This is a genomic window from Streptomyces sp. NPDC020489 (assembly GCF_044386545.1).
Taxonomy (GTDB): domain Bacteria; phylum Actinomycetota; class Actinomycetes; order Streptomycetales; family Streptomycetaceae; genus Streptomyces.
Window position 1 is genome coordinate 56036 of record NZ_JBIRUZ010000018.1, and the last position, 56373, is coordinate 112408.

51 protein-coding genes (2 of these 51 only partly in view) are annotated in these 56373 nt (G+C 71.2%); 27 read left to right on the forward strand and 24 right to left on the reverse strand.

All coding sequences use genetic code 11. From position 1 onward, the window contains the following. Positions 1–1263, forward strand: partial view of an NAD(P)H-quinone dehydrogenase gene (locus tag ACH41F_RS36105; RefSeq protein WP_391234799.1) — the 3' portion only. The gene continues 186 nt to the left of window position 1, outside the view; only the last 1263 of its 1449 coding nucleotides appear in the window; its start codon lies off the left edge, out of view; the stop codon is at positions 1261–1263. Positions 1264–1453: 190 nt separating this feature from the next. After that, positions 1454–2380, forward strand: a complete 927-nt coding sequence (locus tag ACH41F_RS36110; RefSeq protein ID WP_391234983.1) for a DeoR family transcriptional regulator — start codon at positions 1454–1456, stop codon at positions 2378–2380. Positions 2381–2500: 120 nt separating this feature from the next. On the opposite strand, the gene ACH41F_RS36115 is transcribed toward ACH41F_RS36110, so the two are convergent. Further along, entirely contained in the window at positions 2501–3082 is a 582-nt protein-coding gene (locus ACH41F_RS36115; RefSeq protein ID WP_391234985.1) for a TetR family transcriptional regulator, read from the reverse strand. Between the two features lie 242 nt (positions 3083–3324). Then, positions 3325–5097: a biotin carboxylase N-terminal domain-containing protein gene (locus ACH41F_RS36120; RefSeq protein WP_391234801.1), complete on the reverse strand. Its 1773-nt coding sequence runs from the start codon at positions 5095–5097 to the stop codon at positions 3325–3327. A 378-nt stretch (positions 5098–5475) separates the two neighbouring features. Between ACH41F_RS36120 and ACH41F_RS36125 the strand changes: the two genes are divergently transcribed. Further along, the gene (locus ACH41F_RS36125; RefSeq protein ID WP_391234803.1) at positions 5476–5952 is read left to right on the forward strand and encodes a hypothetical protein; all 477 of its coding nucleotides are present in this window, start codon (positions 5476–5478) and stop codon (positions 5950–5952) included. On the opposite strand, the gene ACH41F_RS36130 is transcribed toward ACH41F_RS36125, so the two are convergent. Together ACH41F_RS36130 and mmpB are read right to left on the reverse strand one after the other, a co-directional pair. Further along, on the reverse strand, positions 5921–6541 hold the full coding sequence (locus tag ACH41F_RS36130; protein WP_391234805.1) for a Maf family nucleotide pyrophosphatase: 621 nt from the start codon (positions 6539–6541) through the stop codon (positions 5921–5923). The genes ACH41F_RS36125 and ACH41F_RS36130 overlap by 32 nt on opposite strands. A 22-nt stretch (positions 6542–6563) precedes the next feature. Beyond that, a complete protein-coding gene (mmpB, locus tag ACH41F_RS36135) occupies positions 6564–6692 on the reverse strand; it encodes a morphogenic membrane protein MmpB (RefSeq protein ID WP_391234807.1) in 129 nt (42 codons plus the stop codon). 132 nt (positions 6693–6824) lie between these two features. On the opposite strand from mmpB, the gene ACH41F_RS36140 reads away from it, so the two are divergent. Then, positions 6825–7913: an SGNH/GDSL hydrolase family protein gene (locus ACH41F_RS36140; RefSeq protein ID WP_398839324.1), complete on the forward strand. Its 1089-nt coding sequence runs from the start codon at positions 6825–6827 to the stop codon at positions 7911–7913. Between the two features lie 119 nt (positions 7914–8032). On the opposite strand, the gene ACH41F_RS36145 is transcribed toward ACH41F_RS36140, so the two are convergent. Both ACH41F_RS36145 and ACH41F_RS36150 read right to left on the reverse strand, forming a co-directional pair. Further along, positions 8033–8242, reverse strand: coding sequence for an acyl-CoA carboxylase epsilon subunit (locus tag ACH41F_RS36145; protein ID WP_391234811.1), 210 nt, complete (start codon positions 8240–8242; stop codon positions 8033–8035). Positions 8243–8250: 8 nt separating this feature from the next. Further along, positions 8251–9846, reverse strand: a complete 1596-nt coding sequence (locus ACH41F_RS36150; protein ID WP_391234813.1) for a carboxyl transferase domain-containing protein — start codon at positions 9844–9846, stop codon at positions 8251–8253. 112 nt (positions 9847–9958) lie between these two features. Here ACH41F_RS36150 and ACH41F_RS36155 point away from each other — a divergent pair, with 112 nt between their 5' ends. Continuing rightward, positions 9959–10828 (forward strand): biotin--[acetyl-CoA-carboxylase] ligase, encoded by an 870-nt coding sequence (locus ACH41F_RS36155; protein WP_391234815.1) that lies wholly within the window; start codon positions 9959–9961, stop codon positions 10826–10828. Positions 10829–10947: 119 nt separating this feature from the next. Beyond that, positions 10948–12063, forward strand: a complete 1116-nt coding sequence (locus ACH41F_RS36160; protein ID WP_391234817.1) for an adenylate/guanylate cyclase domain-containing protein — start codon at positions 10948–10950, stop codon at positions 12061–12063. Between the two features lie 38 nt (positions 12064–12101). Here ACH41F_RS36160 and ACH41F_RS36165 read toward each other — a convergent pair whose 3' ends face one another. Next, entirely contained in the window at positions 12102–12752 is a 651-nt protein-coding gene (locus ACH41F_RS36165) for a hypothetical protein (protein ID WP_398839327.1), read from the reverse strand. Positions 12753–12966: 214 nt separating this feature from the next. Here ACH41F_RS36165 and ACH41F_RS36170 point away from each other — a divergent pair, with 214 nt between their 5' ends. From ACH41F_RS36170 to hutH, 3 genes are all read left to right on the forward strand, one after another. Then, positions 12967–13761, forward strand: a complete 795-nt coding sequence (locus ACH41F_RS36170) for an enoyl-CoA hydratase/isomerase family protein (protein ID WP_398839329.1) — start codon at positions 12967–12969, stop codon at positions 13759–13761. 275 nt (positions 13762–14036) lie between these two features. Continuing rightward, positions 14037–15185 (forward strand): diguanylate cyclase domain-containing protein, encoded by a 1149-nt coding sequence (locus tag ACH41F_RS36175; RefSeq protein ID WP_391234823.1) that lies wholly within the window; start codon positions 14037–14039, stop codon positions 15183–15185. A gap of 99 nt (positions 15186–15284) precedes the next feature. Beyond that, entirely contained in the window at positions 15285–16823 is a 1539-nt protein-coding gene (gene hutH, locus ACH41F_RS36180; protein WP_398839429.1) for a histidine ammonia-lyase, read from the forward strand. Between the two features lie 151 nt (positions 16824–16974). Here the strand turns inward: hutH and ACH41F_RS36185 are convergent, their stop codons facing one another. After that, positions 16975–17736, reverse strand: coding sequence for a hypothetical protein (locus ACH41F_RS36185; RefSeq protein ID WP_391234825.1), 762 nt, complete (start codon positions 17734–17736; stop codon positions 16975–16977). Between the two features lie 84 nt (positions 17737–17820). Then, the gene (locus ACH41F_RS36190; RefSeq protein ID WP_391234827.1) at positions 17821–18111 is read right to left on the reverse strand and encodes an LAETG motif-containing sortase-dependent surface protein; all 291 of its coding nucleotides are present in this window, start codon (positions 18109–18111) and stop codon (positions 17821–17823) included. 109 nt (positions 18112–18220) lie between these two features. Between ACH41F_RS36190 and ACH41F_RS36195 the strand changes: the two genes are divergently transcribed. The 6 genes from ACH41F_RS36195 (at position 18221) to ACH41F_RS36220 (ending at position 26813) form a co-directional block, all read left to right on the forward strand. Then, positions 18221–18571 carry a hypothetical protein gene (locus ACH41F_RS36195; protein ID WP_391234829.1) on the forward strand — a complete coding sequence of 117 codons (351 nt, stop codon included), beginning with the start codon at positions 18221–18223 and terminating at the stop codon, positions 18569–18571. A gap of 205 nt (positions 18572–18776) precedes the next feature. Next, positions 18777–20042, forward strand: coding sequence for an Ig-like domain-containing protein (locus ACH41F_RS36200; protein WP_391234831.1), 1266 nt, complete (start codon positions 18777–18779; stop codon positions 20040–20042). 144 nt (positions 20043–20186) lie between these two features. After that, positions 20187–21662 (forward strand): ABC transporter permease, encoded by a 1476-nt coding sequence (locus tag ACH41F_RS36205; RefSeq protein ID WP_398839332.1) that lies wholly within the window; start codon positions 20187–20189, stop codon positions 21660–21662. A 146-nt stretch (positions 21663–21808) separates the two neighbouring features. Continuing rightward, the gene (locus ACH41F_RS36210; protein ID WP_391234834.1) at positions 21809–22492 is read left to right on the forward strand and encodes an ATP-binding cassette domain-containing protein; all 684 of its coding nucleotides are present in this window, start codon (positions 21809–21811) and stop codon (positions 22490–22492) included. 172 nt (positions 22493–22664) lie between these two features. Then, positions 22665–25964: a S8 family serine peptidase gene (locus tag ACH41F_RS36215; protein WP_398839334.1), complete on the forward strand. Its 3300-nt coding sequence runs from the start codon at positions 22665–22667 to the stop codon at positions 25962–25964. Between the two features lie 78 nt (positions 25965–26042). Continuing rightward, positions 26043–26813: a group II truncated hemoglobin gene (locus ACH41F_RS36220; protein WP_398839337.1), complete on the forward strand. Its 771-nt coding sequence runs from the start codon at positions 26043–26045 to the stop codon at positions 26811–26813. 3 nt (positions 26814–26816) lie between these two features. Here ACH41F_RS36220 and ACH41F_RS36225 read toward each other — a convergent pair whose 3' ends face one another. Continuing rightward, entirely contained in the window at positions 26817–27737 is a 921-nt protein-coding gene (locus ACH41F_RS36225; RefSeq protein ID WP_398839339.1) for a helix-turn-helix transcriptional regulator, read from the reverse strand. A gap of 169 nt (positions 27738–27906) precedes the next feature. Between ACH41F_RS36225 and ACH41F_RS36230 the strand changes: the two genes are divergently transcribed. Next, positions 27907–28947, forward strand: coding sequence for an alcohol dehydrogenase catalytic domain-containing protein (locus ACH41F_RS36230; RefSeq protein WP_391234838.1), 1041 nt, complete (start codon positions 27907–27909; stop codon positions 28945–28947). Between the two features lie 104 nt (positions 28948–29051). Here the strand turns inward: ACH41F_RS36230 and ACH41F_RS36235 are convergent, their stop codons facing one another. Next, on the reverse strand, positions 29052–29228 hold the full coding sequence (locus tag ACH41F_RS36235) for a hypothetical protein (RefSeq protein WP_398839342.1): 177 nt from the start codon (positions 29226–29228) through the stop codon (positions 29052–29054). Positions 29229–29340: 112 nt separating this feature from the next. Here ACH41F_RS36235 and ACH41F_RS36240 point away from each other — a divergent pair, with 112 nt between their 5' ends. Then, positions 29341–30021: a hypothetical protein gene (locus tag ACH41F_RS36240; protein ID WP_398839344.1), complete on the forward strand. Its 681-nt coding sequence runs from the start codon at positions 29341–29343 to the stop codon at positions 30019–30021. Positions 30022–30505: 484 nt separating this feature from the next. Here the strand turns inward: ACH41F_RS36240 and ACH41F_RS36245 are convergent, their stop codons facing one another. The 3 genes from ACH41F_RS36245 to ACH41F_RS36255 form a co-directional block, all read right to left on the reverse strand. Further along, on the reverse strand, positions 30506–31099 hold the full coding sequence (locus ACH41F_RS36245) for a DUF4291 family protein (protein ID WP_391234840.1): 594 nt from the start codon (positions 31097–31099) through the stop codon (positions 30506–30508). A gap of 91 nt (positions 31100–31190) precedes the next feature. Then, entirely contained in the window at positions 31191–32309 is a 1119-nt protein-coding gene (locus tag ACH41F_RS36250; RefSeq protein WP_391234842.1) for an AI-2E family transporter, read from the reverse strand. Positions 32310–32485: 176 nt separating this feature from the next. Then, complete coding sequence (locus ACH41F_RS36255) at positions 32486–33604, reverse strand: hypothetical protein (protein ID WP_391234844.1); 1119 nt, start codon at positions 33602–33604, stop codon at positions 32486–32488. 286 nt (positions 33605–33890) lie between these two features. On the opposite strand from ACH41F_RS36255, the gene ACH41F_RS36260 reads away from it, so the two are divergent. Beyond that, positions 33891–35045 carry a cystathionine gamma-synthase gene (locus ACH41F_RS36260; RefSeq protein ID WP_398839347.1) on the forward strand — a complete coding sequence of 385 codons (1155 nt, stop codon included), beginning with the start codon at positions 33891–33893 and terminating at the stop codon, positions 35043–35045. Between the two features lie 13 nt (positions 35046–35058). Here the strand turns inward: ACH41F_RS36260 and ACH41F_RS36265 are convergent, their stop codons facing one another. The 3 genes from ACH41F_RS36265 to ACH41F_RS36275 form a co-directional block, all read right to left on the reverse strand. After that, positions 35059–35307: a hypothetical protein gene (locus tag ACH41F_RS36265; RefSeq protein WP_391234848.1), complete on the reverse strand. Its 249-nt coding sequence runs from the start codon at positions 35305–35307 to the stop codon at positions 35059–35061. A 31-nt stretch (positions 35308–35338) separates the two neighbouring features. Further along, entirely contained in the window at positions 35339–35842 is a 504-nt protein-coding gene (locus tag ACH41F_RS36270) for a sigma factor-like helix-turn-helix DNA-binding protein (protein ID WP_391234850.1), read from the reverse strand. Positions 35843–36186: 344 nt separating this feature from the next. Beyond that, positions 36187–36693 carry a MarR family transcriptional regulator gene (locus tag ACH41F_RS36275; RefSeq protein ID WP_391234852.1) on the reverse strand — a complete coding sequence of 169 codons (507 nt, stop codon included), beginning with the start codon at positions 36691–36693 and terminating at the stop codon, positions 36187–36189. Between the two features lie 163 nt (positions 36694–36856). Here ACH41F_RS36275 and ilvA point away from each other — a divergent pair, with 163 nt between their 5' ends. The 3 genes from ilvA (at position 36857) to ACH41F_RS36290 (ending at position 40165) form a co-directional block, all read left to right on the forward strand. Next, positions 36857–38095 (forward strand): threonine ammonia-lyase, encoded by a 1239-nt coding sequence (gene ilvA / locus ACH41F_RS36280; protein WP_391234854.1) that lies wholly within the window; start codon positions 36857–36859, stop codon positions 38093–38095. Positions 38096–38303: 208 nt separating this feature from the next. Beyond that, the gene (locus tag ACH41F_RS36285) at positions 38304–39323 is read left to right on the forward strand and encodes an ATP-binding cassette domain-containing protein (RefSeq protein ID WP_391234857.1); all 1020 of its coding nucleotides are present in this window, start codon (positions 38304–38306) and stop codon (positions 39321–39323) included. Next, entirely contained in the window at positions 39320–40165 is an 846-nt protein-coding gene (locus ACH41F_RS36290; RefSeq protein WP_391234859.1) for an ABC transporter permease, read from the forward strand. Before ACH41F_RS36285 ends, ACH41F_RS36290 begins: the two co-directional genes overlap by 4 nt. 162 nt (positions 40166–40327) lie before the next feature. On the opposite strand, the gene greA is transcribed toward ACH41F_RS36290, so the two are convergent. Then, positions 40328–40828, reverse strand: coding sequence for a transcription elongation factor GreA (gene greA / locus ACH41F_RS36295; RefSeq protein ID WP_391234861.1), 501 nt, complete (start codon positions 40826–40828; stop codon positions 40328–40330). Between the two features lie 189 nt (positions 40829–41017). Beyond that, positions 41018–41416, reverse strand: coding sequence for a DUF4307 domain-containing protein (locus ACH41F_RS36300; protein WP_391234863.1), 399 nt, complete (start codon positions 41414–41416; stop codon positions 41018–41020). Positions 41417–41554: 138 nt separating this feature from the next. On the opposite strand from ACH41F_RS36300, the gene mca reads away from it, so the two are divergent. Both mca and ACH41F_RS36310 read left to right on the forward strand, forming a co-directional pair. Next, entirely contained in the window at positions 41555–42415 is an 861-nt protein-coding gene (gene mca / locus ACH41F_RS36305; RefSeq protein WP_391234989.1) for a mycothiol conjugate amidase Mca, read from the forward strand. After that, positions 42408–42659 (forward strand): hypothetical protein, encoded by a 252-nt coding sequence (locus ACH41F_RS36310; protein WP_391234865.1) that lies wholly within the window; start codon positions 42408–42410, stop codon positions 42657–42659. The genes mca and ACH41F_RS36310 overlap by 8 nt, the downstream gene beginning before the upstream one ends. Positions 42660–42785: 126 nt before the next feature. Here the strand turns inward: ACH41F_RS36310 and ACH41F_RS36315 are convergent, their stop codons facing one another. Beyond that, positions 42786–45986 (reverse strand): AAA family ATPase, encoded by a 3201-nt coding sequence (locus ACH41F_RS36315; protein WP_398839351.1) that lies wholly within the window; start codon positions 45984–45986, stop codon positions 42786–42788. 156 nt (positions 45987–46142) lie between these two features. Here ACH41F_RS36315 and ACH41F_RS36320 point away from each other — a divergent pair, with 156 nt between their 5' ends. Both ACH41F_RS36320 and ACH41F_RS36325 read left to right on the forward strand, forming a co-directional pair. Further along, positions 46143–47429 (forward strand): recombinase family protein, encoded by a 1287-nt coding sequence (locus ACH41F_RS36320; RefSeq protein WP_398839353.1) that lies wholly within the window; start codon positions 46143–46145, stop codon positions 47427–47429. 46 nt (positions 47430–47475) lie between these two features. Continuing rightward, on the forward strand, positions 47476–49506 hold the full coding sequence (locus ACH41F_RS36325; protein ID WP_391234869.1) for a DUF255 domain-containing protein: 2031 nt from the start codon (positions 47476–47478) through the stop codon (positions 49504–49506). Between the two features lie 50 nt (positions 49507–49556). Here the strand turns inward: ACH41F_RS36325 and ACH41F_RS36330 are convergent, their stop codons facing one another. The 4 genes from ACH41F_RS36330 to ACH41F_RS36345 form a co-directional block, all read right to left on the reverse strand. Further along, complete coding sequence (locus tag ACH41F_RS36330) at positions 49557–50285, reverse strand: Mut7-C RNAse domain-containing protein (RefSeq protein ID WP_398839357.1); 729 nt, start codon at positions 50283–50285, stop codon at positions 49557–49559. Between the two features lie 12 nt (positions 50286–50297). Continuing rightward, a complete protein-coding gene (locus tag ACH41F_RS36335; protein ID WP_391234873.1) occupies positions 50298–50954 on the reverse strand; it encodes a TetR family transcriptional regulator in 657 nt (218 codons plus the stop codon). After that, entirely contained in the window at positions 50951–52495 is a 1545-nt protein-coding gene (locus ACH41F_RS36340) for a DHA2 family efflux MFS transporter permease subunit (protein WP_398839359.1), read from the reverse strand. The genes ACH41F_RS36335 and ACH41F_RS36340 overlap by 4 nt, the downstream gene beginning before the upstream one ends. 155 nt (positions 52496–52650) lie before the next feature. Further along, positions 52651–53352 carry a hemolysin III family protein gene (locus tag ACH41F_RS36345; protein WP_391234877.1) on the reverse strand — a complete coding sequence of 234 codons (702 nt, stop codon included), beginning with the start codon at positions 53350–53352 and terminating at the stop codon, positions 52651–52653. A 337-nt stretch (positions 53353–53689) separates the two neighbouring features. Between ACH41F_RS36345 and ACH41F_RS36350 the strand changes: the two genes are divergently transcribed. Further along, complete coding sequence (locus tag ACH41F_RS36350) at positions 53690–55513, forward strand: phosphoenolpyruvate carboxykinase (GTP) (RefSeq protein WP_391234879.1); 1824 nt, start codon at positions 53690–53692, stop codon at positions 55511–55513. A 317-nt stretch (positions 55514–55830) separates the two neighbouring features. Next, positions 55831–56373: the 5' portion of a protein kinase gene (locus tag ACH41F_RS36355; RefSeq protein ID WP_391234881.1), read on the forward strand. It continues 444 nt past the right edge of the window; only the first 543 of its 987 coding nucleotides appear in the window; it begins with the start codon at positions 55831–55833; the stop codon falls past the right edge of the window.

Consider the following 56373-nt stretch of genomic DNA (forward strand, 5'->3'; position numbering starts at 1 on the left):
TTCGATTCGTCGTACGAAGAGCTCGGCATCATCGTCGCCGACGACACCCCTCCCCTGGAGCAGGCCGCCCGGGTGGTCGGCGTGGACCTCGGGAAGGTCAACCGGCGGGTGAAGCGGCTCGCGCTCGCGCAGTCCCACGACATCACCGCCTCGGTCACCCGCGCCGGCGCCCGCGTGCTGCGCGGCCGCGGCCGTCTCGACGGCATGCAGTCCCTCGACGGCTCCCGCAAGGTCGTCGTCACCGCCGCGGACGGCACCGAGGAGACCCTCACCGCCGACGCCGTCCTCATCGCGACCGGCGGCCACCCCCGTGAGCTGCCCGACGCCCAGCCCGACGGCGAGCGCATCCTCAACTGGACCCAGGTCTACGACCTGACCGAGCTGCCCGAAGAGCTCATCGTGGTCGGTTCCGGTGTCACCGGTGCCGAGTTCGCCGGTGCCTACCAGGCGCTCGGCTCCAAGGTGACGCTGGTCTCGTCGCGGGACCGGGTGCTGCCCGGGGAGGACCCGGACGCCGCCGCCGTCCTGGAGGACGTCTTCCGCCGCCGCGGCATGAACGTCATGGCCCGCTCCCGCGCCGCCGCCGCCAAACGGGTGGGCGACCGCGTCGAGGTCACCCTCTCCGACGGCCGCGTCATCACCGGCTCCCACTGCCTCATGGCCGTCGGCGCCATCCCCAACAGCGCGGGCCTGGGTCTGGAGGAGGCCGGTGTCCGGCTGCGCGACTCCGGGCACATCTGGACCGACAAGGTGTCCAGGACGACGGCTCCCGGTGTCTACGCCGCCGGTGACGTGACCGGGGTCTTCGCCCTCGCGTCCGTGGCCGCCATGCAGGGCCGCATCGCCATGTACCACTTCCTCGGCGACGCGGTGGCCCCGCTCAACCTCAAGACGGTCTCCTCCAACGTCTTCACCGACCCCGAGATCGCCACCGTCGGCTACACGCAGGCGGACGTGGACGGGGGCAAGATCGACGCCCGGTCCGTCAAGCTCCCGCTGCTGCGCAACCCGCGCGCCAAGATGCAGGGCATCCGCGACGGCTTCGTCAAGATCTTCTGCCGCCCGGGCACCGGGATCGTGGTCGGCGGTGTGGTCGTCGCGCCGCGCGCCTCGGAACTGATCCACCCGATCTCGATCGCGGTCGACAACAACCTGACCGTCGAACAGATCGCGAACGCCTTCACCGTGTATCCCTCCCTTTCGGGGTCGATCGCCGAGGTGGCCCGACAGCTCCACACCCGTAAGGAGATGGGCGCGAGCTGACGGCCTGAACCGACTCCCCCCTGGTCACAGGGAGTTGTCGACCATTCGTGCGGCATAGTCGGGCGGCGTAAGCCCTATACCACTTGCGACCCTTCTGTGCGAACAACTTCTGTTATTCGGCGCATACTGCTGAAAGCAGACGGTCGTTGGGGTTACTGTCAGTTTCGTGTTCGCTGCAGAACGTCGCCAATTGATCCTCGAAATGGTGCGAGCGAACGGGGCCGTGTCGCTCCGTGAACTCGCCCGCGTCGTCCAGACCTCCGAAGTGACCGTACGGCGGGACGTGCGCGCACTGGAGGCAGAAGGACTCCTCGACCGCCGACATGGCGGTGCGGTATTGCCGGGCGGCCTCACGCGGGAGTCCGGCTTTCCGCAGAAATCCCATCTCGCGACCGCCGAGAAGACGGCCATCGCCGACCTCGCCGCGAACTTCGTCGAAGAAGGCGAAGCCATCGTGGTCGGGGCGGGTACGACGACACAGGAGCTGGCCCGCCGGCTCGCTCGCGTACCCGGGCTGACCGTCGTCACCAACTCCCTTTTGGTGGCTCAGGCGTTGGCCCATGCCAACCGGGTGGAAGTCGTGATGACCGGCGGCACGCTGCGCGGTTCCAACTACGCCCTGGTGGGTTCCGGCGCCGAGCAGTCCCTCCAGGGGCTGCGGGTCTCGCGGGCCTTCCTGTCCGGCAGCGGTCTCACCGCCGAGCGCGGGCTGTCCACGTCCAACATGCTGTCGGCCTCCGTCGACCGGGCGCTGGTGCAGGCCGCCGCGGAGGTCGTCGTCCTCGCCGATCACACCAAGCTCGGTACGGACACGATGTTCCAGACCGTGCCGACCGATGTGATCACCCGGCTGGTGACCGACGAGCCGCCGGCCCACGACGACCGCGCGGGCACGGAGTTGCAGGCGCTCGCCGACCAGGGTGTGCAGATCGCCGTCGCCGGGGGCTCGGGAAACGCGGGGGGTGATTCCGTCCCCCCGCGCCAGCCCCGGCGGGACGTCGGCCTCCCGGGGCCGCGTCGAGGGGCCCCGTCCGGCCTGAGGGCCGCCACGGTGCTCGGGGAGACGCCGCCGGGTCCTGAGCGGGCTGCGCGGGTCGCCGACATGCGGCGACGGTAGGACGGGTTCGGCTGCTCGCCGGGGCGGCGTGGGGGTGGGTGGCGCTGCGCGTGCCGACGGCTAGGGCGTGTGGTGAAAGTGGTCTCGTCGCCCGGAGGGCGGCCGCTTGGCAGAGGCTGCTTACAGGGCCTTGGGCTGGTCGCGTGGGTCCCCGTGTCCCGGGGTGAGTCCGCGCAGGGTCAGCAGCAGCAGTCTGTCCGCCAGGTCCGGGTCCTTCGGCGTCTCCTCCGCCGCCAGCGCGATGGCATGCGTCAGCTGGAGAAGGTCGCCGATCGCCACGTCCTCGCGCACCGCGCCCGCCCGCTGCGCCCGGGCCAGCAGGGCGCCGCCCGCCTGCCGGATCGGGTCGCTGCACCGGGCGAGAGCCGAGGTGCCGTCGGACGACACGGACATCAGCGCGCGGGCCAGGCCCCGGTACTCGCCTGCCTGGGCGACCATCTCGCGCAGCCAGGTCACCAGTGCCGTGCACGGGTTCGGGTCGGTCAGGAGGTCCCGGGAGCGGGCCAGCAGGTCGTTCACCGCGTCCTCGAAGACCGCGCTCAACAGGGCGTCACGGTTGGGGAAGTGGCGGTAGAGGGTGCCGATGCCCACGCCCGCGCGGCGCGCCACGTCCTCCAGGGACGCCTCGGCGCCATGGGCGGCGAAGGCCGTGCGGGCCTCGGCGAGAAGGCGCTCGTGGTTGCGGCGGGCGTCCGCGCGCATCGCACGCGCCGGTACGGCCGTCGCCGTGGCCTCCTGGTTCCCCATGGCTCCCACCTGTTCTCTCGCACCGCCCGGGCGCCTCCAGGATGCCATCGCACCCCGCGTGAGCGGGCTGTCCGGGCCGTCTCGGGGAGCGGGGGAGCGGGGACCGGGAAGGCCGGAGCGCCCGGCGGCTGGTGGTCCAGTCCGCCGGGCGCTCCGGGATGTCGTACCGCTGTACTGCTGTCGGGAGGGGCGGTCCCTCAGTCCTTGATCTCGCAGATCGCCGCGCCCGAGGTGATCGAGGAGCCGATCTCCGCGGACAGGCCCTTGATGGTGCCGGACTTGTGGGCGTTGAGCGGCTGCTCCATCTTCATGGCCTCCAGGACGACGACCAGGTCGCCCTCCTTGACCTCCTGGCCCTCCTCGACGGCGATCTTGACGATCGTGCCCTGCATCGGGGAGGCGAGGGTGTCGCCGGAGGCGGCGGGGCCGGACTTCTTGGCGGCGCGCCGCTTGGGCTTGGCGCCCGCCGCGAGCCCGGTGCGGGCCAGCGACATGCCGAGGGAGGACGGCAGGGAGACCTCGAGGCGCTTGCCGCCGACCTCGACGACGACCGTCTCGCGGCCCGTCTCGTCCTCGGCGTCGGTGTCCGCCGGGGCCGCGAAGGGCTTGATCTCGTTGACGAACTCGGTCTCGATCCAGCGCGTGTGGACCGTGAACGGGTCCTGGCTGCCGGTCAGCTCCGGCGCGAACGCCGGGTCCTTGACGACCGCGCGGTGGAACGGGATGGCCGTCGCCATGCCCTCGACCTGGAACTCCTCCAGGGCGCGCGCAGCCCGCTGGAGGGCCTGCTCACGGGTGGCGCCGGTGACGATCAGCTTGGCGAGGAGCGAGTCCCACGCCGGGCCGATCACGCTGCCGGACTCGACGCCCGCGTCCAGGCGGACACCCGGGCCGGACGGCGGGGCGAAGCTGGTGACGGTGCCGGGGGCGGGCAGGAAGTTGCGGCCCGGGTCCTCGCCGTTGATGCGGAACTCGAAGGAGTGGCCGCGCAGCTCCGGGTCGCCGTAGCCGAGCTCCTCGCCGTCGGCGATGCGGAACATCTCGCGCACCAGGTCGATGCCCGCGACCTCCTCGGTCACCGGGTGCTCCACCTGGAGCCGGGTGTTGACCTCCAGGAAGGAGATCGTCCCGTCGACGCCGACGAGGAACTCCACGGTGCCGGCGCCGACATAGCCGGCCTCCTTGAGGATGGCCTTCGAGGAGGCGTACAGCTCCGCGACCTGCGCCTCGGACAGGAACGGCGCCGGGGCCTCCTCGACCAGCTTCTGGTGGCGGCGCTGGAGGGAGCAGTCACGGGTGGAGACGACCACGACGTTGCCGTGCTGGTCGGCCAGGCACTGGGTCTCCACGTGCCGCGGCTTGTCCAGGTAGCGCTCGACGAAGCACTCGCCCCGACCGAACGCGGCGACGGCCTCACGGACCGCCGAGTCGTACAGCTCCGGCACCTCTTCGAGGGTGCGGGCGACCTTCAGACCGCGGCCGCCGCCACCGAAGGCGGCCTTGATGGCGATGGGCAGCCCGTGCTCCTCGGCGAAGGCGACGACCTCCTCCGCGCCGGAGACCGGGTCCGGCGTGCCGGCGACCAGCGGGGCACCCGCGCGCTGCGCGATGTGCCGGGCGGCCACCTTGTCACCCAGGTCGCGGATGGCCTGCGGGGGCGGCCCGATCCAGATCAGGTCCGCGTCCAGGACGGCCTGGGCGAAGTCGGCGTTCTCCGACAGGAAGCCGTACCCCGGGTGGATGGCGTCAGCGCCCGACTCACGCGCCGCGTTCAGGACCTTCTCGATGTCCAGATAGCTGGTGGCCGGGGTGTCACCGCCCAGGGCGAACGCCTCATCCGCGGCGCGGACATGCAGAGCGTCCCGGTCCGGTTCCGCGTAGACGGCCACGCTGGCGATACCGGCATCCCGGCAGGCCCGGGCCACGCGGACAGCGATTTCGCCACGGTTGGCGATGAGCACCTTGCGCACGATTGAGGCTCCCTCCTTGAAACAAGCCGAGTTTAGGGACTGCCGACACGGCACTTCGACCCGTCCCCAATGGTGAGCTTGCCCACACGGAGCGTGATTCGAGGCTCGCTCGACCCGCGAAATCCCTTGTCGCACCTCGGTACGCAGGACTCCTCCCGGAAACCCTAGCCCTCCTCTGTGGTCAAGGTCTCTGTGAGTGCGTGCTGCGGACCACTCTCTTTCTTTGTGGAGTCCCTACGAATGGCCCAATGATTCTTTGCCCTCCGTCGAACCCTTGTCCCGCGGTTTACCCGTTAGTAGCGTTCGCGTGTATCCAACGTACTTGGGGTAACGAGAGCTCGGCTTGAGAGTGGGTGGGGGCCGGTGGTGCGCAGACCGGTGGCGTGGGTCGTTGCGGTCGTGCTCTTCGTCGAGGGCCTGGGCATCGCGGCGGTGCAGTGGTTCATGGGCGTCGTCATGGACCGGCAGGACATGTCCCTGGCGGGGATGGACCCGGACGTGATGTCGCTGTCGTCGAAGATCGGCGGCATCGTCTTCGGCCTGTACTTCGCGCTGTGCGGCCTGGTCGCGCTGCTGGTGGCGCTGCGCGACCGTCCGCCGGCCGGGCTCGGCAGGGTCCTGCTGATCAGCGCGGCCGTGGTGCACGCCCTGCTGGGCGCGTTCGCGTGGGGACTGCTGGGCCGGCCCGAGTTCGTGTTCATGGTGGTCGTGCTCGGCCTGATCGTGCTGCTGCTGATGACCTACGACCGTCCCCAGGAGCCCGCCCTCACGGCGCCCCGGGACGCCGGGCCGAAGGACCCCGAGGGGGACGGCGCGAGCCCCGTCACGCCTGCGCCGGCGCCCACAACTCCGTGATCCCGACGCCCAGTTCGGCCAGCAGCTTCCGTACCAGGGGCAGGCTGATGCCGATCACGTTGCCGTGGTCGCCGTCGATGCCCTCGATGAACGGCGCCGAGCGGCCGTCCAGGGTGAACGCCCCGGCGACGTAAAGAGGTTCGCCGGAGGCGACGTACGCGGCGATCTCGCCGTCGGTCGGCTCGCCGAAGCGGACGACGGTGGAGGCGACGGCGGAGACGTACCGTCCGCTGACGGTGTCGTGGACGCAGTGCCCGGTCTGGAGGGTGCCGGCGCGACCGCGCATGGCCTTCCAGCGGGCGGTGGCCTCCTCGCGGTCGGCGGGCTTGCCGAGGGCCTCGCCGTCCAGGTCGAGGACCGAGTCGCAGCCGATCACCAGCGCGCCCTTGACCTCGGGCCGCGCGGAGACCACGGAGGCCTTCGCCTCGGCCAGGGCGAGCGCCAGCTCGGCGGGGGTCGGGGCATGGACGGCGTCCTCGTCGACCCCGCTCACGATCACCTCGGGGGCCAGTCCGGCCTGCCGCAGCAGGTTGAGCCGGGCGGGGGACTGCGAGGCGAGGACGAGTCGGCGGCGCGGCTGATCAGTCATGGGCTCAGGGTATCGGCGTCCGTCAGCCGAGGCCGAGCACGATCATCGCGAGCACCATGGCCAACGCCAGGAAGAACCCCAGTCTGCGCAACATCTCCTGCATCTCGCGCAGTTCCTCGGGCGGTTCGTTCTCGGGGTCGGACCACAGCATTCCTCCAGCGTGCGTCGAGGGCTCGGGGGGGCGCCTGAGTACGCGTACTCAACTTCGCCAAAAGGGTCTGGAGTTCCGTTAGTCTGTCTGCTGTTAAAGGAACCCTGGTCCCATTTGGAAGGGCGTGCTGCCATGTTCACCACCGTCTGGACCGCGTCACCGCAGGCACCGAGCGAGGGATTCACGCCCAACTGGTCGCGGGAGGGCTTCTGGCGGCAGTCGGTGCGGCAGGTCGTGCGGCTGAGCGGGGCCGGGGAGCGGGTGCGGATCCGGCTGTCCAACGCGTACGGCACGTCGCCGGTGCGGGTCGCGGGGGCCGGCGTCGAGGGCCGGCGGGTGACCTTCGCGGGCCGCCCCGCGGTCGAGATGCCCGCGCGGGGCGAGGTCGTCAGCGACGCCGTCCCGCTCACCGTCGCGGCCGGGCAGTCGCTGACCGTCACCCTGTACTTCGACGCGGCGACCGGGCCCGCCACCTTCCACGCGCAGGCCTTCACCACCAGCCACCGCGGCCAGGGCGACCTGCTGGCGGACGGGAGCGGGGAGGGCTTCGACGCGGTCAGCGAGTCCTGGTACTTCCTGAGCGCGGTCGAGACCGACGGCGGCCGCCGCGACGGGATCGCGCTCTTCGGGGACTCCCTCACCGACGGGTTCGGCTCCACGCCGGGCGCGGACCGCCGGTGGTCCGACGCGCTGGCCCGGCTCACCGGACGGCCCGTGCTGAACGCCGGGATCGGCGGGAACCTGCTGCTCAACGACTCCGCGTGGTACGGGGAGAGAGGCGTCGGACGCTTCGGGCGGGACGTGCTCGGCCAGGCCGGGGTGGACACGGTCGTCGTGCTGCTCGGGCTCAACGACATCGGGTTCAGCGAGACGGACGAGCAGCCGACGTACAAGCCCGCGCCGGTGGTGGAGGCCGGGGAACTGATTGCCGGGTACCGGGAGTTGATACGGCAGGCGGGCGACCTGAGGACCGTCGGCGCCACCTTGCTGCCGTTCGGCGGCTCGGACCACTGGGGCGAGCACGCGGCCGTGGTGAGCCGTGAGGTGAACGAGTGGATCAGGGGCGCGGGGGAGTTCGACGCGGTGGTGGACCTGCACCGGGTGATGGCCGATCCGGCGGACCCGGACCGGCTGCACCCGGCGTACGACTCCGGTGATCACCTGCACCCCGACGACAAGGGGTACGCGGTGATGGCGGAGGCCGTGACACGCGTTCTCTGACCGCGGGGGCGCGGGGCCGGTCGCGTCGCGCGGACTGCGGGGCGCGGGGCCGGTCGCGCCGGGCTGCGGGGCGCGGGGGCCGGTCGCGTGGCTCCCCGCGCCCCCGTGAGGCGCTCCGGCTAGCTCGGCCAGTAGCTGCGAGCCCAGGTGCCCGGCCCCGGCTGGGGCAGCCTGCGGGTCGCGATGCGGGACGGGTCCGACCACCCGTCCCGCTGTTCGGGGGCGCCGGACGGCAGGTCCGCTGCCGCCGCGGCGCGGGCCCTGACCACCGCCAGGGCGGCGGCCAGCTCCTCCGGGGTCGGGTTGCCACGGACCACCTTGATGTTCATGACGGCTCCTAGAGGGGGATGTTGCCGTGCTTCTTCGGGGGCAGGGACTCCCGCTTGGTCCGCAGCTGGCGCAGACCGCGGACGACCTGGCGGCGCGTGTCGGACGGCATGATCACCGCGTCCACGTAACCGCGCTCGGCCGCGACGTAGGGGTTGAGGAGGGCGTCCTCGTACTCCTGGATCAGCCGGGCGCGCACCGCCTCCAGATCCTCCCCGTTCGCCTCCGCCTCGGCGATGGTGCGCCGGTGCAGGATGTTGACCGCGCCCTGGGCGCCCATGACGGCGATCTGGGCGGTCGGCCAGGCCAGGTTGAGGTCGGCGCCCAGGTGCTTGGAGCCCATGACGTCGTAGGCCCCGCCGAAGGCCTTGCGGGTGATGACGGTGATCAGCGGGACCGTCGCCTCCGCGTAGGCGTAGATCAGCTTGGCGCCGCGGCGGATGATGCCGTCGTGCTCCTGGTCCACGCCCGGGAGGAACCCGGGCACGTCCACGAAGGTGATGACCGGGATGTTGAAGGCGTCGCAGGTGCGCACGAAGCGCGCCGCCTTCTCGGACGCGGTGATGTCGAGGCAACCGGCGAACTGCATCGGCTGGTTGGCGACGATGCCGACCGGGGCGCCCTCCACGCGGCCGAAGCCGGTGAGGATGTTCGGCGCGAACAGCGGCTGCGTCTCGAAGAACTCGGCGTCGTCCAGGACGTGCTCGATCACCGTGTGCATGTCGTACGGCTGGTTCGCGCTGTCCGGGACGAGCGTGTCCAGCTCGCGGTCCTCGTCGGTGAGGTCGAGGTCCGCCTCCTCCGGGAACACCGGCGCCTCGGAGAGGTTGTTGGACGGCAGGTACGACAGCAGCTGCTTGACGTACTCGATGGCGTCCTTCTCGTCCCCGGCCATGTGGTGCGCCACGCCGGACACCGAGTTGTGGGTGCGGGCGCCGCCCAGTTCCTCGAAGCCGACGTCCTCACCGGTGACCGTCTTGATGACGTCCGGGCCGGTGATGAACATGTGCGAGGTCTGGTCGACCATCACCGTGAAGTCGGTGATGGCGGGGGAGTACACGGCGCCGCCCGCGCACGGCCCGACGACCAGGCTGATCTGCGGGATGACCCCGGACGCATGGGTGTTGCGGCGGAAGATCTCGCCGTACGCGCCGAGGGAGGCGACCCCCTCCTGGATGCGGGCGCCGCCGGAGTCGTTGATGCCGATGACCGGGCAGCCGGTCTTCAGCGCGAAGTCCATGACCTTGACGATCTTCTGGCCGTAGACCTCGCCCAGCGCCCCGCCGAAGACGGTGAAGTCCTGCGAGAACACGGCGACGGGGCGGCCGTCCACCGTGCCGTACCCGGTGACGACCCCGTCGCCGTACGGGCGGTTGCTCTCCAGGCCGAAGTTGGTGGAGCGGTGCCGGGCGAACTCGTCCAACTCCACGAAGGAACCCTCGTCGAGGAGCAGCTCGATCCGCTCACGGGCCGTCAACTTGCCCTTGGCGTGCTGCTTCTCCACAGCACGTTCGGAGCCGGCGTGCGTCGCCTCCTGGACGCGGCGCTGGAGATCCGCGAGCTTGCCCGCGGTGGTGTGGATGTCGATCTCTTCCGGCTCGGACATCGTCGCTCTCGGCTCCCTGCCTGCTCAAAAGGGGGGACGGTTACTCATCCGTAGAGTAGTGCTGGCGCTACCGATCAGCAGTGCGGCGTTTCACACACCTAGGGTGGCTTGCATGACGCCGCGAGATGCCTCAGACGACAGCCGCTGGTCCGACCTCGACCGTCCGCCCCTCAACGGCACCGCGCTGCGCCGCGGACTCGTGCGGGACGGCGGGCACGCCGGCCTGTACTGCGACGTGGAGGTCGTGCCGCGCACCGGCTCCACCAACAACGACCTGGTCGCGCTCGCCGCCAAGGGCGAGGCCGACGAGGGCGCGGTCCTCGTCGCCGAGGAGCAGACCGCCGGGCGGGGCCGTCTGGACCGGCAGTGGACGGCACCGGCCCGCTCGGGCCTGTTCTTCTCCGTCCTGCTCAAGCCCGCCGAGGTGCCGGTCGCCCGCTGGGGCTGGCTGCCGCTGCTGACCGGCGTGGCCGTCGCGACCGGCCTGTCCCGCGCCGCGGGCATCGACACGGCACTCAAGTGGCCCAACGACCTGCTGATCACCGTCGACGGCGAGGAACGCAAGGCCGGCGGCATCCTCGCCGAGCGCGCGGGCCGGGACGGGGTCGTGGTCGGCGTCGGCATCAACGTCAGCCTCCGCGCGGACGAACTGCCCGTCCCGCAGGCGGGCTCGCTGCTGCTGGCCGGCGCGATCACCACGGACCGGGACCCGCTGCTGCGGGCGGTCCTGCGGTCCCTGGAGGAGTGGTACGGCCGCTGGCGCGCGGCGGGCGGCGACCCGGCGGCGAGCGGCCTCCAGGAGACGTACGCGGCGGGCTGCGCGACGCTGGGACGAACGGTACGGGCCGAGCTTCCGGGTGATCGGTCGATCACCGGGGAGGCGGTCGCGGTGGACGGCGACGGCCGCCTGGTGATCGCCACCGAGGAGGGCGTGCAGGAACCGGTGGGGGCGGGGGACATCGTCCATCTGCGCCCGGCGTGATCCGCGCCCGCCCGGGGGTACCCCCACTCTCCGCCCCGAGCGGAGTGAGCTACGGCACACCTGCCGTAAAGTGAAGGCCGGTCGATACCTGACCGTGACAGATCGGAAGGGCAGCAGGCGTGACCGTCGACGACACGGGTTCCGGCGCGGACTCGAACGCCGCCGCCAGCGGAGACGATCCGCACCCGCTGGCCGTGCGTCTGGAGGCGCTGATCCTCGGCGCCGAGCGGCGCTACACGCCCTTCCAGGCGGCCCGTACCGCCGGTGTCTCGATGGAGCTGGCCACCCGTTTCTGGCGGGCCATGGGCTTCGCGGACGTCGGACAGGCCAGGGCCTTCACCGAGGCGGACGTACTCGCGCTGCGGCGCCTGGCCGGTCTGGTCGAGGCGGGGCTGTTGAGCGAGGCGATGGCCGTGCAGGTGGCCAGGTCGACCGGGCAGACGACCGCCCGGCTCGCCGAGTGGCAGATCGACTCCTTCCTGGAAGGGCTGACCGAGCCGCCCGAGCCCGGCATGACCCGTACCGAGGTGACGTACCCGATCATCGAGCTGCTCCTGCCCGAGCTGGAGGAGTTCCTCGTCTACGTCTGGCGCCGGCAGCTCGCCGCCTCCGCGGGGCGGGTCGTGCAGGCCGCCGACGACGACGAGATGGTGGACCGGCGGCTCGCCGTCGGCTTCGCCGACCTCGTCGGGTTCACCCGGCTCACCCGGCGGATGGAGGAGGAGGAACTCGGCGAACTCGTCGAGGCCTTCGAGACCACCGCCGCCGACCTGGTCGCCGCGAACGGCGGCCGGCTCATCAAGACCCTCGGCGACGAGGTGCTCTACGCCGCCGACGACGCGGGCGTCGCCGCGGAGATCGCGCTGCGGCTCATCGAGACCATGGCGAACGACGAGACCATGCCGGAGCTGCGCGTCGGCATCGCCTTCGGCACGGTGACCACCCGTATGGGCGATGTCTTCGGTACGACGGTGAACCTCGCCTCCCGGCTGACCTCGATAGCTCCCCGCGACGCCGTCCTCGTCGACGCCGCCTTCGCCGAGGAGCTGATCCGCACCACCGAGGCCCCCGCCTCCGAGGCGGCCGCCGCCGAGGCCGCGGCCACCGCCGAGAAGGAGGGCGAGGAGCCGCCGGTGTACCGCTTCGCGCTCCAGCCGATGTGGCAGCGCCCGGTGCGCGGCCTCGGCGTGGTCGAGCCGTGGCTGCTGACCCGGCGGGGTGGCGGTCCGGCGTAGCGGCAGGGCGGGCGGGCCCGAGGGGGCTGGGGCGGTGTTCAGCGGCCCAGCGGGCCCACGCACAGGCCGATGACGGGGACGCATACGCCGGCGGGCTGCTGTGGCGCGGGGGGCGGGGTGTTCTGCGGTGGGGTCGGCGCGGGGGTCGGCTGAGGGGCCGGAGGGCTCGGGGCCGGGGCGGGGGGTGTGGTCGTGGGTGCCGGGGTGTTCGGGGCGTCGGGGAGGGTCGTGGCCAGGGCCGGCGGGGCGTCCGCCGGCGCCGGGGTCCAGGTCGTCGCGGACGGCAGCGGTACGACGATGCCGGCCGCTGTCGGGGCCGCGCTCACCCCGCCCAGCGCGGCCGTCTCCGACGGGCCCGGCGTCGGGGCCGAGCCGACGGTCGCGGCGGCGTTGGTCGCCCGCTCCGGCCCGGTGTCCGGGTCGTCGAGGCGGGGCTCGGCCTCCGTGCCGCCGATGCCGAGACCACCGCCGAGTCCGGGCTCGGACGCCAGCCGTACGAGGCTCAGGGCTCCGGCGGCCAGCGCGAGTCCGCCGGCGGCCAGCAGGACTTTGCGCGGGCGGGGGCGACGGTGCCGGCCACGCGGGAGGCGAGGACCGAAGAGGCGGATCGGCACGGCCTCGGGACCTTCCGCCGGGTCGACTGTCTCCGGTCTCGCCTGTCTCGTCGGTGTGTCCGTCGTCATCGTCATCGCGATCCTCCCCGTGCGCTCGCGCCCCCGCGCGCTGCGGCGAGCGCACGCTATGCGCTCCCTTGAGGGAGGGGGCCCGGATCAGGCGGGATGTCACTCGAACGGGGTGCCGGGCGGGGCGCGGGAAGCGTGCGGCGGTCCGCTCTTTCGCCGCGCGGTCCCGGCTGCGATGATCGGGGCGGACGTTGTTAACCCGCGTTAACCGGAGGGTGTCATGAGCGAGGAACGGTTCGGGGAGTTCGTGCTGGTGCGGCGGCACGGACACGTCGCGGAACTCGCCCTCGACCGGCCGAAGGCCATGAACGCCGTGTCCACGGAGATGGCCCGCTCGCTGGGCGCCGCGTGCACGGCGCTGGGGGGCGACAAGGACGCACGGGTCGTGGTGCTGACGTCGACGCACGAGCGGGCGTTCTGCGTCGGGGCGGACCTGAAGGAGCGGAACTCCTTCACCGACGCGGACCTGGTGCGGCAGCGACCGGTGGCGCGGGGGGCGTACACCGGCGTGCTGGAGCTGCCGGTCCCGACGATCGCCGCGGTGCACGGCTTCGCGCTGGGCGGTGGCTTCGAGCTGGCCCTGTCCTGCGATGTGATCGTGGCCGACGCCACGGCCGTGGTGGGGCTGCCCGAGGTGTCGGTCGGGGTGATCCCGGGCGGCGGCGGCACGCAGCTGCTGCCGCGCCGGGTGGGGGCCGCCCGCGCGGCGGAGCTCGTCTTCACGGCTCGGCGGGTGGAGGCGGGCGAGGCCCGGGAGCTGGGGCTCGTGGACGTGCTCGTCGAGGAGGGGCGGGACCGGGAGGAGGCGCTGGCGCTGGGAGCGCGGATGGCCGCGAACTCGCCGGTCGGCCTGCGGGCAGCGAAGAAGGCGCTGCGGCTGGGACACGGGCTGGACCTGAGGGCGGGACTCGAGGTCGAGGACGCGGCGTGGAGGTCGGTGGCGTTCTCGGGCGACCGCGCGGAGGGGGTGCGGGCGTTCAACGAGAAGAGGGCGCCTGAGTGGCCGGGGGAGTAGCGAGGGGCTTGGGGCGGTGCGGTGCGGTGCGCCCGCGGGGCGCACCGGTCTGTGGCTGCGGGGTGCCGTCCCGGCAGGGGCTGAGGGGTTCGGGGGCTGACCCCGCCTGGGCCTGAGGGGTGTGGGAAGCCGACCCGGCGGGGCCTGAGCGCGTCAGGAATGGCCCCCACCGCCCTCAGTCCCCCGGCGCCCCGCGCTATCCCGTCGCCCCCCGCCCCACACCTGTTCGGCGCATCAATGTCCCTGTTCGTCCCAAACCTCCCTAGCCTGGGGTGATGGGTGAGGACAAGCGGCTCGCGGCCGTCGTCGCGTTGGCGCAGGGGATGGCGGCGGCCCACGGGTCGCGTGAGGCGTGGCGGGCCGCTGCGACCGGTGCGTGCCGGGCCCTGGGCGGGAGCTTCGCCGCGCTGTCCGTGTGGGAGCGCGAGCTGGGGCGGCTGCGGGTCCTCGTCAACGTGGGGGAGCGGGCGCCCGACGAGGAGGAGTACCCCGATGCGGAGGCCTACCCCGTCCATCAGTTCCCGGAGATCACCGAGTTCCTGCACGAGCGGTGGGCCGGGGGCGGCGAGCCCAACGCGTGGGTGGAGACGGCGGAGGGTCCGGCCGCGGGACGCCGGCCCGGGTATGTCCACCAGCGCGTCGCGGCCCTGCGCAGGAGGGGCCGGGGGTGTTGTGTGGTCGCGCCGATCGTGCTCAACGGGCGGGCCTGGGGCGAGCTCTACGTCGCCCGCCCCGCCGGTCACCCCGTCTTCGGCCGCGCCGACGCCGACTTCGCCACCGTCCTCGCCTCCGTCGTCGCCGCCGGGATCGCCCAGACCGAGCGGCTGGAGGAGGCCCGGCGGCTGGCGTTCACCGACGCCCTCACCGGTCTCGCCAATCGCCGGGCCGTGGACGTACGCCTTGACGAGGCGGTCGAGCGGCACAAGCGGGAGGGGGTGGTGGTCAGCCTCGTCGTCTGCGATCTGAACGGGCTCAAGCGGGTCAACGACACCCAGGGGCACGCCGTCGGCGACCGGCTGCTGGAACGGTTCGGCTCCGTGCTGTCCCTGTGCGGCGCGATGCTGCCCGGCGCGCTCGCCGCCCGGCTCGGGGGCGACGAGTTCTGTCTGCTCGCCGTCGGGCCGGGCTCCGACGAGGTCGTCAAGGCCGCCGACGAACTCTGCCGCAGGGCCGCGGAGTTGGAGCTGGGGGATGGGGTGGCCTGCGGGGTCGCCTCCACCGAGGACCCCATCGGCCCGGTCCGCTCCGCCCGCCGGCTCTTCCGGCTCGCGGACGCCGCCCAGTACCGCGCCAAGGCGGTGCGCGCCGCCCATCCGGTCGTCGCCGGGCGGGAGGGACCGGACGACCCGGTCGTCCGGCTGGCCGACGCCCCCTCGGGCGAGGGGCACGCGGAGCGGCGCCGGTTCCGGGGGCGCCGGCTGTGACGTCGGCGAGGCCGTCGTGACGTACGGACGGGTAAGGGGTGAACCCGGAATCCACTCGTGACATCTTCGTCTTCAGTGCGTACGCTCCTGAATATGGATATGCACACTGTGGTGGTGGGGACGTCCGGGGTGACGGCGTCCGACGTTCTCGCCGTGGCGCGCGACGGCGCCCGGGTCGAACTCTCCGCCGAGGCGGTCGCGGCGCTGACCGCCGCGCGCGAGATCGTGGACGCGCTGGCCGCCAAGCCCGAACCCGTCTACGGCGTGAGCACCGGATTCGGCGCGCTGGCCACCCGGCACATCAGCCCCGAGCTCCGCGCCCAGTTGCAGCGCAACATCGTCCGCTCGCACGCCGCCGGCATGGGACCGCGCGTGGAGCGGGAGGTCGTACGGGCCCTGATGTTCCTGCGTCTGAAGACCGTCTGCTCCGGACACACCGGTGTCCGGCCCGAGGTCGCGCAGACCATGGCCGACGTCCTCAACGCCGGGATCACCCCGGTCGTCCACGAGTACGGCTCCCTCGGCTGCTCCGGCGACCTCGCCCCGCTGTCGCACTGCGCGCTGACCCTCATGGGCGAGGGCGACGCCGAGGGCCCGGACGGGGTCGTACGCCCCGCCGGTGAGCTGCTGGCCGCGCACGGCATCGCCCCCGTCGAACTGCGCGAGAAGGAGGGCCTCGCCCTCCTCAACGGCACCGACGGCATGCTCGGCATGCTGGTCATGGCCCTCGCCGACCTCGACACGCTCTACAAGTCCGCCGACATCACCGCCGCCCTCTCGCTGGAGGGCCTGCTCGGCACCGACAAGGTCCTCGCCCCCGAACTGCACGCCGTCCGCCCCCACCCCGGGCAGGCCGCCAGCGCCGCCAACATGCTGGCCGTTCTGAAGGGTTCGCAGCTCACCGGGCACCACCAGGACGACGCGCCGCGCGTCCAGGACGCCTACTCGGTGCGCTGCGCCCCCCAGGTCGCGGGCGCCGGACGGGACACCATGGCGCACGCCCGCCTGGTCGCCGAGCGCGAACTGGCCTCCGCGGTCGACAATCCGATCGTGCTGCCCGACGGGCGCGTGGAGTCCAACGGCAACTTCCACGGCGCGCCCGTCGCCTACGTCCTGGACTTCCTCGCCATCGCCGCCGCCGACCTCGCCTCCATCGCCGAGCGCCGCACCGACCGGCTGCTCGACAAGAACCGCAGCCACGGGCTGCCGCCGTTCCTCGCGGACGACGCGGGCGTGGACTCGGGGCTGATGATCGCCCAGTACACGCAGGCCGCGCTGGTGAGCGAGATGAAGCGGCTCGCCGTACCGGCGTCGGCGGACTCCATCCCGTCCTCCGCCATGCAGGAGGACCACGTGTCCATGGGCTGGTCGGCGGCGCGCAAGCTGCGCACGGCCGTGGACAACCTCACCCGGGTCGTCGCTGTCGAGCTGTACGCCGCCACCCGCGCCGTCGAACTGCGCGAGGGCCTGGCCCCGGCACCCGCCTCGCAGGCCGTCATCGACGCCGTGCGCAAGGCGGGCGTCCAGGGCCCGGGTCCGGACCGGTTCCTCGCGCCCGATCTGGCCGCCGCGGACGCGTTCGTGCGCAGCGGGCAGCTGGTCGCGGCGGCGGAGACGGTGACCGGGCCGCTGCGCTGAGCCGCGCCGGAAGTGCCGGGACGGGTCGTGGTTCGCCCGCCGCGCCGTCGTGGCCGGCCGCGCGGTTCCCCGCGCCCCTTCAGGGCGTCGCCGAACCGTGGTCGACAAGGGCCCCTGTCGCTCGACAGGGGCCCTTCGGTCGTTCTCGTCGTTACTTGAGCTTCTTCGCCTGTGCGGTGACGACGGTGCCGTCGACCGTGTAGGGCTTCTGCGTCATCAGCGCGCCGAGGTTGAGCGTGTAGTACGTGGCGATGGTGTTGCCGTGGCGGACGACCTCGGCGTGGACCGTGCCGTTGCCCGTCTCCTTGTCCATCTCGCCCTCGGAGGCGAAGGCGACCGACTCGTCGCCGGTGCCCGAGCCCTTCTCCGCGGTGACCTTGGTGAGCTTCTGCTTCTCGCCCTCCGAGGTGACCGTGAAGCCGCCGGAGCAGCCCTTGACCGCGTCCGAGACCGACTTGAACGTCTTCTCGGCGCCGTCGCCCTCGTAGGACGACAGGCCCACGAGCGTGACGTTGAGGTTCATCGCGTCGGCGAGGGAGTCCTCGAACTCGCCCTCCGCCAGGTCCTCCAGGGACTTGGAGGCCGAGTCGGTCGGCGCCTTCTTCTCCTGCGTGAGGGTGACGGTGGTCTCCGCCGCCGCGTCACCGGGCGCCTGGGCCGACATGGCGTAGGCGAGCGGACGGCACTTCTCGTCGTCCGTGGTGACCTCGTCCTTGGTCTCCGGCGCGCCGACGGTCTTCTCGACCTTGTAGCCGTCCACATCGCCCTTGGCGAGGATCAGCTTCTGCAGTTCGGCCGCGGTGAGCGCCTTGGCGGCCGGAGCCGACGAACCGGCGTCGGATCCCTTGTCCTTGGAGTCGTCCGAACCGCTGTCGGAACAACCCGTGATGAGGGCGAGCGACAGGGCGCTCACGGAAAGTGTGGCGCCTATGCGGGCCCTCGATGATCTCTTCATGAGCGGACTATGAGGTTTTGGTCAAACGCGCGTCAAGTCGGCTCAAAAACCGAGACGTTCCCGGCGAACCGAATAGACGACGAAGCCGGCGCCGAGCACCAGACAGGCCGTGCCGCCGGCCACGTACGGAGTGGTGTCGAAGCTGCCGGTGTCGGCGAGCCGGGTCTCCTCGACGGAGGTCTCCGCGGTGCTGGTGGTGGCCCTGGCCTGCTGCGTGACCTGCGCTCTCGCCGGTTCCTCCTGCGAGGCGTTGGCAGAGGGGACGAACCACAGGGCACCCAGCAGGGTGCCCGCGGCGGTGGCGGTCAGCAACGGACGTCGAGCAGATGACACGGAATATCGATCCCCTTGTGGCGCTGGTGAATTGGCCGTGTGGGGCGATGTTAGTGAAAGGCGCGGGTCACGGGAAAGTCACGGGGGCGAAGAGCCGTACTCTCCGGACATGAGCACTCCAGAGACATCACGTTTTGTACGCCTTCGTGTGGAACTCGTCGTCGAGATCGACGACGAGGGGGCCCTGACGAAGGCCGCGTTGGAGCGGATCGCCGAGGATCCCGAGATGCCGGACGACGAGCAGACGCACGCCGAGAGCACTGTGACGGAAGACACCGCGGAGGCCCTCGCCTATCTCGTCGACCCGTTCGACCTGGTCAGCGAGGTGCCCGGGGTGGAGCTGGTGCAGGCCTCCTGGTCCAGCGAACAGATCGACTACGACCCGGATTCGCCGGAGTGGGACCTCGACGACGATGATGTGGACCAGGACGAGGACGAGGAATCGACGACAGTCGGCTGAGCGGTCTTGGGGAAAACGTGACCCCGGTCGGCAACCGCCGCCCGGGGTTCCGTCGTCTCAGGGGGCGCACGGACCGAGAGCCGCACCACCCGTCACTACGGACGTGGTGTGCCCCACACCTTCGATGAATGTGGAACGGGACGAACCGGCCGTAGCGTTGAAGTCTTGTTAACGGGGACTCTCAGTGGTCTGGGATTCGGCAACGATGGAGAAGCGTGTGATGACGGTCAGTAAGCGGCGCAGGGGCCTGACGGTCGCGTCCGCACTGCTCGGGGGTGTCCTGGTGCTCTCGGCCTGTTCCGGCGGCGACGGCGACGAGGCCTCCGGCGGCGGCAGCGACACCTCCCAGGCGAAGGCCGACGAGGCGGCTGCCAAGAAGGCGTCCGTGGCAGACATCAAGATCACGCCCAAGGACGGCTCGAACAACGCCTCCATCAACAACTCCGCCGCGGTCACCGTGAGCAAGGGCACGCTCACGGACGTCTCCATGACGACCGCCGACGGCACCGAGGTCGCGGGCGCGCTCTCCGCGGACAAGACCAGCTGGAAGCCGACCGCCCAGCTGGAGCGGTCGACCACCTACAAGGTGGCCGCCGAGGCCAAGGACTCCGAGGGCCGCGTCGCCCACGAGAACGCCTCGTTCACCACGGTCTCCCCGAGCAACAGCTTCATAGGCAACTTCACGCCGGAGGACGGATCCACCGTCGGCGTGGGCATGCCGGTGTCGATCAACTTCGACAAGGCCATCACCAACAAGGCGGCCGTCCAGAAGGGCATCACCGTCAACTCCTCCAGCGGCCAGGAGGTCGTCGGGCACTGGTTCAACGCCAACCGCCTCGACTTCCGCCCCGAGGACTACTGGACCGAGAACTCCACCGTCACGCTGAAGCTCGCGCTCGACGGTGTCGAGGGCGCGGACGGCGTCTACGGCGTCCAGCAGAAGACGGTCACCTTCAAGATCGGCCGCAACCAGGTCTCCATCGTCGACGCCAAGACCAAGCAGATGAAGGTCACGCACAACGGCAAGACGATCAAGACCATCCCGATCTCGGCCGGTTCGCCGGACAACAAGACCTACGAAGGCATCATGGTGATGTCCGAGAAGTTCAAAGAGACGCGGATGAACGGCACGACCGTCGGCTTCACCGACAACGACGGCAAGGCCGAGTACGACATCAAGGACGTCCCGCACGCCATCCGCCTCACCAACTCCGGCACCTTCGTGCACGGCAACTACTGGGGCGCGAAGTCCATCTTCGGCAGCGTGAACACCAGCCACGGCTGCGTCGGCCTCTCGGACACCAAGGGCGCCAACGACAAGGGCACCGCGGGCTACTGGTTCTACAACAACTCGATCGTCGGTGACGTCGTGGTCGTGCAGAACACCGGCGACAAGACGGTCGCCCCGGACAACGGCCTCAACGGCTGGAACCTGAGCTGGGCGGACTGGAAGGCCGGCTCGGCCATCTGATCCCTCCGTTCCAGGTCCCGTTCACAGCTTTCCGATGCCGCCCTCAGGGGCGGCATCGGTCTTTCCGGGCTCCGCCACAGCCTTCTCATCGATCTCTTATGCGCGGCTTATCCCGTCATCACACGCCGTCCCTAGCTTGCGGCCATGTTCTTCACCTACCTGAGGCGCGAACTGCGCCGCCGCAGAAAGGCGGCCCTCGTCGTCGCCTCCGGGCTCGCGCTCGGCATCGCGCTGGTCATCGTGGTCACCTCCGTGTCGGCCGGCATGAGCAAGGCCCAGGACACGGTCCTGGAGTCGCTCTACGGCCTCGGCACGGACATGACGGTCACCAAGGCCGCCCCCGCGCAGTCGGGCGACAACGCCCAGCAGCGCCCCCGTTTCCAATTCGACGCGCAGGACGGTGACTCCGACGCGGAACAGAGCAGCGACCTCGTCATGCCGCAGGGCTTCCAGACGCTGGCCTCCTCCACGGTGGCCGAGGTCGCCTCGCAGAAGGGCGTCTCGGAGGCGGTCGGCGGACTGAGCCTCCAAGTCATCAAGGTGGACGGGCAGTTCACCCGCGGCCGGTTCCAGCAGAACGAGGGTGGAGGCCAGCAGGGCGGTCCCGGGGGCAACGGCGGCGGCACCGGCGGGCCGCAGGGCGAAGTCCGGGGCGGCGGCGCCGACTTCGACGTCGACAACTACTCCGTCTACGGCACCGACGTCACGCGGTCGGACGCCGGCCCGCTCACTTCCTCCAGGATCACCAGCGGCCGTACCTTCACGTCGGCGGAGACGAACGCCGAGGTCGCCGTCGTCGACTCCGCCTACGCCAAGGAGAAGGAGCTCAAGGTCGGCTCCACGATCACCGTCAAGAAGGTCACGTTCAAGGTGATCGGCGTCGCGACCGCGGACAGCGGTGACGCGGCGGCCAACGTGTACATCCCGCTCCAGCAGGCGCAGACGATCAGCGACCAGAAGAACAAGGTCACCACGATCTACGTCAAGGCGACCGACTCCCAGCAGATCGACGCCGTCAAGTCGGCCGTCCAGAAGAACATCTCGGGCACGACCGTGACGACCTCCGCCGACCTCGCGGACACCGTCTCCGGCTCCCTGTCCACCGCCGCCGACCTCGCCACCAGCGTCGGCACATGGCTGTCCCTCGCGGTCCTGGTGGCCGCGTTCCTGGTCGCCGGTCTGCTGACCTCCTCGGCGGTCTCCCGCCGGGTGCGCGAGTTCGGCACGCTCAAGGCGCTCGGCTGGCGCTCGGGCCGGGTGACCCGGCAGGTCGTCGGCGAGGCGATGGTCAACGGGCTGCTGGGCGGCGCGCTGGGCATCGCGCTGGGGCTCGCAGGCGCGTACGCCGTGACCGCCGTCAGCCCCACCCTGCAAGCCCAGTTGGGCGGCTCGGCCGGCGGCGGCACGGGCGGCGGTCCCGGGGGCGGCGGCGGCTTCGGCGGCGGCCCGGGCCGGACGGCGTCCAAGACCCTGGAGGTCGCCCTGACGGCCCCGGTGAGCGTGACGACCGTGGCCGTCGCGGTGGGCCTCGCGGTGACGGGCGGCCTGATCGCGGGCGCCTTCGGCGGCTGGCGCGCGTCGAGGCTGCGCCCGGCGGACGCCTTGCGGCGCGTCGAGTAGCGGTCCGCCCTCGGCGGGCGGCACCCGCGACTCCCCAGGGGCGCGGGGCCGCATCGACATACGGCTCAGGGCGCGACCAGCCCCCACGGGCCCGCCGCCGACCACCGACACGCACCACCCCGAACCCCACCGAGGAGCCACCCACCATGTACGAACTCAGAAGCGTCACCAAGCGCTACACCCGAGGCAGGGAGACCGTCGACGCCCTCGTCGACATCGACCTCACCATCGCAGACGGCGACCGTCTCGTCATCCAGGGCCCCACCGGCGGCGGCAAGTCCACCCTCCTCCAGATGCTCGGCGGCCTGGACCGGCCCACGGCGGGCGAAGTCGTCCTGGACGGCACCGACCTGGCGAAACTCCCCGAGGCCAGACTCACCAGGGTCCGCAGCGAGAACATCGGCTTCGTCTTCCAGTCCTTCAACCTGATCCCCACGCTCACCGCACAGGAGAACGTGGAAACCGCCCTCGTCCCCCTCGGCATCAAGGTGCGCGAACGCCGCGAACGGGCTGCCGAGGCACTGAGGTCCGTAGGCCTCGGAGAACGCCTCGGACACCTTCCCGGCGAGATGTCCGGAGGCCAGCAGCAGCGCGTCGCCGTCGCCCGAGCCCTCGTCAAGAACCCCAAGGTGCTGCTCGCGGACGAACCCACCGGCAACCTCGACGAGTCGATGCGCGACGAGATCATGGACGTGCTCGACCGCATGTGGAAGGAGCTCGGGCTCACCTTCATCATGGTCACGCACGACTCGGCCCTCGCGAAGAAGGCCCCGCGGATCGCGACCATCCGCAAGGGACGGATGACGGTGAAGGAGAACGCGGGCGCGTGAACATGAGCAACACGTAACAGTGCCCCCTGTGGAGTTCCTGTCTCTTGAGGTGCCTGATCGCCCCCGGCATACTGCGGGTTCCGGGGGATGCACGCGCGAGTTGAGACCACCCCCGGCCGGGCGAACGGGGATTCGCCCGGACCTTCTGCAAGGGGGAGTCTTGCGCACACAAGTGAAAAGAGTTTGTGCTGCCACCGTGGCCACGGGAGCAGCGGTAGCCCTCGCGGCGGGCCTGACCAGCCCCGCGGCGGCACAGCCGGAGCAGCAGGCGGCCCAGTCCGCCGCCTCGCTGAAGGGCCACCATCGCATCACCCTGATCACGGGGGACCGGGTCGCCGTCGACGCCAAGGGCAACGTCGTCAGCGTGGAGCGGGCCAAGGGGCGGGAGCGCATACCCTTCCAGGTCCGCAAGGCCGACGGGCACACCCTGGTGACACCCGCCGACGCGGCCCGTCTGGTCGCCGCGGGCAAGCTGGACCAGCGGCTGTTCGACATCACCGAGCTCAACAAGTCCGCGACCCGCGCCTCCCAGGCCAAGGGCCTGAAGGTGATCGTCGGTTACCGGGGCGCGGCGGCCGCGGCGAAGGACGACGTCCGGGACGCGGGCACCCTCCGCGTGGCCCTGAAGTCGCTGAACGCCGACGCGGTGCAGACCTCCCACCAGAACGCGCCCGAGCTGTGGGACGCCGTCACCAACGGCGACAGGACGGCCGCCGGCATCGCGCACGTCTGGCTGGACGGGGTCCGCAAGGCCAGCCTCGACAAGTCGGTCCCGCAGATCGGCGCCCCCAAGGCGTGGGCCTCGGGCTACACCGGCAAGGGCGTCAAGATCGCCGTCCTGGACACCGGCGTCGACGCCACGCACCCGGACCTCAAGGACCAGGTGATCGAGGCCAAGAACTTCTCCGACGCCGCCGACACCACCGACCACTTCGGTCACGGCACGCACGTCGCGTCCATCGCGGCGGGCACCGGCGCCAAGTCCGGCGGCAAGTACAAGGGCGTGGCGCCGGACGCCAAGATCCTCAACGGCAAGGTCCTCGACGACTTCGGCTCCGGAGACGACTCCGGCATCGTCGCCGGTATGGAGTGGGCCGCCGCGCAGGGCGCCGACGTCGTCAACCTCAGCCTCGGCAGTCCGGACACCCCGGAGCTCGACCCGCTGGAGGCGGCGGTCAACAAGATCTCCGCCGAGAAGGGCGTGCTCTTCGCGATAGCGGCGGGCAACTCCGGTCCGGAGACGGTCGGTTCGCCGGGCAGCGCGGACGCCGCGCTCACCGTCGGCGCCGTCGACGACAAGGACAAGATGGCCCCCTGGTCCTCCGGCGGTCCCCGGATCGGTGACGGCGCCATCAAGCCGGACGTGACCGCGCCGGGCGTGGACATCACGGCGGCCTCGGCCAAGGGCAGCATCATCGAGCAGGACGTCGGCGAGAAGCCGGCCGGCTACCTGACCCTCTCGGGCACGTCGATGGCGGCCCCGCATGTCGCGGGCGCGGCGGCCATCCTCAAGCAGCGGCACCCGCAGTGGTCGTACTCCGAGCTCAAGGGCGCGCTGACCGCGTCCACCAAGGGCGGCAAGTACACGGCGTTCCAGCAGGGTTCGGGCCGGATCCAGGTCGACAAGGCCATCAAGCAGACCGTGATCGCCGACCCGGTTTCGGTGAGCTTCGGTACGCAGGCGTGGCCGCACACCGACGACAAGCCGGTCACGAAGAAGCTGACGTACCGCAACCTCGGCACCCAGGACGTCACGCTGAAGCTGTCGTCGAAGGCCACCAACCCCAAGGGCGCGGCGGCCCCGACGGGCTTCTTCAAGCTCGGCGCCACCACGGTGAAGGTACCGGCGGGCGGCACGGCCGCGGTCGACGTCCGCGTCAACACCAAGCTGGGCGGCACGGTCGACGGCGCGTACTCCGCGTACGTGACCGCGACGGGCGGCGGCCAGACGGTCCGTACGGCCGCGGCGGTCCAGCGTGAGGTGGAGTCGTACGACCTCACCGTCAAGCACATCGGCAAGGACGGCCTGCCGACGGCCGACTACAACACGATCCTCGCCGGCTACGCGGGCCTGGCCGCCGACCGCGGCTACCAGGTGACGATCGACGAGTCCGGCACCACCAAGATGCGGCTGCCCAAGGGCACCTACCTGCTGGACGCCTGGATCGCCGAGGACTGGGTGAACCTGGAGGGCGGTCTCGACTGGGTGGTCCAGCCGAAGCTGAGCCTCACCAGGAACAGCTCGGTGACGATCGACGCGCGTACCGCCAAGCCGGCCGACATCACGGTCCCGGACGCCGCGGCCACGCAGCGGTCGGCCATGATCAGCTACCTCTACGAGCCCGCGGGCCTCGGCATCGGGGTGGGGATGCCGTCCTTCGCCGACCTGCGGATGGCGCACCTCGGCCCGCAGGTCACGAGCGGTCTGATCCAGACCTGGAGCGGACAGTGGACCAAGGGTGACAACGCCGAGTACGACGTGGCCACCTCGGCGTCGGTCAAGAAGATCCAGGGCGCCAAGGTCCGCCACTTCAAGGCGTCCGAGCTCGCCACGGTGAAGAACAACCTCGGTGCCGCCGCGGCCGGCAAGACCGGTGCGGTCACCCCCTGGGGCTACTTCCCCAAGGACATCGTGATCGGCTCGCCGGTGGAGCAGAAGCTGCCGGGCACCCGCACGGTGTACCTCTCGACGTCCGACAAGATCCGCTGGGCGATCGACTTCGAGCAGTACAACGGCAAGGACCCGGAGGGCTTCCCGATCACGGAGGCCTTCTACACGGTGGGCGCCGCGCAGCTCTTCAAGGCGGGCCAGACGTACACGAAGACCTTCAACACCGCGGTCTTCGGCCCGCACCTGAACAAGACCTTCGGTGTCTTCCGTACGGGCAACAACCTCTTCGGCTACCTGCCGGTGTTCGCCGACGGGGCGGGGCACGCGGGCTCCTCCGACTTCACCTCGGTGAAGACGGAGCTGTACCGCAACGGCACCAAGGTGGGCTCCAACAAGGACCCGTTCTTCGGCGACGAGGCCTTCAAGGTCCCCGCGGCCGATGCCGAGTACAAGCTGACGACGTCCGTGAAGCGGAGCGTCAAGGTGGCGGCGGCCTCGACCCGGATCGACGCGAGCTTCACGTTCCGCTCGAAGAAGTCCTCCGCCGACATGGTCTCGCTGCCGGTCTCCACGGCCCGCTTCAACGCCAAGACGGGCCTCGACAGCCGTGTCACGGCCGGTCAGACGGTGAAGATCCCGGTCACCGTCGAGGGCGCGGCCAAGGGCTCCAACCTGAAGTCGTTGGCGGTGTACGTGTCGTACGACTACGGCCAGACCTGGAAGAAGGTCACGGTCTCGGGCGGCAAGATCACGGTGAAGAACCCGGAGAAGGGCAAGGGCATCTCCTTCCACGCGAAGATCGCCGACAAGAAGGGCAACAAGTCGACGGTCTCGATCTACAACGCGTACTACGGAAAGTAGTCCGCGGCCGTAGGCCATGAGCGAAAGTCCCGCCGGAGGGAGAGCTTCCGGCGGGACTTCCGTGTTTGTGTGGGGCGCATGACGGCTCACACAGTGGAGTACATCCGCTACCGCATCCCGGAAGACAGTTCGGCGGAGTTCCTCGCCGCCTACACGCGCGCCGCGACCCAGCTGGCCGCGGCCGAGAGCTGCGTGGACTACGAACTGGCGCGCTGCGAGGAGGACTTCTCGCACTTCGTGCTGCGGATCACCTGGACCTCCACGGAGGACCACCTGGAGGGCTTCCGCAAGTCCGACCGCTTCGCCGACTTCCTCGCCGAGATCCGCCCGTACACCGCCGACATCGAGGAGATGCGGCACTACAAGCCGACGACGGTACGCGGCTCCGGCGCGGCCGTGCCCACGCTGTACGCCTGGGCGGGCGGCGCGGAGGCCTTCGCGCGACTGACGTCGGTGTTCTACGACAAGGTCCGCAAGGACGACCTCCTCGCCCCGGTCTTCGCGGGGCTCGCCCCCGAGCACGCCGAGCACGTCGCCCTCTGGCTCGCGGAGGTTTTCGGCGGCCCGCCCGCGTACTCCGAGACCCAGGGCGGGCACGGCCACATGGTCGCCAAACACCTGGGCCGCGCCATCACCGAGCCGCAGCGCCGCCGCTGGGTCAACCTCATCCAGGACGCGGCGGACGAGGCGGGCCTGCCCACGGACGCGGAGTTCCGCTCGGCGTTCCTGGCATACGTGGAGTGGGGGACGCGGCTCGCCGTGCACTTCTCCGGCCCGGACGCCAAACCGCCCGCCGAGCAGCCGGTGCCGAAGTGGCAGTGGGGAGCGGCCCCGCCGTACCAGGGGTGAGGGTCAGGCCTGCGGGGCCGCCCAGTCCTGGCCCGCGCGGGTCGCGTCGGTGCCCCAGCTCGCCAGCAGGCGCAGGGCCTCCGCCGACGGGGACCCCGGCTCCGCGTGGTAGGTGATCAGCATCTGCTCGCTCTCGTCGGGGAGCCGGAAGGACTCGAAGTGGAGCGTGAGGTCGCCGACCAGGGGATGGTGCAGGCGCTTGACGCCGTACCCCTTCTCCTTGACGTCATGGGTGGCCCACAGCCGTCTGAACTCCTCGCTCTTGACGGAGAGTTCACCGACGAGGGCGGACAGCCGCGGGTCGTCGGGATGGCAGCCGGCGTCCATCCGCAGGAAGCTCACCATGTCCGTGGCCTTCTGGTCCCACTCCACGAACAGCTCGCGGTACTCGGGCCGCAGGAACACCAGCCGCGCCCAGTTCCGCTCCTGCGGCGGCAGCTGCGCCCAGTCGCCGAAGACCGCCGCGGCCATCCGGTTCCAGGCCAGGATGTCCGAGCGCCGGCCGGAGATGTAGGCGGGGCAGCCCTCCATCGTGTCCAGCAGCTGGAGCAGCGAACCGCGCACCTGCTGGGGCCGCCCGCCCGTCTTCCTCTTGAGCTGCTTCGGCTTGGCGAGGTGGGTGAGGTGGGCGTGCTCGGCGTCCGTCAGCCGCAGGGCGCGGGCGATGGCGTCCAGCACCTCCGCGGACACGTTCTGCCCGTTGCCCTGCTCCAGGCGCGTGTAGTACGCCACCGAGACGCCCGCCAGCTGCGCCAGCTCCTCGCGCCGCAACCCGGGCACCCGCCGGTGCCGGCCGAAGTCCGGCAGCCCGACGTCCTCGGGCTTCAGCCGGGCCCGCCGGGTACGCAGGAACTCGCTCAGCTCGGCCCGGCGGTCCAGTGCGGCACCGGTGGGCTCCGGTACGGGTTCGCGGCGTTCGTCCATGCCTCAAGTATTCACGGTCGTACGCCCACCATCCTGACCCCGCCAGTGGTAGGACCAGCGGGCGTACGAACAACCGTGGCCTGGGTGGATGCCCTCCGCTCCGGCACGCTGGGCGGCGCACCCGGTCAGAAGGCGGCCGGGTGCGAGACCACTGCTAGGAGAACCCGGCATGACCACCGTTGCTGCGTACGCCGCCCCCTCCGCCAAGGCTCCCCTGGAGCGCACCACCATCGAACGGCGGGCGGTCCGTGAGTTCGACGTCCTGATCGACATCAAGTTCGCCGGCATCTGCCACTCCGACATCCACCAGGCCCGCGAGGGCTGGGGCGAGGCCATCTTCCCGATGGTCCCCGGCCACGAGATCGCCGGTGTCGTCTCCGAGGTCGGCCCCGGTGTGACGAAGTTCCAGGTCGGCGACCGGGTGGGCGTCGGCTGCCTGGTCGACTCCTGCCGCGAGTGCGACAGCTGCAAGGCCGGCGAGGAGCAGTACTGCACCGGCGGCAACGTCGGCACCTACAACGCGATCGGCAAGGACGGCGAGCCCACCTACGGCGGCTACTCCGAGAAGGTCGTCGTGGACGAGAACTTCGTCGTCCGCATCCCCGAGGGCATCGCCCTCGACGAGGCCGCCCCGCTGCTGTGCGCCGGCATCACCCTGTACTCCCCGCTCAAGCACTGGAACGCCGGCCCCGGCAAGAAGGTCGCCATCGTCGGCCTGGGCGGCCTCGGCCACATGGGCGTCAAGATCGCCCACGCGCTCGGCGCCGAGGTCACCGTCCTGTCCCAGTCGCTGCGCAAGAAGGACGACGGCCTGAAGCTGGGCGCCGACCACTACTACGCCACCAGCGACCCGAAGACCTTCGAGGAGCTGGCCGGCACCTTCGACCTGATCGTCTCCACCGTCTCGGCGCCCATGGACTTCGGCGCCCTGCTCTCCCTGCTCCGGCGGGACGGCGCGCTGGTGAACGTCGGCGCCCCCGAGGAGCCGATCGCCCTCAACCTCTTCTCGGTGATCGGCGGCCGCAAGACCCTCGCCGGTTCCATGATCGGCGGCATCGCCGAGACCCAGGAGATGCTGGACTTCTGCGCGGAGCACCAGCTCGGCGCGGAGATCGAGTTGATCCGCGCGGACGAGATCAACGACGCCTACGAGCGGGTGCTGGCGAGCGACGTCCGCTACCGCTTCGTGATCGACACGGCGACGATCTGACGCCACGGCGCGCGTGACCGAGGGCCCCGGAGCGGCACTGCTCCGGGGCCCTCGCCTTGGCCCGGACGGGGCGGTTGTGCGGTGGCGTCTTGGGACGGGGGCGTTCAGCTGTGGCGGGGTGTGCGGGTGCGCCCGCGGGTCGGCTGCGGGGTGGTGGGCGTGACCTGGTCGTCGTCCTGCTGCTGGGGCGCGCCTGCTCGTACCCGCGCGCGTGGCGGCGGCGTCGGGCTGGACCCCGAGGGCGTCGGGTCGGCGAGGGGGTTGCGAGTGACCGTCTGCACGGCGCCCCGGTCTACGCTGCTGCCCACGCCCTGGGGAAGGGGCGACGGGTGAGGGGCGGGGATGGCGATGGTTCGGCGGCCACGTACGGGTGCTTGTCCTGCGGTCGCGGTTGTGGTGGCGCTCCTGTCGACGCTCACCGCGTGCGGGGGCGGGGGCGGGGAGGACTCCGCGTCGGAGGCGCGCGGCACCGTGCGCGGCAAGCCGTTGAGCGCGGCCGGGCTCGAGCAGGCAGTGGTCACGGAGACGGACCTCGCCGGATACGAGATCAACAAGACGGTGACCGCCACCGGGGCGTCACGGCGTACGGCCGAACCCGCCGCCTGCGCCCCGGTCGTACAGGCACTGGGCGGCAGCAGCGGCCTCGCGGCCGTCGCGCGAGCCGGGCGGATCATCGCCCTGAAGAAGGACAGTGCGACCGGCGCCACCATGGTCCTGTCGTCCCACGGCGGCCAGAACGCCGCCCAGGTGATCGAGTCCCTCCGCACGGCCGCCGAGGAATGCGGGACCTTCGAGGACGTGTCGGTGGGCTTCCGCTACGACGACGTCGAGGTGCGGCCCGATCCCGGCTACGGCGACGACTCCGTCTCCCTGCGCCTCACCCAGCTCGCGGCGCTGGACGAGGACGAGGAGCCCGTCCGCGTCCCCTTCGCGGTGCTGGCCGTGCGGAAGGGGGCGACGGTGGCCCTGTTCTGCGAGTTCAACCGCCCTGGCGCGACGGGGGAGGCGGACCCGGCCGTCGTACCGCCGGCGATCGTCGAGGCGCAGCTGAAGAAGCTGACGACGCCCGGGTGAGGGGCGGGCGCCGCTACAGCGCCACGAGGAACGCGCGGACCTCGGTGGCGGGTGATCGGCGTCCAGGTCCACCCTCCTGGTGGCGGGGCGGCGTTCCACCCTCACGTCGGCCTGCTCGACCGGGATGACGCCCCTGGTGCCGCGGATCAGCAGGGCAGGACAGCCGCCGACGGTCCGGTCGACCCAGTGGTCACCGGGCGCCAGGTCCTCCGAGCGGTACATGTCCTGCGGGGGAAGGGCAACCGCCGGCCGCCGCCCGGGGATTCACGCAGCCGCTCGGAGAAGTACGGCGCGCTGGGCCCCAAGCCCCGCACGAGTGCCTCGCGGGTCGGGGCCTCGTACGGCAGGCCCAGCAGGAAGCCAAAGGGGTTCGCCCGTCGAGCCCGAGCGCGGCGGCCTTCTCGACGTTCATCAGCGCGCTGACGCGCTCGGCGTTGATCGCGCCCACGGCGAGGGTGCCCCGGTACGGCGAGGGCGCGCCGGCTCAGCCGCACAGATGCGCGAGCGTCTCCTCCTCGATCGGGTACCGGCGTTCCTGGGGCAGCAGTCGGGTGGCGGAGGCCAGGTCGCCCGCCTGGACGTGGGCCCGGATCTCATGGGCGAGTGGAGTCACCTCGCGGATGCCGACCACCCACTCGTCGGCGTAGCGTCGTGCCGCCTCGCCGGAGAGGCCGAGTTGCAGAGACCGGTGGGGCAGGGGCCGCAGGTGCAGATCCCGCTCCGGATCCCACTGCACACGACTGGGCGCCCGCCTCAACTCCCGCTGCCAGGCGGCCCGATCGGGGTGCACGCCGGGGTCGTAGTGCGACAGGCACGCGTGTCGCAACGCCCACTCGAAGCCGTCGCGCCGGATGTCGACCGCGAGAACGGTCTCCTGCCCCTCCTTGTCCCCCCAGCCGCACCGGTACATCATCCAGAGGAACGAGGGCTTGATCCATGTCATCCGGTCGCGCTTCCACGTGGACGGGAAACGCCCTGCCCGTGCGGCGGGCCCGCCGATTCCCGGGGTGTACGCCTGGTAGACGGTGATCGTGGAGTCGGTGAAGGTCGCGCGGATCTCGCGCTGCGGTCGTTCCATGGCGTACAGCGTGAGGCCGGGCCCGCGGGCACGGCCACCGGTTTTCGCACGCCGTCCAGCTCACCGGAGGGAACTGTGACGACAGGGCCTGCTAGGCCGACGGGACCGGGGCGCCGTCGTCGGACCCTTCGGACCCCGGGCCCTCGGTCGGTTCGCTGAGCTGCTCCCGTATGTAGTCCCAGACCACCGCGATCACCGCGACGACCGGGACCGCGAGCAGGCTGCCGACGATGCCGGACAGGCTGCCGCCCAGCGTCACGGCCAGCAGGATCACGGCCGCGTGGAGACCGAGCCCGCGGCTCTGGATCATGGGCTGGAAGACGTTGCCCTCGAGTTGCTGCACCACCAGGATGATGGCCAGCGCGATCAGCGCGTCCATGAGGCCGTTGGAGACCAGTGCGATCAGCACGGCGACGAATCCGGCGAACAGGGCACCGACGATCGGCACGAACGCCGAGACGAAGGTCAGCACCGCCAGCGGCAGCACCAGGGGCACCCCGAGGATCCACAGGCCGAGGCCGATCAGGACCGCGTCGAGCAGACCGACAGCCGCCTGGGACCGCACGAACGCACCCAATGTGTCCCAGCCGCGCGCCGCCACGGTCGGGACGTCGGTGGCGAGGCGACCGGGCAACTGGCGGGCGAGCCACGGCAGGAACCGCGGCCCGTCCTTGAGGAAGAAGAACATCAGGAACAGCGCCAGGACGGCGGTGACCAGTCCGTTCAGCACGGTGCTCACTCCCGTGACGACGGCGCCGGCCATGCTGCCGAGACCGTCCTGCGCGCGGGAGACGGCCGAGTCGAAGGCCTTGTTGATCTGGGCGTCGTCGATGTTCAGCGGCGGCCCGGCGGCCCACTCCCGCAGCTCCTGCACGCCCTTGAACACACCGTCGCTCAGTTCCCCCGACTGGGACGCCACCGGCACCGCGATCAGCGCCACGACCCCCAGGGTGACCAGCAGGAACAGCACCGTGACCACCGACGCGGCCAAGGCGGGCTTCCATCCGCGGCGGCGCAGGAACCGGGTCGGCGGCCAGGTCAGTGTCGTCAGCAACAGCCCGACCACCAGGGGCCAGACGACCGACCACGTCCGGCCGAGGAGCCACAGCGCCACCGCGAGCATCAGCAGGACGAGCAGCAACTCCCCGGACACCCGCGCCGATGTGCGGAGCGCGGCCCGGACCCTCGTGGAACTCAACGTGGCAGTCACGGAAGCACCCTATGGGCACTCCGGGCACATCCACACCGCAACCGACAGCTTGTACGAACACCGAGACGCGACCGCGGCCGGGCCCGGGTGACCGTGGTCGGGGCCGGCGCCCGGCACAGCGCGCCCGCGCCGCACCACATTCCGTCGAGCGCGCAGGTCCCGCCTCGCCGTGCCGGTCAGTGCGGCAGCGTCGCCGGGCTGCCGCCGTTCGCCTCGTAGCCCGCGACCGCCAGCGCCCGGTAGACCGCGAACTCGCCCGCCGGGTCGGCGGACAGGGTCCACGGCAGGGCGCCGACATGGCCGTCGATGTGGACGAGCTGGCTCATGGCCTCCTTCCAGCGCTCGGCGCGGACGAGGAAGAAGACCAGCATGTGCCGGACGTGCGCGAGCATCGGGTCGTCCGCGCGGGCCGAGTGCACGGCGTGCAGCGCGCCGTGGATCGCCTTGGTGACGACCTCGCTCTGGTAGAAGCCGCTGACCAGGTTCAGCTCGGGCAGGTGCTCGAAGACCGAGAAGAGGGGCATGGCCGCGAGGAGGGAACCGCGGGGCGCGCGGGCGGCGGCCGCCTCCGTGAAGGAGGTCGCCAGCTCACGCGAGCCGTGCCACTTCTCGCACCAGTAGTGCAGCGCCGCCAGATGCGCGCCCATGTGCGCCGGGGCGCGGTCGAGGATCTTCAGCCACAGCTGCTCGAACTCCTCGCGCGAGTACGTGAGGCCGCGGGCCACCGACAGCTCCACGATGTACGGGACCGGGTCACCGGGGGCCAGCAGCGCCGCCTCGCCGCACGCCGCTCTCGCCTCCTCCATGATGATCCGGAACGAGTCCGTGCCGGGCGTGGCCGTGCGCCACGCCTGCTGCACCAGGAACTCCGCGTGCACCGCCGCGCCGCCCGCGTCCTTGGGCTGCTCGGCCCGCCACACCCGCAGCCACTGGCCGCCCGGCGACTCGCTCACCCCTCCCGGCCGCTGCGCCAGCTCCAGCGAGGCCGCGCCCGCGAAGGCCTGCACCCGCTGCCAGCGCAGCTCGCCGTCCGCCTCGGTGCCGGCCAGCAGCTGGGAGGCCGCCCGGTAGTCCTGTGTGCGCTGCACCAGGTCCAGGACGTCCAGCAGGTCCTGGTCGGGGCCGGGCATGCGGACGTCCAGCTCCTCCTGGCGTACGAAGCCGTAGTCCGCGGGGTCCGCGGCGTCCGGGTGGCCCGGCGGGACCTGCTCGATCATGCCCCGCCTGCGCCGCAGGACCGGCAGCAGCACGAAGCCGAGCATGACCATCGCCATCAGGACCCAGAGAATTTCCATGGCTCAAGCGTTCCAGACGCCGCCGACAATTGGCCAACCCGGTCCCCGGGCTGTGGAAAACTTCCGCTCCCGCCTCCGAGGAGCCTGTGGAGAACCTCCCTCCCGCCCCCGGAGCGCCTGCGGGAGACTTCCTCCTCCCGCCCCCGGGCGCCTGCGGGAGGCTCCCCCTTCCCGCCTCCGGACGCCTGCGGGAGGCTCCCCTCACCTGGCTCCGGACGCCTCGGAGAACCCCGCTCGGGCTTCGCCGTACGACACACCCCCCGCGAGCGGACTACGCTCGGTCCCCATGAGCGACAGGCACATCAGTCAGCACTTCGAGACGCTCGCCATCCACGCGGGCAACACGGCGGACCCCCTCACCGGTGCGGTCGTCCCGCCGATCTACCAGGTCTCGACGTACAAGCAGGACGGCGTCGGCGGTCTGCGGGGCGGCTACGAGTACAGCCGCAGCGCCAACCCCACCCGCACCGCCCTCGAGGAGAACCTCGCCGCCCTGGAGGGCGGCCGACGAGGTCTCGCGTTCGCGTCCGGACTGGCGGCCGAGGACTGCCTGTTGCGTACGCTGCTCAGCCCCGGTGACCACGTGGTCATCCCCAACGACGCGTACGGCGGCACCTTCCGGCTCTTCGCCAAGGTCGTCGCCCGGTGGGGCGTGGAGTGGTCGGTCGCCGACACCAGCGACCCCGCCGCCGTACGCGCCGCCATCACCCCGAAGACCAAGGCCGTGTGGGTGGAGACCCCCTCCAACCCGCTGCTCGGCATCACCGACATCGCCGCCGTCGCCCAGGTCGCCCGGGACGCGGGCGCGAAGCTCGTCGTCGACAACACCTTCGCCACGCCGTACCTTCAGCAGCCGCTGTCGCTCGGCGCCGACGTGGTGGTGCACTCGCTGACCAAGTACATGGGCGGTCACTCGGACGTCGTCGGCGGCGCGCTGATCACCGCTGACGAGGCGCTCGGCGAGGAACTGGCGTACCACCAGAACGCGATGGGCGCGGTCGCCGGGCCCTTCGACTCCTGGCTGGTGCTGCGCGGCACCAAGACGCTGTCGGTGCGGATGGACCGGCACAGCGAGAACGCCACGAAGATCGCCGACATGCTGACCCGGCACGCGCGCGTGACGCACGTGCTGTACCCGGGCCTGGAGGACCACCCCGGCCACGAGGTCGCCGCCAAGCAGATGCGGTCCTTCGGCGGCATGGTCTCCTTCCGGGTGCAGGGCGGCGAGGAGGCGGCCGTCGAGGTCTGCAACCGCGCCAAGGTGTTCACCCTCGGCGAGTCCCTGGGCGGTGTGGAGTCCCTGATCGAGCACCCCGGCCGGATGACGCACGCGTCCGTGGCCGGCTCGGCGCTGGAGGTCCCCGCCGACCTCGTACGCCTGTCGGTGGGCATCGAGAACGTCGACGACCTCCTGGAGGACCTCCAGCAGGCCCTGGGCTAGCCCTTCGGCCGGTTCACCAGCCGGTCAGCGGTGGAGTCGTCGTCGACGGCGGCTCCACCCAGGGGCGGGCCAGCACCGCCCACACCACGAACGCGACACTCGCCGCGAACAGCACGGACCACATCAGCAGCAGCGCCGCCCGCCGGCGCCGCAGCACGCGACTGCCCCGGCGTACGGCTTCGAGATGAAGCTCCGGCGGCACCGGCGGCGACACCTGGTCCATGATGCGGCGTACGGCGGCCTCGCGTTCCGGCCGGTTCATGGCCGCTCCCTCCCCGTACGCCTTCCGGCGCTCATGACGCCGCCACCTTCGCGCCCCGCACCGCCGGCGCGGGCCCCCGTGGCGGATGCAGCAGGGTCGCCGTCGCCCGGTCGCAGATGGTCCGGACGCGTTCCGTGGCGAGGCCGAGGAGGGCCGCCGTCTGCTCCTCGGCGACGCCTTCGTACAGGCGCAGGACGAGGACGAGGCGTTCCTGCGGGGCCAGCGCGGCCAGCGGGCTGGCCGGGTGGGGGCGGGCGCCGCCCAGACCGCCGTACTGGTGCCAGGCGCCGCGCGCGAATCGGGAGGCCAGGTACTGGCGGGCTCGGTCGTAGGGGTCCTCGCCGCGCAGTCGCTCCCAGTACGCGTACGTGTGGGCGAGCGCCAGCGTCAGCAGCCGCCGCGCGCGCGGGTTGTCGTGCGGGGCCTCCGCCGTCAGCAGCGTCGCGGTGTGCAGCAGCCGCCCCCCGGCACCCGCGACGAACGCCTCGAACTCCCGGGCCCGGCGGGCGTCCTGGGACGCAAGCCGTCGACGCACCACGCCTCCCGCCTGAGGGCGACCTGTGAGGAAACGGGCCCCGCGCCGCGTACGGGATACGGAACCGTGTGCGAGTTGAGGACCCGGTCTCATATGAGGCCAGGGGTGGCCTTTCGGTCAAGAGCCGCGCACGCCTCCGTCGTCTGGAGCCGGGCACCTCTCCGTCGCCAAGGGCCGCGCACGCCCCCGTTGTCTGGAGCGGCGCACGCCCCGGTCGCCAAGTGCCGCGCACCCGCCCGTCGTCCGGAGCCGCGTACGTCCCCGTCGCCGAGTGCCGCGTACGTCCCCGTCCAGCGCCGCACCCCTCGGGAACGCGCGCGCCGCGCCACGCGGAGTCCGGGGCCTCAGGAGGCCGACGGCGGCTCCGCGCCCGGCAGGCCCTGCGCCGCCATCCGGGAGGACAGGGCGGTGTTGAAGCGCGTGAGGAGCGTGCAGAACGCCTCGCGCTCCCCAGGCGCCCAGTCATGAGTCAGCTCGGCCATCAACTGCCGCCGCGAAGAGCGCACTTCCTCCAGTCGCGACAGCCCGCGCGGGGACAGCTGGAGCACCACCGCGCGGCCGTCCTCCGGGTGCGAGGTGCGCTTGACGAGCCCGGTGTCCACGAGCGGAGCCACCTGCCGGGTGACCGTCGACGAGTCGATGCCCATGCTCGCGGCGAGCGCCTTGACGCCCATCGGGCCTTCCTTGTCGAGCCGGTTGAGCAGCAGGTATGCGGCGCGGTCCATGGAGTTGCGCACCTGCCCGACCCCGCCGAGCCGGGTCTGTTCGGCACGACGGGCGAAGACCGCCACCTCGTGCTGGAGCGTGTCGAGGAGACCGGTGTCACCGACGGTCGTCATGTCCATCGACATTTCAGGTGTTGTGGGCATGGCCGGGGGCTCACTTCAGATAAGGGGTGCTGGGTTGGGGGACAGGGTACGCGGCCGGAAGGCAGGCCGTACCGACGCTGTGCAAACCGGTCTCGGAGGTTGGTCACAGCGGCCGCTTGCGCCTGTGAACTGCGATGCTTGTGTCATGAGCTACGGCACGGCTGACTCCTTGCACTCCCTGCGGTCCGTCACCCTCGACGACGTGCGCGGCGCCCAGAAGATGCTCACGGGGGTGGCGCGCACGACCGCGATGGAGGGCAGCCGGCACCTGTCCCAGCTGGTGGGCGCCCCGGTGCACTTCAAGTGCGAGAACCTCCAGCGCACCGGCTCGTTCAAGCTGCGCGGCGCCTACGTGCGGATCGCCGGGTTGCTCCCCGAGGAGCGGGCCGCCGGGGTCGTCGCCGCGAGCGCCGGCAACCACGCGCAGGGGGTCGCGCTGGCGTCGTCCCTGCTCGGCGTGCGGTCCACGGTGTTCATGCCGCAGGGCGCCCCGCTGCCGAAGATCAGCGCCACCCGGGAGTACGGCGCGGAGGTCCGGCTGCACGGGCAGGTGGTCGACGAGACGCTGGCCGCGGCGCAGGAGTACGCGGAGCGGACCGGCGCGGTGTTCATCCACCCCTTCGACCACCCGGACATCATCGCCGGTCAGGGCACGGTCGGCCTGGAGATCCTGGAGCAGTGCCCGGAGGTGCGCACGATCGTCCTGGGCATCGGCGGCGGCGGTCTGGCGGCCGGGGTCGCGGTCGCGGTGAAGTCGTTGCGGCCCGATGTGCGGATCGTCGGGGTCCAGGCGGCGGGCGCTGCCGCGTACCCGCCCTCGTTGGCGGCCGGGCGCCCGGTGACGATCGAGAACCCGGCGACGGTGGCCGACGGCATGAAGGTCGGCCGTCCCGGCGACGTCCCGTTCGAAATCATCGGCGAACTGGTCGACGACGTGCGTACGGTGACCGAGGACGAGCTGTCCGCCGCGCTGCTGCTGAGTCTGGAGCGGGCCAAGCTGGTCGTCGAACCCGCCGGGGCGAGCCCGGTCGCGGCGCTGCTCAGCGACCCGGGCGCCTTCGAGGGGCCGGTCGTGGCGGTGCTGTCCGGCGGCAATGTCGACCCGGTGCTCCTGCAACGCGTGCTGCGGCACGGAATGTCGGCGCAGGGCCGCTATCTCGCGGTGCGGCTCCGGCTGACGGACCGGCCGGGCGCCCTGGCCACGCTCCTCGGGGTGTTGTCAGTGATGGACGCTAACGTCCTCGATGTGAGTCACGTACGGACCGACCCACGGCTCGGGCTCACGGAGGCGGAGGTGGAGCTGCACCTGGAGATGAAGGGTCCGGAGCACTGCGCCGAGGTCGGCCAGGCCCTGCGGAACGCGGGCTACACGATCATCGACTGAGCCGCCGGGGCGCCGAACTCCCAGCTCAGCAGCTTCTTCCTCACTCGTTCGAGTAATTCCGTTGAGAGACGCGATACATCGCGTTATGGTGTGTCTCGTAGTGGCCCATGGCCACTGCTCCGCCCTCGCCAGGCGGTATAAAACGCTCAAATCTAGGCTTTGCGAAGAATCCAGATGTCGAAGAATCCCCGATGACGTGGAGACTCATATGCCAGGCGCCATCTATGCCGAAGGCCTGGTGAAGACCTTCGGTGACGTAAGGGCTCTGGACGGCGTCGACCTCGACGTGCCGGAGGGCACCGTCCTGGGCCTGCTCGGGCCGAACGGCGCGGGCAAGACGACGACCGTCCGCTGCCTGACGACCCTGCTGCGCCCCGACAGCGGCAAGGCGGTCGTCGCCGGCCTCGACGTGCTCAAGCAACCCAACGAGGTGCGGCGCTCGATCGGCCTGTCCGGCCAGTTCGCCGCGGTCGACGAATATCTGACCGGCCGTGAGAACCTCCAGATGGTCGGCCAGCTCTACCAGATGAAGGCCAAGGCCGCGAAGGTCCGGGCCGGCGAACTGCTCGACCAGTTCCACCTCGCGGACGCCGCCGACCGTCCCGCGAAGACCTACTCCGGAGGCATGCGCCGCCGCCTCGACCTCGCGGCGGCCCTGGTCGTCTCCCCGCCCGTGATGTTCATGGACGAACCCACGACCGGCCTCGACCCCCGCAACCGCCAGCAGCTGTGGGAGGTCATCAAACAGCTCGTCTCCGGCGGTACGACCCTGCTGCTCACCACGCAGTACCTGGAAGAGGCCGACCACCTCGCGCACGACATCGCGGTCGTCGACCACGGCCGTGTCATCGCCCGCGGCACCTCCGACCAGCTCAAGGCCCGCACCGGCGGCGAGCGCGTCGAGGTCGTGGTGCACGAGCGCGAGCACATCCCGACCGCCCGGGAGGTCCTCGCCGGCTTCGGCAAGGGCGACACCACCGTCGAGGAGCACACCCGCAAGCTCACCGTGCCCGTCACCGGCGGCGCGAAGCTCCTCGCCGAGGTCATCCGCGAACTGGACGTACGGGGCATCGAGATCGACGACATCGGCCTGCGCCGCCCCACCCTCGACGACGTCTTCATCTCCCTGACCGGCCACCACGCCGAGATCCAGGCGGAGGAGAACGGCGTGGACGGCACCGCCAAGGCCGCCAAGGACCGCCGCCAGAAGAAGGAGGCCGGCAAGTGAGCGCCGTCACCGACGCGGTACGGGTCACGCCCGCCGCGAACCCGGTCAGCCAGTCGATCCGAGACTCGCTGGTCGTCGCCAAGCGCAACCTGATCAGGATGTCCCGGATCCCCGAGATGGTCATCTTCGGGCTCATTCAGCCGATCATGTTCGTGGTGCTGTTCAGCTATGTGTTCGGCGGCTCCATGAACATCGGCGGCACCACGGAACCCTCGGTCTACCGCGAGTTCCTGATGGCCGGCATCTTCGCGCAGACCGTCACCTTCGCCACCGCGGGCGCGGGTGCCGGTATCGCCGACGACATGCACAAGGGGCTCATCGACCGCTTCCGCTCGCTGCCCATGGCGCGGGGCGCGGTGCTGACCGGGCGGACCCTCGCCGACCTGGTGCAGACGGCGCTCACGCTGTTCGTGCTGGCGATGGTGGCCCTGCTCGTCGGCTGGCGCACCCACACCACCATCGGTGAGGTGCTCGGCGCCTTCGGCCTGCTGCTTCTGCTGGGGTATGCCTTCACCTGGGTCGGCGCGCTCATCGGGCTCTCCGTGCGGACACCGGAGGCGGCGACCTCGGGTGGACTGATCTGGCTCTTCCCGGTCACCTTCGTCTCGAACGCGTTCGTGGACTCCAGCCAGATGACCCCATGGCTGCGCCATGTCGCCGACTGGAACCCCTTCAGCGCCACGGTCCAGGCCTGCCGGGTGCTCTTCGGCAACCCCGGGGTGTCGACCTCGGACGCCTGGCCCATGCAGCACCCGGTATGGGCGTCACTGATCTGGTCGGTCCTGATCATCGTCGTCTTCAGAACGCTGGCGGTGCGCAAGTACCGCTCGGCCTCGGCCTGAGAAGACACGGCGCGGCATGACGAAACCCCCGGCGTCGGGAGGACGCCGGGGGCCTGTCGGGGCAATGCGGGGTGCGCCGGTCGGCGGCCGGCCGATCCCGGGCTTGACAGCCGGTCGCTGTCCGGCGCGCGGATCAGACGAAGTGGCTGCCGGGCAGGCGGGTCAGCCGCTGTACGGCTCGGCCTTGAGGATCGTCACGGAGGCCTTCTTGCCGTTCGGCAGCTCGTACTCCGCGTCCTCGCCGACCTTGTGACCGATCACGCCGGAGCCCAGCGGGGACTGCGGCGAGTAGGTCTCGATCTCGGTGCTGGCGTATTCGCGCGAGGCCAGCAGGAAGGTCATGGTGTCGTCCTCATCGCCGTCGAAGGCGATCGTCACGACCATGCCGGGCGCCACCGTGCCGTCGGCGGACACCGGAGCCTCACCAACCTTGGCCTTCTCCAGGAGCTGGGTCAGCTGGCGGATGCGGAGCTCCTGCTTGCCCTGCTCTTCCTTGGCCGCGTGGTACCCGCCGTTCTCGCGCAGGTCGCCCTCCTCGCGCGCGGCCGCGATCTTCGCGGTGACTTCCTCGCGCGCGGGACCAGACAGGTACGCCAGCTCTTCCTTGAGCTTGGTGTACGCCTCCTGCGTAAGCCAGGTGACGTCTTCGCTGGTCTGGGTCACAGGTGCTCCTCGTAGGTACTGGGAATACAAAGCATCGCCCTACCCAGAAGAATGTTCCTTCACGGAAGGGCGAAACCACGAGCCTAACAATTCAGCGGCCCAAGGGGGAGGACATAAGCCATCAGAATCACTCAACGCAGGTCAGCGAGTACGTAAAGCAGACTAGGCCGGTCGGGGCGTCGGCCGCTCTCAGTCGGCGTGGCAGCCGAGCAGCTGCGCCGTCGTGCCCGGTGACGTCGTACGCAGCGTGACGACCTTGTCGATGCGGGTGGCGTCCCCGTCGAAACGGAAGTCCGCCCGGCCGACCTCGGCGCCGCTCGCCGCCTGGGAGCGCACCGTGCAGTAGCCGCTCGCGCCGGAGTCCTTGCGGACCTCCAGATGCACCTTCACGGCGTCTCGCTCCACGTCGAAGGAGATCACCTCGGCACTGATCTTGTTCTGGCCGACGTAGTGATAGGCGAAATACCCGATCAAAGCCAGCAGCAGCGCACCCAGAACGGCACCGGCGATCTTGAGCTTGTGGTCGGCGCGCTCGTCCGAGGAGCGGCCGTAACGGCCCTCGGGCGGTCGCGTGCTCGCCGTACTCATGATCGTCCTCTCGGCAGGATGCCGGCCCCGGAATTATTCGCCCCCCGATTCGGTCACTATAGGAGTGCCGATCGCCCCGGTTCACACCAGGGGCGCCGACTTACCGAGGATTGAGTCTTGACTGACCAGCTGCGACTGATGGCCGTGCACGCCCACCCCGACGACGAGTCGAGCAAGGGCGCGGCCACCATGGCGAAGTACGTGTCCGAGGGGGTGGACGTGCTGGTCGTGACCTGCACGGGCGGAGAGCGCGGCTCCATCCTCAATCCGAAGCTTCAGGGCGACACGTACATCGAGGAGCACATCCACGAGGTACGCAAGAAGGAGATGGACGAGGCCCGCGAGATCCTCGGCGTCAAGCAGGAGTGGCTCGGCTTCGTCGACTCCGGCCTGCCCGAGGGCGACCCGCTGCCCCCGCTCCCGGAGGGCTGCTTCGCCCTGGAGGACGTCGACAAGGCGGCCGGTGAGCTGGTCAGGAAGATCCGCTCGTTCCGCCCGCAGGTGATCACCACCTACGACGAGAACGGCGGCTACCCGCACCCCGACCACATCATGACCCACAAGATCTCCATGGTGGCGTTCGAGGGCGCGGCGGACACCGAGAAGTACCCCGAGGGCGAGTTCGGCCCGGCGTACCAGCCGCAGAAGCTCTACTACAACCAGGGCTTCAACCGGCAGCGCACCGAGGCGCTGCACCACGCCATGCTGGACCGGGGCCTGGAGTCGCCGTACGGGGAGTGGCTCAAGCGCTGGAGCGAGATCGAGCGCACCGAGCGCACCCTGACGACGCACATCCCGTGCGCCGACTTCTACGAGATCCGCGACAAGGCCCTGATCGCGCACGCCACGCAGATCGACCCCGACGGCGGCTGGTTCAAGGTCCCGATGGAGATCCAGAAGGAGGTCTGGCCGACGGAGGAGTACGAGCTCGCCAAGTCCCTCGTCGATACCTCCCTCCCCGAGGACGACCTCTTCGCGGGCATCCGGGACAATGCCTGACATGAGCGCAAGCGTGAGCCTGGCAATGACCCACTTCGCGACCTTCGCCAAGGAGGTCGACGAGGACAAGGTCACCCCCGGCGTCCTCGGCTTCATCGTCTTCGCGGCGATGGCCCTGGCCGTGTGGGCCCTGATGAAGTCGATGAGCAAGCACATGGGCAAGGTCGACTTCCAGGAGTCCCCGAACCCCGAGGCCGGGTCCGAGGAGTCCTCCGCCGAGACCGGGGCCGGCCGCCGCAGCTGACGCCCCCGGGCGCAGGGGGGCAGCGGCCTGCCTCGCCCGGCGGCGGTCAGCCCTTCGCACCGCGGTCTGCTCCTCGCCCGGCGGCGGTCAGCCCCTCGCACCACGGGCCTGCTCCTCGCCCGGCGGTCAGTTCTTCGCCGGCACCGCCACCCCCATCACCTCCCGGGCGTGCCGGTTCGGCACCATGCCCAGCCGCCACGCCTGCCAGCCCGCCTCCAGGTTCACGCCGCGTTCCAGAAGCAGCAGATAGGCCTCGATGTAGTCGTCGAGCTTCTCGTCGCGCAAGGGGTGGGCGTTGCGGGAGAACTGGGACAGCTCCTCCTGCGCCACCGCCGTACCGATCTCCACACCGCCCGGGGCGGCGTACGGCAGCAGCGTGCAGCGCAGGAAACGCGCCCAGTCCTCACCGCGGCGGTCCCCGTACGAGGTGAACAGGCCGATCGCCGCGTCGCACAGCGACAGGGCCTGGGGCGTACGCGCGTTGCCCGCGTCCACCACCGCCAGCTCGAGACAGGTCCAGGCCTCCCCGTGGGCCACGCCGATGCGCTGGAAGTCGGCACGGGCGTCCACCAGGAGCTGACGGGCGAAGCCGGAGTTGCGCAGCGAGCCGGTCTGGGAGGCGCGCTGGTCCCGGGTGACCCGCGCCGAGTGGTGGCGGGCGCAGGCCAGGCCGTAGACGTCGCGCATCCGCGAGAACATCGAGCGCGAGCGCTCCAGCTCGCGGACCGCCAGGTCGAGGTTGCCCGTCTCCTCCAGGGCCTGGCCCAGGTAGTACACCGTCCACGCCTCGCCGCGCGCGTCCTCGTTGTCGCGATGCCGGGAAGCCGCCTGACGCAGGCCGTCCACCGCGGGGGAGGGGTCGCCGGCGACCAGGCGGGCGCGGGCCAGCTGGGTCATCGCCCAGGCCTCACCACGGGAGTCACGGGTACGGCCGTACAGCTCCAGGGCGGTGCGCAGCTCGGCCTCCGCGTGCGGGACGTCGCCCATCCGCAGCCCCAGCTGGCCGAGCTGGAAGTGGGCCCACGCCTCGCCGTGCACGGACTCGCCCGCGCGGTGCAGGACCAGGGACTGGGTGAGGAGGTCCATCGCCTGCGCGAGATGTGCCCGGTCGCGTTCCACCGCGGCCAGCGCGTGCATGGTCCAGGCGCGGTCCGTGGCCAGCTCGGGGGCCGCCTGGAGATCCAGCGCCTCGTGGAGCTTGGCCGCAGCCTCGCTCAGGTTCCCCTGGTGGTGCAGGGTGATGCCGAGGGAGCACAGGGCGCGGGCGGCACCGGCGTCGTGATGGGCCTCCATGTAGAGGTCGACCACCGAGGTCAGGGTCGTGCGCGCCGTGTCCAGCTCGCCCAGCTGGCGGGCCGCGATGCCGGTCCGCCACTGGACCGACCGCACCAGCAGCCCCTGGTCCACCGCCTGCGCCAGCTCGCTGATCTCGCCCAGGCGGTAGAGGTCGCCGCGCAGCAGGCAGTAGTCGCACAGGGCGCCGAGGAGATTGAGCACCGCCGCCTGGTTCACGCCCTCGGCGTGGCGCAGCGTGGAGGTGATGAAGCTCGACTCGTCGTCCAGCCAGCGCAGCGCCTCGTCCAGGGAGGTGAACCCGTGCGGGCTGAAGCGGTCCGAACGCGTCGACATGTTGCCGTCGACCAGGCGCAGCACCGAGTCCGCGAGCTCGCCGTAGTTCACGATGAGACGTTCCTGCGCCGCGGCGCGCTCCGCCGGCTCCTCCTCGTCCAGCAGACGGGCCTGGGCGAAGGCCCGCACCAGGTCGTGCAGGCGGTAGCGGTCCCCGCGGACATGGTCCAGCAGCCCCGCCCGGGACAGCGCGACCAGCTGCCGGGTCGCCTCCGCCTGATCGGTGGCGAGCAGCGCCGCGGCCGCCGCCGCGCCCAGGGACGCCCGCCCCGCCAGCGCGAGACGCCGCAGGAGACGGCGGGCGGTGTCCGACTGGTCGGTGTAGCGCAGCCACAGCACCCGCTCGACCGGCTCCACCGGGCCGTACGCACCCAGGTCCGAGGCCAGCGCACGCGGTGAACGCGGACCGAGGGCGGACCCCGCGATCCGCAGCGCCAACGGCAGGCCCCCGCACAACTCCCTGATCCGGTCGATCGATTCGGCGTCATAGGGACCGGACGCGTCCTGCGCCGACGCGCCCAGCAGCTCCTCCGCGCCCGCCGCGTCCAGCGCCTCCACGGGCAGCTGGTGCACCCAGGCCGGCAGATCGGCGGGCAGGTCCAGGGCGCTGCGGGCGGTGACCAGGACCAGGCTGTCGGAACGCTCCGGGATCAGGGTGCGGACCTGCTCCGGGTCGAAGGCGTCGTCCAGGACGATCGTCACCGGCAGCCCCGTCAGATGCTGGTGGTACAGCTCGCCCAGCCGCTTGACCTGCTGGTCCGGCGAGGAACGCTCACGGAACAGCAGCTGCTCGCGCGGTGCGCCCAGCCGGTTGAGCAGATGCAGCAGGGCGTCCCGGGTCGACAGCGGCGGCTCCTCGGGGCTGTCGGCACGCAGGTCCACGACGCACGCGCCACGGAAGTAGTCCTTCAGATCGTGGGCCGCGTGCAGCGCGAGCGCCGTGCGGCCACTGCCGGAGGGGCCGTGCAGCACGACCACCGTGGGCCGGGTCTCGGTACTGGCCCGGGCCGCCTGCACCCACTGCCGGATCCGCCCCAGCTCCTGGCGCCGGCCCGCGAACACCGCGACCGGCTCGGGCAGTTGACCGAACGACTGCTGAAGCAGGTTCCGGCCCCGCGCCGCCGCGCTCTTGTCGGCGCCCTTCAACCGCGGCCCCGTCTTCTTCGGTCCCGTCGAGGCGCTGCGCACCCGCTGCTGGTCCAGGAAAGGGCGGATGCCGCGCACCTCCAGCGCGGTCAGCCACGCCAGCCGCAACTGCTCCGGCCCACCGGGCTGACTCGCCGCGCCCGCCTGGTGGTGCGCGGCCGGCAGATGCGCGCCGGCGACCTTCACCACGGTCGCCGCGGCACCCACCACGCCGACGGCCGCACCGGCACCGAACGCCGTGCCCGCGCCGGTGCCGAGCGCCAGGTCGGTGACGACGGCCGCGAGCGCGGCGACCCCGGCCACCATCAACGGGGTCCCGCCGCCCTCCTTGGCGTACCGCTGCCCGAACGTGAGCTGTCCGGCGGCCACTTCGTCCAGCGCGCGCGTGTAGGCCTCGTACTCCTCCGCCGCGGTCTGCGCCATGGCGTCCAGCGCGCCCCGCCCTCGCGCCATCAGCACCGTGCCGTCGGTACGCCCGCCGGAGCGCCGCACCTCCTCCTCCACGGCCCGGGCCAACAGCCGCTCGGCATCCACCCGATGGCTGTCCCGCATGTCCCGTCCCCCTCCGGTGACAACTCCTTTGCCTATGAGTGTCCTTCGCGAGGAGCCGGAGCGCGAGAGGGCAGCGATCAACGGATGCGGTGCGGTGACCATGAGATCGCTCGATCGTTTCTATGACTGTCGGGCGAACTGTCGAATGGGGGAGTTGTGGGCCAAGACGGCGCGAACGAGCCGAACGGGTTGATTCCGGTGGCGTCCTATGCGCGTACGTCGGAAGACGTCCGGCAGAAGGACGGGCACGGCGTCCGTCATCAGCTGCGCATCAATGAACGGACCGCGCGCGAGCACGGTTGCCGAGTCGTGCAGGTGTACACCGACAACAGCTGCAGTGCCTCCAGACCGCGAGCGGCGCGGCCCGGGTTCGATCGTCTCGTGGAGGACCTCATGACTGGCCGCAGTGCCGACGGTCAGGCGATCAGCGGAGTCGTGTGCGTCGCGGACGACCGGTTGTATCGCCGCGCGGAGGACCTGACGCGCTTCTTCGGCGCGCTGACCAGTCGGCCAGGTCGTATCTACGTTGATCCGCAAGGAAGACGTGACCCGTACTCGCAGGAAGGTCTCCTGGAGGCTGTGCGGTCGCTGGAAGCGGCGGTCGCAGAGACACAGGTCCGCAGTCGCAGACTCGTGAACTGGCACTGGGCCCGGGCTGTCGAAGGCGTGCCGCACAGCGGGCCGCGGCCCTTCGGCTGGCAGGAGGACAGGATCACGCTGCATCCTGCGGAGGCCCCCTTGGTCGAGAAAGCCGTCTCTGACCGTGTGGGCGGGAAACCGGTCCGTGCCATCGCGCTTGAGTGGCGCGACCTCGGTGTGACCGGGACGCGAGGCGGCCGACCCAACCCGCAGACCGTCACGCAGATCATGACGGCGCCCCGCGTATGCGGGTACCGGGCCAACAAGGGCGCGCTGCTCCTGGTGCCGGAGACGGGAGAGCCCGTGCTCGGGCGGTGGGATCCCATCGTGACGCCGGACCGGTGGGCAGCGGTATGTGCGACGTTTTCCGCAGGCAACCTCTACATGCACCGAGGCAGCGGAGCCCCGAGGCTCACCGGGCAGCGCGCCGCCCCCCGGCGTCTCGCCAGCGGAATCCTTCGCTGCGGAGCGACGCGCCACGACGGAACGACGTGCCACGGCGCGCTGTGCGCACAGAAGGGCAGGAGCAAAAGGAGTCCTTACGTCTACTCCTGTCGCGACTGCGGGCGGTGCAGCATCAGCGGGCCCTTGGCGGACGAGGCCCTCGAGCGACTCCTGTTCTCTCAGGCCCCGAGGTCGAAGCAGCCGACCGGCGTCGTGCGGGACCGCTGGTTCGCCGGCGAGTTGGATCTCGCCGAGAAGCGAAGGGTCGTCAGCGATGTGCTGGCGGGGTGTGTGGTCCGGCCTGGTGTGAAGGGGCTGCATGCCTGGGACCACTCCCGAGTGCAGCCCGTGTGGCGTTGAGGCGCCCGTCCCCCGGTCCGGCGGCGCTCTCGGGCAGGATGGGGGTATGCCGAACCGACTGGCGCATGAGACGTCCCCGTATCTCCTTCAGCACGCCGACAACCCCGTCGACTGGTGGCCCTGGTCGGCGGAGGCCTTCGAGGAGGCACGGGAGCGAGGCGTGCCCGTGCATCTGAGCGTCGGCTATTCCAGCTGCCACTGGTGCCACGTCCTGGCGCGCGAGAGTTTCCAGGACGAGGCGGTCGCCGCCTACATGAACGCCCACTTCGTCAACATCAAGGTCGACCGCGAGGAGCGCCCCGATGTCGACGCCGTCTACATGGAGGCCGTGCAGGCCGCCACCGGGCAGGGCGGCTGGCCCATGACCGTGTTTCTCACCGCGGATGCCGAGCCGTTCTACTTCGGTACGTACTTCCCGCCGGAGCCGCGGCACGGCATGCCGTCGTTCCGGCAGGTGCTGGAGGGGGTGCGCAGCGCGTGGGCCGATCGGCGGGACGAGGTGGCCGAGGTGGCGGGGAAGATCGTGCGGGACCTCGCCGGGCGGGAGATCAGCTACGGCGACACGCAGGCGCCGGGGGAGGAGCAGCTCGCCGCCGCGCTGCTCGGGCTCACCCGGGAGTACGACCAGCAGCGCGGCGGGTTCGGCGGGGCGCCGAAGTTCCCGCCGTCCATGGTCGTGGAGTTCCTGCTGCGGCATCACGCGCGGACCGGGTCCGAGGGCGCGTTGCAGATGGCGCGGGACACCTGTGAGCGGATGGCGCGCGGGGGGATCTACGACCAGCTCGGGGGCGGGTTCGCCCGGTACTCCGTCGACCGCGAGTGGGTCGTGCCGCACTTCGAGAAGATGCTCTACGACAACGCCCTGCTCTGCCGGGTCTACGCCCACCTCTGGCGCGCCACCGGCTCCGAGCTCGCCCGCCGTGTGGCCCTGGAGACCGCCGACTTCATGGTGCGGGAGCTGCGCACGGCCGAGGGCGGGTTCGCCTCGGCGCTCGACGCCGACAGCGACGACGGCACGGGCCGGCATGTCGAGGGGGCGTACTACGTCTGGACGCCCGGGCAGTTGAGCGAGGTCCTCGGGGAAGACGCCGAGTTGGCCGCCCACTACTTCGGTGTCACCGCGGAGGGGACGTTCGAGGAGGGGGCCTCCGTCCTGCAACTGCCGCAGCACGAGGGTGTGTTCGACGCCGAGAAGATCGAGTCCGTGAAGAGTCGGTTGCTTCAGGCGCGGGCCCGGCGGGCCGCTCCCGGTCGGGACGACAAGGTCGTCGCCGCCTGGAACGGGCTGGCGATCGCCGCGCTCGCCGAGACCGGGGCGTACTTCGACCGGCCCGATCTCGTGGAGGCCGCGGCCGGGGCCGCCGATCTGCTGGTGCGGGTGCATCTCGACGAGCAGGCGCGGCTCTCCCGTACCAGCAAGGACGGGCATGTCGGAGCCAATTCCGGGGTCTTGGAGGACTACGCCGATGTCGCCGAGGGGTTCCTCGCGCTGGCCTCGGTCACCGGGGAGGGGGTCTGGCTGGAGTTCGCCGGGCTCCTGCTGGACCACGTCCTCGCGCGGTTCGTGGACGAGGAGTCCGGTGCGCTGTTCGACACCGCCTCCGACGCCGAGCGGCTGATCCGGCGGCCCCAGGACCCGACCGACAACGCGGCCCCCTCGGGCTGGACGGCCGCCGCGGGTGCCCTGCTCGGTTACGCGGCACAGACCGGCGCCGAGCCTCATCGCACCGCCGCCGAGCGGGCGTTGGGGGTCGTGAAGGCGCTCGCGCCGCGGGTGCCCCGGTTCATCGGCTGGGGGCTGGCCGTCGCCGAGGCGCTGCTCGACGGGCCCCGGGAGGTGGCGGTCGTCGGGCCCGCGCTCGACGACCCGGGTACCAGGGACCTGCACCGTACGGCACTTCTGGGGACCGCCCCGGGGGCCGTGGTGGCCGTCGGGGTCCAGGGGAGCGAGGAGTTTCCCCTGCTGGCCGACCGCCCGCTCATCGACGGTGCGCCGGCCGCGTACGTCTGCCGCAACTTCACCTGCGACGTCCCGACCACGGACCCGGAGCGGTTGCGTACGACGCTGGGCGGCTGACGACGGGGCTCGGGCCCTCGGGTCCGGTGGCGCTGGCACCGGCTCCGGCGCTAGGGCCGCGAGAACTCCGCCATGGCGCGTTCCACGATGGCCTCCAGTTGTTCGTGGTGCGCGCCCTTCCAGTACGCGCGCCCGCAGTCCGCGCACTGGGCGAAGACGTCGTAGGAGCGGTGGGTGCCGCCCGCCAGCTGGTCCGCGACCTGCTCCTTGGTGGCCGGGTGGAGCAGGCCGTTGCAGGCGGTGCAGCGGGTCCAGGGCCGTAGGTCGGGGCGGAAGCGGTCGAGGATGTCGCGGAGCTGCTCCTCGGGGCGGGTGCTGTAGACGTAGGCGCCGGCCCACAGTTCGCGGCGGCGCAGCAGGCCGCGGTCGCGGCTGAGCATGACCCGTCGCTCGGTGGCGGAGCGGGTGGCGAGGGCGGGGTCGCCGATGTCGGTCGACTCGTAGGCCGTGTCCACGCCGAGCAGGCGCATCCGGCGGGCGAGGGTGCCGAGGTGGACGTCGAGGAGGAAGCGGAGCGGTGCGCCGGGGACCTGTTGGGGGCGGTCGACCGGCCGCACCTGCACCCGGTCGCCGGCCACGGGGACGTAGGACGTGGGCACGGTGCGGTCGTTGACGACGAGCGTGCCGACCTCGGTCAGGGGGACGCCGAGGGATTCGACGACGTGGCCGAGGGTCGAGACGCCGTCGGTGGTGAGCGCGGTGCTGCCGTGGCGGCGTTCGTGCGGGACGAACAGGGCCGGCCTGGGGGCGAATTCGACGTGGATCTCCGGTCCGTTCACCCGGTCAGGATGTCACGGCCGGGGGGTGTCGACTCGGGTGTTTTTCGTGGGCAGGTCGCTGTCCAGGACGCGCAGGGCGCGGTCGAGGAGGCCGTGCAGGTCGTCCCGCATGCCGTTCTCCGCCCAGTACTGATACATCTCGGTGAGGCCGCCGATGAGGGACATCGTGTAGACCCGTACCTCCAGGTCGTCCGCGTCCCGGCCGGCGCGTTCCGCGATGGCGCCGGCGAGCATCCGACCGGTGACGGACATGCTCTCCATCATGCGGGCGCGCACCGCCGGCACCTGGATCATCAGGTGGGCGCGCAGCCGGGTGATCTCGTAGTCGGTGTCGGAGACGTCGAGGGCGCGGTGCAGGATGTGCCGGACGGACTCCATCCACGGTTCGCCGGCCGGGCGGGCGCGCAGCTCCTCCAGCATGACGGGGTCGTACTCGTCCGTGAGGACGATGTCCTCCTTGGTCGGGAAGTAGCGGAAGACCGTGGACGGCGACACCTCGGCGCGTTCGGCGATCTGCTCGACGGTGGTGGCCTCGTAGCCCTGTTCCTCGATCAGCGCGTAGGTCGCGTCGCGGATCGCCGTCCGGGTCTTGATCTTCTTCCGTTCGCGAAGGCCCAGCTGGGGGCCGTCGTCGAGGCGGAGGGGGCGTGCGGGTGTCATGCGGTTCATTGTCGGGCATCGGCGTGCTCGGCAGCCATGTCCGGGGTGTCCGCGCCGGTGTCGGCCTTCGCGGTGCCCGGCAGGAACGCGGCTGCCAGCAGCGCGGTGGCCAGGGCGGCGACGCCGCAGACCAGCATGACGACGCCCATGCCGTGCACGTAGGCGCTGTCGGCGGAGGCCAACAGGTGGGCGGAGCCGGTCTTCTCGGCGACGAGGTGGGCGGCGACCACGGACTCGCCCGCGGTGTCGGCGGCCCGCGCGGGCAGTCCGGTGACGTCGAGCCGGTCCCGGAAGGTGCTGGAGAGCAGGCTGCCGAGCAGGGCGATGCCGATGGCGCCGCCGACCTGGCGCAGGGTCATCAGGAGCCCGGAGCCGCTGCCGGCGCGGTCGCGGGGCAGGGCGCCCAGGGCGTTGCCCATGGCCGGCATGAGGGAGAACCCGAAGCCGAGGCCGGTGACGGTGAGCCACAGCGCGGTGAAGCCGTAGCCGGAGTCGACGGTGGTGCGGCTGCCGAGGAAGGCGGCGAAGGCGAGGACGACCAGGCCGGCGCTGACCGTGGCGCGGCCGCCGAAGCGGGCGGCGGCCTGCGGGGCGGTGCGGGAGGCGACGAGGATGCCGGCCATCATCGGCAGCAGCCGTACGCCGGTGCCGAGGGCGTCGTGGCCGAGGACCGCCTGGAGGTAGGGCGGCAGCACGAAGAGCAGGCCGGACAGGACGAACATCACCAGGGTCGCGGCGATGGTGTTGAAGAGGAAGCCGCGGTGGGTGAGCAGGGTCATGTCGAGCATGGGGCGTTCGGCCCGGCGTTCGCGCAGCACCAGGGCGGCCATGAGCGCGACGGACGCGGCGAGGGTGGTGAGGACCAGGGCGTCGCTCCAGCCGCGGGTGGGTGCCTCGATGATCGCGTAGACGAGGGCGCCGAGGCCGGTCGCGGTGAGGGCGGTGGCGAGGGCGTCGACCTTGGGGGAGGCGGGGTCGCGGGTCTCGGGGAGCAGGAAGACGCAGGCCAGGATGCCGATGGCGGCCATCGGCACGTTGACGAGGAAGACCGAGCCCCACCAGAAGTGGTTCAGCAGCCAGCCGCCGATGATCGGGCCGAGGGGCAGGCCGAGGGCGGAGGCGGCGGAGACGATGGCGGTGGCCTTGGGCTGCTCGTCGCGGGTGAACAGGGTGGGCAGCACGGAGAGCGCGAGCGGGGTGATCAGGGCGGCGCCGACGCCCATCCCGGCACGGGCGGCGACCACCGCGTTCACGTCCCCGGCGAGGGCGCCGACGAGTGAGCCGGCGAGGAAGACCACGAGTCCGGTGATGAGCATGCGGCGCCGTCCGAAGCGGTCGCCGAGGAGGCCCGCGGGGAGCATCAGCGCGGCGAAGACGACGACGTAGGCGTCCGCCATCCACTGCTGCTCGCCGGTGGTGGCGCCGAGTTCGGCGGCCATGGTGGGCAGCGCCACGTTGAGGATCGTCGTGTCGAAGCCGAGGGTCAGCATGCTCGCGACGAGGGCGGCGAGCGCCCACCAGCGGCGGGGGTCTGGAGTGACAGTGTCCATGAAATGAGAGTAACTCTCAAAATGATGTCGCTGTCAATCGGCACCGACTCGCGCGAGCTGCACGGCGCACGGGGCGGCGCGGGGCGGCATACGAAAAAGGGGCCACGGCTCGAAAGCCGTGGCCCCTCGGTGGAGCGGGTGGGTGCTCCGCGTGGCTAGTACGCCACCAGCGAGATCCCGATGTAGTGGGCGATGAAGGCCGCCAGGGTGAGCGAGTGGAAGACCTCGTGGAAGCCGAACCAGCGCGGGGAGGGGTTCGGGCGCTGGAGCGCGTAGATCACGCCGCCGGCGCTGTAGAGCAGGCCGCCGACGACCACCAGGACGAGCACCGCGACGCCGCCGGTGCGCATGAAGTCGGGCAGGAAGAAGACCGCCGCCCAGCCCATGGCGATGTAGCAGGGGGTGTAGAGCCAGCGGGGGGCCCCGACCCAGAAGACCCGGAAGATGATGCCGGCCAGCGCGGCGCCCCAGATGCCCCACAGCAGCCACTGCCCCTTCGAGCCGGGCAGCAACAGCATGGTCAGCGGGGTGTAGGTGCCCGCGATGATCAGGAAGATGTTGGCGTGATCCAGTCGGCGCAGGACGCCGTCCATGCGGGGGCTCCAGTCGCCCCGGTGGTAGAGGGCGCTGACGCCGAACAGCAGGCAGGCCGTCAGGGTGTAGATCCCGCAGGCGATACGGCCCCGGCTGGAGTCGGCGAGGGCGGTGAGCGTCAGACCTGCGATGAGTACGGCCGGGAACATGCCGAGGTGCAGCCACCCGCGGAGCTTGGGCTTGACCGGATGCGGCAGGGAGAGCGCCACGGGACCGCGGCCTGCGGCCGGGTCCAGGGGCGCGTCAGAGGCGGACGCAGTCATGTCCTCATCGTACCTACGGGACCGTAGGTAGCGGATGAGGGCGGCCGGCAACAGGCCGGGAGTGGCCATCATCTCACGGCGGTCGCGGTACCCGGCCTGCGGTCAAGTACGCGTCAAGTGAACCCAAAGTGCATGGACCGCAACACTCCGACACGTGGCAATCCTCACTCCGCTCACCTGTGATGCCTTCTGGACAGATGGGCGCGCGAGACGGATCATCAGATGAGTGCGGTCGGCACCGGATGAGCGCCAGGGTCACCACCGAACGGCGCGACAGGCATCCGGGTCGCAGCCCCCACGGGGCCTCCAACAAAAAATCCCTCATTTAGGAGCAATCGTGGCGCGCGACATCGCGGCTCCCCCCGTCATCCCCACCAAGCACCAGGAACTGATCTCGTGGGTGAACGAGATCGCAGAGCTGACCCAGCCGGACGACGTGGTCTGGTGTGACGGATCCGAGGCCGAGTACGAGCGCCTGTGCGAGGAGCTCGTCGCGAAGGGCACCTTCAAGAAGCTCGACCCGATCAAGCGCCCGAACTCCTACTACGCGGCCTCCGACCCGACCGACGTCGCCCGCGTCGAGGACCGCACCTTCATCTGCTCCGAGAAGGAGGCGGACGCCGGCCCGACCAACCACTGGAAGGCCCCCGCCGAGATGCGGGAGATCTTCCAGGGCGACCAGGGCATCTTCCGCGGCTCCATGAAGGGCCGGACGATGTACGTCGTCCCGTTCTGCATGGGCCCCCTCGGCTCGGACCTCTCCGCCATCGGCGTCGAGATCACCGACTCGGCGTACGTCGCCGTCTCCATGCGCACCATGACCCGCATGGGTCAGCCGGTCCTGGACGAGCTCGGCTCCGACGGCTTCTTCGTCAAGGCCGTGCACACCCTCGGCGCCCCCCTCGCGGAGGGCGAGGCGGACGTGCCGTGGCCCTGCAACTCCACCAAGTACATCTCGCACTTCCCCGAGAGCCGCGAGATCTGGTCCTACGGCTCCGGCTACGGCGGCAACGCCCTGCTCGGCAAGAAGTGCTACGCCCTGCGCATCGCCTCCGTGATGGCCCGCGACGAGGGCTGGCTCGCCGAGCACATGCTGATCCTCAAGCTCACCCCGCCGCAGGGCGAGTCCAAGTACGTCGCCGCCGCCTTCCCGTCCGCGTGCGGCAAGACCAACCTCGCCATGCTGGAGCCCACGATCTCCGGCTGGACGGTCGAGACCATCGGCGACGACATCGCCTGGATGCGCTTCGGCGAGGACGGCCGCCTCTACGCGATCAACCCCGAGGCCGGCTTCTTCGGCGTCGCGCCCGGCACCGGTGAGCACACCAACGCCAACGCCATGAAGACGCTGTGGGGCAACTCGGTCTTCACCAACGTGGCGCTGACCGACGACAACGACATCTGGTGGGAGGGCATGACGGAGGAGACTCCCGCCCACCTCACCGACTGGAAGGGCCGCGACTGGACCCCCGAGTCGGACGAGCCCGCCGCGCACCCCAACGCCCGCTTCACCGTGCCCGCCTCGCAGTGCCCGATCATCGCGCCCGAGTGGGAGGACCCCAAGGGCGTGCCGATCTCCGCGATCCTCTTCGGCGGCCGACGCGCCACCGCCGTACCGCTGGTGACGGAGTCCTTCGACTGGAACCACGGCGTCTTCCTCGGCGCCAACGTGGCCTCCGAGAAGACCGCCGCGGCCGAGGGCAAGGTCGGCGAGCTGCGCCGCGACCCCTTCGCCATGCTGCCGTTCTGCGGCTACAACATGGGCGACTACATGGGGCACTGGGTCGACGTGGCCAAGGACAAGGACCAGTCCAAGCTGCCGAAGATCTACTACGTCAACTGGTTCCGCAAGAACGACGAGGGCGCGTTCGTCTGGCCCGGCTTCGGCGAGAACAGCCGCGTCCTGAAGTGGATCGTCGAGCGCCTGGAGGGCAAGGCCGAGGGCGTCGAGACCCCGATCGGCGTGCTGCCGACCAAGGAGGCGCTGGACACCGACGGCCTCGAACTGGCCGACTCCGACCTCGACTTCCTGCTCACCGTCGACAAGGAGGTCTGGCGCGAGGAGGCCGCCCTGGTCCCCGACCACCTCGACACCTTCGGTGAGCACACCCCGAAGGAACTGTGGGACGAGTACCACGCGCTGGTCAAGCGCCTGGGCTAGCCCGCCCCCATGACTCCGCGGCCGGTTGGGGATGTGCCCTGACCAGCGATCGTCACGGCCGGCCGCGGTGTGATCCGACGAGGTTCCGTACAACGGCGTGCGGAGCCACAGGCCTGGTGCCGCTCCCGTCCGCCCCGACGGGAAGCGGTGCCAGGCCTTCGTCCTGTTCCGGGCCCTGATCGCGCCCCGGGCGACCGAGCCCTCGCTGACCGCGCCCGGTCACCCGAGGGCGTTTTCCTTCATCACCCCTGTGCGGACCGGGATTTCGCGGGACACTCGGGACATCCTGCAACGAACCCCGAAATGAGGTGAGCGGGGTGCGCACACCGGTCAGCGACCCTTTGAAGGTGGGGCCCTACCGCATCGTCGGACGGCTCGGGTCCGGCGGCATGGGCTGGGTGTACCTCGGCCGTTCGCCCGCCGGGCGCGAGGTGGCCGTGAAGGTGGTGCGCGCCGAGCTGGCGGCGGAGCCGGAGTTCCGGGAGCGCTTCGCCCGTGAGGTCGCCGCCGCCCGGATCGTCAGCGGCGCCTACACCGCGGCGGTCATCGACGCCGACACCGAGGCCGAACTGCCCTGGCTGGCCACGATGTACGTACCCGGCCCCTCGCTCGCCGAGGCGGTCCGCACCGACGGACCGCTGCCCGAGGACCAGGTGCGCAGGCTCGGCGCGTTCCTCGTCGAGGCGCTCCAGGCCGTGCACGCCGCCGGAGTGGTGCACCGCGACCTGAAGCCGTCCAACGTGCTCCTCGCCTCCGACGGGCCGCGCGTCATCGACTTCGGCATCTCCCGGGTCGACGGGGCGCCCGGCCTCACCCGGGTCGGACTCGTCGTCGGCACACCGCCGTTCATGTCGCCGGAG

Bases quoted from the DNA above. Each gene is read 5' to 3' on its own strand.
- ACH41F_RS36220 (WP_398839337.1), top strand. From the start codon at position 26,043: ATGACGGCTCACACAGTGGAGTACATCCGCTACCGCATCCCGGAAGAC.
- mca (WP_391234989.1), top strand. From the start codon at position 41,555: ATGGCCGTGCACGCCCACCCCGACGACGAGTCGAGCAAGGGCGCGGCC.
- ACH41F_RS36200 (WP_391234831.1), top strand. From the start codon at position 18,777: ATGGAGAAGCGTGTGATGACGGTCAGTAAGCGGCGCAGGGGCCTGACG.
- mmpB (WP_391234807.1), bottom strand. From the start codon at position 6,692: ATGCTGTGGTCCGACCCCGAGAACGAACCGCCCGAGGAACTGCGCGAG.
- ACH41F_RS36345 (WP_391234877.1), bottom strand. From the start codon at position 53,352: ATGACTGCGTCCGCCTCTGACGCGCCCCTGGACCCGGCCGCAGGCCGC.
- ACH41F_RS36165 (WP_398839327.1), bottom strand. From the start codon at position 12,752: ATGACGATGACGACGGACACACCGACGAGACAGGCGAGACCGGAGACA.
- ACH41F_RS36300 (WP_391234863.1), bottom strand. From the start codon at position 41,416: ATGAGTACGGCGAGCACGCGACCGCCCGAGGGCCGTTACGGCCGCTCC.
- hutH (WP_398839429.1), top strand. From the start codon at position 15,285: ATGCACACTGTGGTGGTGGGGACGTCCGGGGTGACGGCGTCCGACGTT.
- ACH41F_RS36325 (WP_391234869.1), top strand. From the start codon at position 47,476: ATGCCGAACCGACTGGCGCATGAGACGTCCCCGTATCTCCTTCAGCAC.
- ACH41F_RS36130 (WP_391234805.1), bottom strand. From the start codon at position 6,541: ATGACTGATCAGCCGCGCCGCCGACTCGTCCTCGCCTCGCAGTCCCCC.
- ACH41F_RS36255 (WP_391234844.1), bottom strand. From the start codon at position 33,604: ATGGAAATTCTCTGGGTCCTGATGGCGATGGTCATGCTCGGCTTCGTG.
- ACH41F_RS36260 (WP_398839347.1), top strand. From the start codon at position 33,891: ATGAGCGACAGGCACATCAGTCAGCACTTCGAGACGCTCGCCATCCAC.
- ACH41F_RS36170 (WP_398839329.1), top strand. From the start codon at position 12,967: ATGAGCGAGGAACGGTTCGGGGAGTTCGTGCTGGTGCGGCGGCACGGA.
- ACH41F_RS36195 (WP_391234829.1), top strand. From the start codon at position 18,221: ATGAGCACTCCAGAGACATCACGTTTTGTACGCCTTCGTGTGGAACTC.
- ACH41F_RS36340 (WP_398839359.1), bottom strand. From the start codon at position 52,495: ATGGACACTGTCACTCCAGACCCCCGCCGCTGGTGGGCGCTCGCCGCC.
- ACH41F_RS36210 (WP_391234834.1), top strand. From the start codon at position 21,809: ATGTACGAACTCAGAAGCGTCACCAAGCGCTACACCCGAGGCAGGGAG.
- ACH41F_RS36225 (WP_398839339.1), bottom strand. From the start codon at position 27,737: ATGGACGAACGCCGCGAACCCGTACCGGAGCCCACCGGTGCCGCACTG.
- ACH41F_RS36265 (WP_391234848.1), bottom strand. From the start codon at position 35,307: ATGAACCGGCCGGAACGCGAGGCCGCCGTACGCCGCATCATGGACCAG.
- ACH41F_RS36155 (WP_391234815.1), top strand. From the start codon at position 9,959: ATGACGCCGCGAGATGCCTCAGACGACAGCCGCTGGTCCGACCTCGAC.
- ACH41F_RS36245 (WP_391234840.1), bottom strand. From the start codon at position 31,099: ATGGAACGACCGCAGCGCGAGATCCGCGCGACCTTCACCGACTCCACG.
- ACH41F_RS36285 (WP_391234857.1), top strand. From the start codon at position 38,304: ATGCCAGGCGCCATCTATGCCGAAGGCCTGGTGAAGACCTTCGGTGAC.
- ACH41F_RS36115 (WP_391234985.1), bottom strand. From the start codon at position 3,082: ATGCGCGCGGACGCCCGCCGCAACCACGAGCGCCTTCTCGCCGAGGCC.
- ACH41F_RS36145 (WP_391234811.1), bottom strand. From the start codon at position 8,242: ATGAACATCAAGGTGGTCCGTGGCAACCCGACCCCGGAGGAGCTGGCC.
- ilvA (WP_391234854.1), top strand. From the start codon at position 36,857: ATGAGCTACGGCACGGCTGACTCCTTGCACTCCCTGCGGTCCGTCACC.
- ACH41F_RS36205 (WP_398839332.1), top strand. From the start codon at position 20,187: ATGTTCTTCACCTACCTGAGGCGCGAACTGCGCCGCCGCAGAAAGGCG.
- ACH41F_RS36230 (WP_391234838.1), top strand. From the start codon at position 27,907: ATGACCACCGTTGCTGCGTACGCCGCCCCCTCCGCCAAGGCTCCCCTG.
- ACH41F_RS36175 (WP_391234823.1), top strand. From the start codon at position 14,037: ATGGGTGAGGACAAGCGGCTCGCGGCCGTCGTCGCGTTGGCGCAGGGG.
- ACH41F_RS36150 (WP_391234813.1), bottom strand. From the start codon at position 9,846: ATGTCCGAGCCGGAAGAGATCGACATCCACACCACCGCGGGCAAGCTC.
- ACH41F_RS36275 (WP_391234852.1), bottom strand. From the start codon at position 36,693: ATGTCGATGGACATGACGACCGTCGGTGACACCGGTCTCCTCGACACG.
- ACH41F_RS36335 (WP_391234873.1), bottom strand. From the start codon at position 50,954: ATGAACCGCATGACACCCGCACGCCCCCTCCGCCTCGACGACGGCCCC.
- ACH41F_RS36310 (WP_391234865.1), top strand. From the start codon at position 42,408: ATGCCTGACATGAGCGCAAGCGTGAGCCTGGCAATGACCCACTTCGCG.
- ACH41F_RS36140 (WP_398839324.1), top strand. From the start codon at position 6,825: ATGTTCACCACCGTCTGGACCGCGTCACCGCAGGCACCGAGCGAGGGA.
- ACH41F_RS36315 (WP_398839351.1), bottom strand. From the start codon at position 45,986: ATGCGGGACAGCCATCGGGTGGATGCCGAGCGGCTGTTGGCCCGGGCC.